Source organism: Komagataeibacter rhaeticus (assembly GCF_003207855.1).
In the GTDB taxonomy this organism is placed as follows: domain Bacteria; phylum Pseudomonadota; class Alphaproteobacteria; order Acetobacterales; family Acetobacteraceae; genus Komagataeibacter; species Komagataeibacter rhaeticus.
Genome location: NZ_NKTZ01000006.1, coordinates 114,214 through 166,323 on the forward strand (window position 1 = coordinate 114,214; position 52,110 = coordinate 166,323).

Sequence of the window (52,110 nt, forward strand, 5' to 3'; positions counted from 1 at the left end):
CAATACCCGCATCATGTCCTACGCCGCGAAATACGCCAGCGCTTTCTACGGCCCGTTCCGCGATGCGCTGGGTTCGGGCGGGCTGCTGACGGGCGACAAGAAAACCTACCAGATGGACCCCGCCAACAGCGACGAGGCCCTGCGAGAAGTCGGCCAGGACCTGCTGGAAGGCGCCGACATGGTGATGGTCAAGCCCGGCATGCCGTATCTGGATGTAATCCAGCGCGTGCGGCAGGAATTCGCCGTGCCAACCTTCGCCTATCAGGTCTCGGGCGAATACGCGATGCTTATGGCCGCGATCCAGAATGGCTGGCTGGACCGTGACCGCGTGATCCTGGAAAGCCTGATGTCCTTCCGCCGCGCGGGGGCGAATGGCGTGCTGACCTATTTCGCGCTGGATGCCGCCCGTCTGCTCCGGGGTTAGGCCCCCCTGCGTGAAAGCATAAGCCCGTGACCGGATAGTTGATGCCTGCAACCAGAAGAATATGATAACCGTATAGGACAGCGGCAGTCCATTTTTCCTGTTGGCCGGACTGCCTGTTCCTGTTTTCCGGCTGGTGAGAGCGCATGACCTATACATCGCCACGGCATCCGCAGCTGTTCTACACCACGGCCCCCATGCCCTGCCCCTACCTGCCGGGGCGCATGGAGCGCAAGGTCGTGACCGAAATTGGCGGGACGGAGGCGGTCGCCTTCCATAACCGCCTGTCACGCGCGGGCTTCCGCCGCAGCCACACCATTGCCTATGCCCCGGTCTGCGCAAGCTGCACGGCATGCACGCCCATACGCGTGCCGGTGGCGCGCTTTGCCCCCAGCCGTACGCAGCTGCGCATAAGGCGCCGCAATGCCGGACTGCGTGCAACCCGCGTCCCCCCGCGTGCAACGCCGGAGCAGTACACCCTGTTCAGCGCCTACCAGTCCATCCGGCATGTGGGGGGGGACATGGCCTCCATGACCTTTCCCGACTATCGGGCGATGATCGAGGATACCACGGTCGAGACCTTCATGATCGAATTCCGTGACACGGAAGGCACGCTGGCCTGCGTGGCGCTGGTGGACCAGCTGGATGACGGGCTATCCGCCGTTTATGATTTCTATGATCCCGGCCAGCAGCACAGATCACTGGGCACCTTCGCGGTGCTTCACCTGATTGACCATGCCCGCATGCTCGACCTGCCCTACCTGTATCTTGGCTACTGGATAAGCGAGAGCCGCAAGATGGCCTACAAGGCCCGCTTCCGCCCGGCCCAGATCATGACACGCGGCGTATGGCACGACCTGGACCTGGCTGACTACGCCAGCCAGCAGGCGCATGAAAGCGCCTTCCTGCCGGACGGAATGTTCCGCCCGGCATAACAGGCTGTATTAGAAACCGCTTGAAAACAACTTATTGACAAAAAACAATAAAAGTTTCCGGGAGCCGCCTTTTTTGAAAAGGGGCACGCGCCCCGGCAATTTCTGTTCCTTTTTGTCAGTATTCAGCCACGCGGCCTGCGGGTGGCCCATGCGGGCGCGGGTTTGCCCATTTCCGCGCGCTTGCCTACATAATCCTTCAGATCGGCAAAGGCGCGCACGCGCGCGGGATCGGGCCACGCCACACCCGCATCGGCCGTGAACACCACCGCATCCTTCAGGCCGCCATCCTTGTATTTCTGCAAGATGACACCAAGGCCGCGCGCCATTTCAGGCAACTGGTCCAGCGGAAAGACCAGCATGCGCCGGTTCTGGCCCAGCACCAGCACATGATCCCCTTCCGCCGGGACGCAGATCAGGGCACTTTCCCGGTCCTTCAGGTTGAGCACCTGCCTGCCGGTGCGTTTTTCCGCCGTCATGGCCGATTCCGCCACGATCATGCCGCGCCCCGTGCTGGACGCGAGCAGTCGCCTGCGCGCGTCATCCAGCGGGAACATGGTGATGATGTCCTCATCATTGGACAGGTCGATCAGCAGCCGCAGCGGCTGGCCATCACCGCGCCCGCGCGGCAGATCGGCCACCCGCAGGGTAAAGGCACGCCCGTCGGTCGCGAACACGCACAGCCGGTCATTGCTGTAGCATTCGACCGCCATGCCAAGATCATCCCCTTCCTTGAATTTGAGCGCCTGCGGGTCCTGCCCATGGCCGCGCACGGTACGGATCCAGCCCTTCTGTGACAGGATGACCGTAAGCGGGTCGCGTTCGACCGGCAGGGCGGCTTCCACATCGATTTCAACGGGGGCATCGGCCAGCAGGCTCCGCCGCTTGCCCAATGTGCCGCCGCCAAAGGTCTTCTGGATATCCTTGATCTCGCCCGCGATATGCTTCCACCGCTGGCCTTCGTTCTCCAGCAGGTCGTGCAGCGCCTGTTTCTCGGCACTGAGCCTGGCGTGCTCGTTGCGGATCTCCATTTCCTCCAGCCGCCGCAGGCTGCGCAGGCGCATGTTGAGCACCGAATCCGCCTGCAGTTCGGTCAGGTCAAACGCCGCGATCAGGGCCGATTTCGCATCATCTTCCTCGCGCACGATACGGATCACCTCATCCAGATTGAGGTAGACCGCAAGGAAGCCGTTCAGGATTTCCAGCCGCCGGTCAACCGCCTGCAGGCGGTTGGCGCTGCGCCGCAGCAGCACGTCATGGCGGTGGTCCAGCCATGCCTGCAGCACCTCCTTCAGGCTCCGCACGCCGGGCACCTGGTCGGCCCCCAGCACGTTCATGTTCAGTCCGAAGCGGCTTTCAAGCTGGGTCGCGCGGAACAGTGTTTCCATCAGCACCGCAGGCTCGATGCCACGGGATTTCGGCTCCAGCACCAGCCTTATGTCGGTCGTGCTTTCATCACGGATATCGGCCAGCAGCGGGAGCTTCTTCTGCTCCATAAGATCCGCCACCTGCTCGATCAGGCGGGATTTCTGCACCTGATACGGGATTTCGGTCACCACGATCTGCCATGTGCCGAAACGTCCCTGCTCCACATCCCATTTCGAGCGGATGCGGAAGGAACCACGCCCCGTCTCGTAAGCACGGAGTATGGCGTCCCGGTCCTCGACAATGCTGCCGCCGGTAGGAAAATCGGGACCGGGCATATGGGCCAGCAGTTCCGCCGTGGTGGTGGCGGGCTTGCGGATCAGGGCCAGCGCGGCCGCGCAGATTTCACCCACGTTGTGGGGCGGGATCGATGTCGCCATGCCCACGGCAATACCCGCCGCCCCATTGGCCAGCAGGTTGGGAAAGGCCGCCGGCAGGACGACGGGCTCATGTTCCTCCCCGTCATAGGTGGGACGGAAATCGACGCTGTCCTCGTCAATCCCTTCCAGCAGGGCCTTGGCCACCGCTGTCAGGCGGGATTCGGTGTACCGCATGGCGGCGGCGTTATCACCATCGATGGAGCCGAAATTGCCCTGGCCTTCCACCAGCGGGTAGCGCACGGCAAAATCCTGGGCCAGCCGCACCAGCGCCTCATAGACCGAGGCATCACCATGCGGGTGGTATTTACCGATTACGTCACCCACCACGCGGGCGCATTTCTTGAACCCTGCGGTGGGGTCCAGCTTGAGCTGCTGCATGGCATAGACCATGCGCCGGTGCACCGGCTTCAGCCCGTCACGCACATCGGGCAGCGAGCGCGACATGATGGTTGACATGGCATAGGCCAGATAGCGCTCGCTCAGCGCATCGGCCAGCTTGGTATCTTCAATATGGCCGGCTGTTGTATCCACAGGCATGCGATCTTCCTCCCGCAGGTGAACAGATAGCGAAACTTTGGGGTTTGTCCAATGGTTCTGTCAGCCCGGCGGGTTGGCCGGGTCTTCTTCCCGCTCACCATCAGCGGGGATGTCGGCCCTGCGGGCGATCATGTCCGCAAGCCTGCCCCGGGCCTCGGGCACCGGGCGGTGGCGCTGGCCAAAGGCGTCGCGCCGCAGGAAATGGCCTGAAAGCCGCAGCCCGTCATGCCAGTCCCGTGGCGTAGCAACCTGCTGCGGATGCAGGATGAAACCGGGCAGTGGCAGCAGGCGGTCGCGCCACGCCCCCGCCTTTTCATCCGATACCGCCCGCCCGGTGCGGGGCGAGACCCAGCGCAGATCCTCACGGCTGCCACCAAGGGCACAGCCGCCCAGGTCCAGCCCGAACCCCAGATCCGACAGCAGCATAAGCTCCCACCGCACGATCTCGGGCATGGCTTCGGCCTCCGCCCATTGCGGGTCAAGGCTGATGCGCGCCAGCAGGCTGGTCAGTCCCTGGAATATGGCCGGATGCGGCTCACGCTCGGGCAGGCAGTCATCGGCCAGCGCGCACAGTGAGGCCAGCATGGCCAGCGGCAGCGGATAATCAAGGATACGCGCGGCCGAGGCATGGACCGTCTCGGCGGTAATGCTGCCCAACTGCTCGGGCAGGCGCGCGGTCCAGCGCGCACGCACCAGGTTGCCAGTCTGCCATGTCGCACGGCCCCGGCTGGCGGAGCCGCCACGGGCCAGACCATGATACAGGCCGTACTCGCCGGTCAGCACATGCACGATGGCGCTGCCTTCCCCATAGGGGGTGGCCGAAAGCACAAGGGCGGGTGCCTCCCATTCCATCAGGAGACACCCGCCCTTGCACGTAAGGAACCGGAAACCGGCAAGTTTTTACTGACCTGCGGCCTTTGCCACTTCAGCGGCAAAGTCGTTTTCTTCCTTCTCGATGCCTTCACCAAGCTGGAAGCGATCGAAACCGGTCAGCTTCGCACCCGCCTTCTCCACGATCTTGCGCACGCGGCTCTCGCCATCATGCACCCAGATCTGCTCCAGCAGCACCACTTCCTCGTAGAACTTGCGGATACGGCCATCGACCATCTTCTCGATGATCGCATCGGGCTTGCCCGACGCCTTGGCCTGCTCCACCAGCACCGCGCGCTCACGCTCCAGCGCCTGCGGGTCAACGCTGTCCACATCCAGCGCCGCCGGACGGGTGGCGGCAACATGCATGCCGATGCGGCGGCCCAGGTCTTCCAGCGCCTCGCTGGCGGAAGGGGCCTCGACGGCGGCCAGAACGCCAATCTTGCCAAGCCCGGGGCTGACCGCGCCATGCACGTAGGTCGCGACCACGCCAGACGGCACGCTCAGCACGCGGGCGCGGCGGATGGACATGTTCTCGCCAATGGTGGCGATCAGGTGGGTCAGTTCATCGGCAACGGTGCGGCCGCTTTTCAGCACGGCGGCCTTCAGCTTTTCCAGATCGTCGCCAACGCTCAGGGCGGCATGCGCCACTTCCGAGACGAAGTTCTGGAAATGCTCGTTACGCGCCACGAAGTCGGTCTCGGCATTGATCTCGACCATGGCGGCCTTCAGGTCCGTCTGGGCAACACCCACCAGACCTTCCGCCGTGACACGGCCGGACTTCTTGGCCGCGGCCGAAAGGCCCTTCTTGCGCAGCCAGTCGATCGCGCCTTCGATGTCGCCTTCGGCTTCCTTGAGGGCCTTCTTGCAGTCCATCATGCCCGCGCCGGTCTTCTCACGAAGTTCCTTTACGAGTGCTGCAGTAATTTCCGCCATTATCCTGATACTCCTTACGACAGGCGCACGCCCCGCACTGTCTGCGGAGCGTGCGCCTGCCCGTTCAGTTGCACCTTGCGGCCATCATGCCGCGCTGGTGCCGGTTTTCTTATTCGGCGCTCGCTGCGGCTTCGGTCACGGCCGTTTCCACCGCCGGGTCAACCGGCAGTTCCTCGGACGCGCCGAAATCCTCGCCCGACGCACCCAGCTCGGCGGAGATGCCATCCAGCACGGCGGAAGACACGAGTTCGCAATACAGCGCGATGGCGCGGATGGCGTCGTCGTTGCCCGGGATCGGGAAGGTCACGCCACGCGGGTCGGAGTTGCTGTCCAGCACGGCCACAACCGGGATGCCCAGCTTGTTGGCTTCCTCGACCGCCAGCTTTTCCTTGTTCGTGTCGATCACGAACAGGATGTCCGGCAGGCCGCCCATTTCCTTGATGCCGCCGAGCGAACGCTCCAGCTTCTCACGGTCTCGGGTGATGTCCAGGACTTCCTTCTTGGTCAGGCCCTGGGTGCCGTTTTCCAGCATTTCGTCAATGCTGCGCAGGCGCTTGATCGAACCGGTGATGGTCTTCCAGTTCGTCAGCATGCCGCCCAGCCAGCGGTGGTTGACGTAATACTGGCCGCAGCGCTTGGCGGCTTCGGCAATCTGGTCGGCTGCGGCGCGCTTGGTGCCCACGAACAGCACGCGGCCACCACCGGCCACGGTGTCACGGATCGCCTTGAGCGCGCGGTCCAGCATGGGAACGGTCTGCTGCAGGTCGATGATGTGGACCTGGTTGCGCACACCGAACAGGTACGGCGCCATGCGCGGGTTCCAGCGGCGGGTGTGGTGACCGAAGTGAACACCGGCCTCAAGCAGCTGGCGCATCGTGAATTCAGGCATCGCCATGTCGGCTAAATCCTTGTGTCTGGTTTATCCTCCGTGAAGCACGCCCTTTGCAGGACACCAGAGGTTTTGGCTTCACGTGTGAATTGGCCCCCACATGGGGCCGTGGCGGGATATGGCCGTTCCCGACGCATATTGCAAGACCCGCGGGACCGTCCGGGCAATCGTGATGCAACTTTTTTACCATCATCGGGTTAGCCTGCGCACGGATGCCATGCCATCCATCGGCGCGCGCGCCCGATATCCCGATCACGGACAAAGGACCGATCCCCCATGGCGATCACCAAATACGCGACAGCACACTGGTCAGGCGGACTGAAGGACGGCAGGGGCGAAATCTCGACCCAGAGTGGCTCGCTGCGGAACCAGCCCTATGGTTTCAACACCCGTTTCGAGGGCAGCCCCGGCACCAACCCCGAGGAACTGCTGGGGGCGGCCCACGCCGCATGCTTTGCCATGGCGCTATCGGGCATTCTGGGTGGCGCGGGGCTTACGGCCACGTCGCTTGACGCGAAATCCGAGATCGTCCTGGAAAAACAGGGCGAAGGCTTTGCCATCACGGCCGCGAAGCTGACCCTGGAAGCCGCAATCCCGAATGCGACGGAGGAACAGTTCCGGGAACTGGCGGAAAAGGCCAAGGCAGGCTGCCCCGTTTCCAAGCTGTTCAACGCCACCATCACGCTGGATGCAAAGCTGAAGGGCTGAGCTGCCGGATGGCGCGGGGCGCACAGGCGTTCCGCGCCAGACCTCGTACCACGCCAGACCTGCCACCCCCGGTGAAGGGCATCTGCCAGCCGTCAGGTTACAGGATCACCGGTTCCAGATTGCCCACCTGCCCCCGGTGGCGCAGCAGGTGATCAGCCAGAACGCAGGCCATCATCGCTTCACCCACCGGCACGGCGCGGATACCGACACAGGGGTCATGACGCCCCCTGGTCATGACATCCACGTTCTCCCCTTCGCGCGTGACGGAGGGAACGGGCGTCAGGATTGAACTGGTCGGTTTGACCGCAAAACGCGCAATGACCGGCTGGCCGGTGGAAATGCCACCCAGCACGCCGCCCGCGTGGTTGGAAGCGAACCGGACCCTGCCGTTTTCCATGCGCATCGGATCGGCATTTTCCTCCCCCGTCAGGCAGGCGGATGCAAACCCTTCCCCGATCTCGACCCCCTTGACGGCGTTGATGCTCATCAACGCCATGGCAAGGTCGGAATCCAGCTTGCCATAGATCGGCGCGCCCAGCCCCGGCGGCACGCCTTCGGCCACCACCTCGATCACGGCGCCGATGGAGGAACCGTTCCTGCGGATATCCGCCAGATAGTCTTCCCACACCGGCAGCATGCCCGCATCCGGGCAGAACAGCGGATTGGCGTTTACCAGATCCCAGTCCATACGCGCGCGGTCAACCGCATGCGGCCCGATCTGGACCAGGGCTGCACGAATGCGCACGCCGCCGCCCAGTACCCTGCGCGCCACGGCACCGGCGGCCACGCGCATGGCCGTCTCCCGCGCGGAGGACCGGCCGCCGCCACGATAATCGCGGATGCCGTATTTCATGTCATAGGCCACATCGGCATGGCCGGGGCGGTAACGGGTGGCGATATCACCATAATCACGCGAGCGCTGGTCGGTATTGCGGATCAGCAGTGAAATGGGGGTGCCTGTCGTCCTGCCTTCGAACACGCCGGACAGGATCTCGACCTGATCGGCCTCCTGCCGCTGGGTGGTGAATTTCGACTGGCCGGGCCTGCGGCGGTCCAGCCAGGGCTGGATATCCGCCACGTCAAGCGCCAGACCAGGCGGGCAGCCATCGATCACGCAGCCAATGGCGGGGCCGTGGCTTTCCCCCCATGTCGTGACACGGAACAGATGGCCGAAGGTATTATAGGACATACAGGCAGGCTTCCCGCGATCAGTTACCCGCGACCGTGATGTCCGGCGCGGTGGGGTTCTTCATACCGACAATATGGTAGCCGGAATCAACGTGGTGGATCTCACCGGTCACGCCACCCGACAGGTCGGAGAGCATGTACAGCCCCGCCCCGCCCACTTCCTCAAGCGACACGTTGCGCTCCAGCGGGGAATTGTACTGGTTCCATTTCAGGATATAGCGGAAATCACCGATCCCGTTGGCCGCCAGCGTCATGACCGGCCCCGCCGAAATGCCGTTGACGCGAATGCCCTCGCTGCCCAGATCCACCGCCATGTAGCGCACCGAAGCCTCAAGGGCCGCCTTGGCCACGCCCATCACGTTGTAATGTGGCATGACGCGCTCGGCACCAAGGTAGGTAAGCGTGAGCAGCGAGCCGCCGGGGTTCATGATCGCGGCCGCACGGCGGGCCACGGCGGTGAAGGAATAGCATGAGATGTCCAGCGCCTTGAGAAAGGCGTCACGCGGGGTATCGACATAGCGCCCGCGCAGGAACTGCTTGTCCGCCCAGCCGATGGCATGGACCAGGAAGTCGATCTTGCCCCATTCCTTTTCGATCGCGTCAAAGGTCGCGTCAATGGCCGCGTCATCGCTCACGTCACACGGCAGCACCAGCGTCGAGCCGACACTTTCGGCCAGCGGGCGCACGCGCTTGCCCAGCGCTTCGCCCTGATAGGTAAAGGCCAGTTCCCCGCCCTGCTCCGCCACGGCGCGCGCAATGCCCCAGGCGATGGAGCGGTCATTCGCCACCCCCATGACAAGCCCCCGCTTCCCTTTCATCAATGTTCCCTTGATGGAGATTTTGGGCGCGCCGTCTGACATGCTCGTATATCCTTAATGGTGAATGACGGATGAAATTTCGGCCTCGTGGTTGCACAAGCTGCCGTTTCGGACAAGATGCCGAATGGCGTAATTGTAGCTAATATTCCTCGCACGGTAACTTACCTTATGTTTCCATATGTTTCCGCATGACCCGTTCCGCCCCGCGCGGAACCGGGAATGCGGGACAGCCAGCACCGCGGAACAGCCCTTTCATGACCCTTCCCCTCATTGCCCTTGATGCCGACCCGTTCACCCTTTTCGAAACCTGGATGGCGGATGCCACCGCCCATGAACCGAACGACCCCAATGCCATGGCGCTGGCCACCGCAACGCCGGACGGGCGACCGTCGGTGCGCATGATCCTGCTCAAGGGGGCCGACCGGCGCGGCTTTGTGTTCTACACCAACCTCAACAGCCGCAAGGCCGGCGAGCTTGCGGCCAACCCGCAGGCGGCCCTGCTGTTCCACTGGAAAAGCATCCGCCGCCAGATCCGCATCGAAGGCCCGGTGGAGCCGGTCACGCCGGCCGAGGCCGACGCCTATTTCGCCAGCCGCAGCCGTATCTCGCGCCTGGGGGCAATTGCATCGAACCAGTCGCACCCGCTGGCCGACCGCGCGGTATTCGAGGCAGCCGTGGCGGAACTGGAAGCCCGCTACCCCGAACCGGACGCGGTCATTCCCCGCCCCGCCAACTGGAGCGGATTTCGCCTGGTGCCCCGGCATTTCGAGTTCTGGCAGGACCGCCCCTACCGCCTGCACGACCGGGTGGTGTGGGACCGCGAGGGCACGGACGGGGCATGGAGCAGCGAACGCCTTTACCCCTGATTCCTGAACTTAGGGGCGGCTGGTCCGTTCTCTCCCCTGAAAGGCGCCGCCACGGCGTGGTGCCGGCGGATCAGGAGAGAAACCGGATGTGTGTGCGCAGGATATTGCTGCCCCTGGGTGGAATGAGTCACGCGGAAAGCGCGCTGCAGGTCGGCGGCGCCATCGCACGCATGTTTGACGCCCATCTCGCCGTACTGCATGTCGGCACCGACATGCAGGAAGTCGGCCCCCTGGTGGGTGAAGGCCTGTCGGGTGCGATGGTACAGGACATGATTACCGCCGCGCTCAAGGAAAGTGCCGCTCGCCTGCACGGCGTACGCGCGCTGTTCGATGCATTCATCGTGCGCGAGAAGATCCCGGTCGTGGCGGTTGATTCGCCTTTCTCGCCCGCGGGCATGCATGCCCTGTCGGCCAGTTTCATTGCCCATAGCGGCCATACCCGCAGTGTCGTGGCCTTCCAGGCGCGGCTGTCGGACCTTGTCGTGCTGCGCCAGCCCAACCCGGAGGGGGATGTCTCCTCCTCCGACACACTGCACGCCGTGTTGTTTGAAAGTGGGCAGGGCGTGATCATCGTCCCCCCCGTCGCCCCGCCCACGGTGGGAAAGCGCATCTGCATTGGCTGGAACGGCACGTCGGAGGCGGCATCGGCCATCCACCATGCCCTTCCCCTGCTGCGCCGCGCGCAGGCGGTGTGCATCCTGTACAGTCCCGCCTACCAGCGGCCGGGACCGGAGGCACGTCATGTCAGCTCCTTTCTCTCGCTTCACGGTGTAACCGCGCATATTCACGAATTTGGTAGTGATTCCCACCCGGTGGGCGAGGACATGCTGGCCGCCGCCCACGCCTTCAACGCCGACATGCTTGTCATGGGGGCCTATTCCCACTCCCGCCTGCGTCAGATGATTCTGGGCGGTGTGACGCGGCATATGCTGGAAAACAGCGACATTACCGTGCTGATGAGCCGCTGAACCGGGGATGGAACCCGCCCGACCGACAGGGCCGGGCGGGAGATGGACAATTTTGCAAAAAAATATGTATAAATGTCGCGCTTCTCTTGATTTTACGCTCCGTGAGGGTTAGGTGTGGCGTGAAAAGAACGCCCTGACCTAGTGTAAAATCTGGCGTGGAGGACATTATGCGCATCAATGCGGAGATTATGGCGGCCCTGAAGGCGGCGGGCGAAGATGCGCCCGCGGTCCTTCGGGCCGCCCTGACGCGGCTGCGCGGGCGGATTGCCCTGGTTTCCTCCTTCGGGGCGGAATCGGCGGTCATGCTGGCCCTTGCCGCTGAAATTGACCCCGACGTGCCGGTCCTGTTCCTGCAGACCGGCCAGCATTTTCCCGAAACGCTGGAATACCGGCAGGAACTGGCCCGCGTGCTGGGCCTGCGTGACGTGCGTGACCTCCACCCGGCTGAAAAACAGATCGAGAAACGTGACCCTCAGGGCCAGCTCTGGGCGTTCGACCCCGATGCCTGCTGCGCGCTACGCAAGGTCGAACCGCTGGATGAGGCCATGATCCCGTTCGATGCGTGGATTACCGGGCGCAAGCGCAGTCAGGCCGCAACCCGGCAGGGGCTGCCGGTGGTGGAAGAGGCCGCGGGCGGCAGGATCAAGATCAACCCGCTGATCGCCTGGACCCCGCGCGAACTTGATGCCGAAATCACGCGCCGCAACCTGCCGCGCCACCCGCTTACCCTGCGCGGCTACCCTTCGATCGGGTGCGCGCCGTGCACCCGGCCCGTGGCGGAAGGCGAAGACCCGCGCCAGGGCCGCTGGGCCGGTCAGGCCAAGACGGAATGCGGCATTCACCTTCCCACCGCCAGCTGAATGGCGGGGGTTTCCCCTTAACCGGCCATACCGGCCGCCTGTTTTCTTTCCTGTAACGGAAGGTCTTAATTCCATGGACGATCTCGACCAACTCGAGGCGCAGAGCATCTTCATCCTGCGTGAAGCCTACCGGAAGCTGAAGCCGCTGGCGATGCTGTGGTCGCTGGGCAAGGATTCCAATGTCATGGTCTGGCTGGCGCGCAAGGCCTTCCTCGGTCGCGTGCCCTTTCCCGTGATGCATGTCGATACGGGCAAGAAATTCCCCGAGATGTACCAGTTCCGCGATGAATATACCAAGAAGTGGAACCTGGACCTGCTGCTGGGCGACTGCCCGCCGGTAGAGGAAATCGACCCCACCCTGCCGCCCGCCGCCCGTTCCGCCGCGCGCAAGACGGCAGGGCTTGCCGCCATGATCGACAAGTACAAGCTGGCGGGCGTGATCGCGGGCATCCGCCGTGACGAACAGGCCACCCGTGCCAAGGAACGCGTGTTCAGCCCCCGTGGCTCGGGCCACAAATGGGATGTGCGCAACCAGCCCCCCGAATTCTGGGACCAGTACGCCACCCCGCACGAGCCCGGCATGCATGTGCGCGTCCACCCCCTGCTGTCGTGGCGTGAGATCGACATCTGGCGCTACATCGAGCGCGAGGGCATCCCGCTGGTTGACCTGTATTTTGCCAGGGACGGCAAGCGCTACCGCTCCCTGGGGGATCAGGACATCACCAGCCCGGTGGAAAGCAATGCCACGACCGTGGCCGAGGTGATTGCCGAACTCGAAACCTCGCGCACCTCCGAACGTGCGGGGCGCGCCATGGACCATGAATCCGAAGACGCGTTCGAACGCCTGCGCGTGGCCGGTTATCTCTGAGCGGACAGGACGGAGTTATATGACAATGAATACAGTCCCGACCCCTGCCCCGCAGGAAGCCGCGACCCCCATCGTGATCGTGGGCCATGTCGACCATGGCAAGTCCACCCTGATCGGCCGCCTGCTGTATGATACCGACAGCCTGCCCGACGGGCGCGTGGCCCAGATCATTGAATCCAGCAAGAAGCGCGGACTCGCGGTGGAATGGAGCTTCCTGCTCGACAGCCTGCAGATCGAGCGTGACCAGGGTGTTACGGTGGATTCCACCCGCATTCCCTTCCGTCTGGGCAAGCGCCAGTTCGTGATCGTGGATGCGCCGGGCCACCGCCAGTTCCTGCGCAACATGATTACCGGTGCCGCCGATGCCGAAGCCGCCGTGCTGGTGGTGGATGCGAATGAAGGCGCGCAGGAACAGACCCGCCGCCACGCCATGCTGCTGCGCCTGATCGGGATCCGCCATGTCATCGTGCTGATGAACAAGGTCGATATCCTGGATTACGACCAGAAGAAGATCGAGGCCGCCGAGCGCGACATCACCACCCTGCTGCACCAGCTTGAAATCGAGCCGACCGTGTTCGTCCCCGCCTCCGCGCGTGAAGGCGACAACATGGCCTCACGCTCCGATAAAATGCCGTGGTACAAAGGCCCCACGCTGACCGAAGCGCTGGCCGCCGTCCCCGCTCCTTCCTCACGCGCCGACCTGCCGCTGCGCCTGCCGGTGCAGGATGTCTACCGTTTTGATACCAAGCGCGTGGTCGTGGGCCGGATCGAACGCGGGCGCATCCGCGTGGGCGACGAGGTGGTGATCGGCACGCATGGCGCACGCGCGCGCATCGCCACCATCGAAAGCTGGCACACCGCCCCGCAGGTCGCGGCCATTGCAGGGCAGTCGGTTGCGGTTACACTGGAGCCGGACGTGATCCCCGACCGGGGTGACTTCCTGTTCCCGGCCGACCATGCGCCGCTGCGCGCCGCGCGCATCCGCACCCGCCTGTTCTGGCTGCGCCAGGAACCGCTGCGCGTGGGGGAAAGCTTCAGGCTGCGCCTTGCCACCGCTGAACATCAGGTAACGGTTGCCGCCATTGATTCCGTGGTGCGGCTGGAAGACCTGACCGAACACCCCGCCGCCGAAGTCCCGCCCGAAGGCTTTGCCGAGATTACGCTGGCCGTATCCGAAACCATGCTGTTCGACCCCTTCCTGCCCGGCACGGCGGATGGGCGCGGCGTACTGGTGGACCGTAACCAGCAGATCGTGGGCGGCGCGCCGCTGATTGGCGTGGCCGAGAGCGTTGCCGGCCGCAATGCCATCCACCCCACGGGCAGCGCCGTCTCGCCATGGGACCGGGCACGCGCCAAGGGGCATCGTGGCGGTGTATTCTGGATGACCGGGCTGCCGGGCGCGGGCAAGAGCACGCTGGCGCGCGGGGCGGAAAACCGCCTGTTCGCCCGTGGCATCGACGTATCGGTACTGGATGGTGACACGCTGCGCGCGGGGCTGTGCTCGGACCTGGGCTTCTCGGATGCCGACCGGCGCGAGAACGTGCGCCGTGCCGCCGCCGTGGCCCGCATCCTGGCCGAAAGTGGCCAGGTGGTGATCGTGGCGCTGATCTCCCCCACCGTGGCGGACCGCGAGCTGGCCCGCCAGATCGTGGGCGAGGGTTTCCATGAAATCTTCATCGATACGCCACAGGCCACCTGTGAGCAGCGTGACCCCAAGGGGCTGTATGCTGCCGCCCGCGCAGGCAGAATCGAAGGCTTCACCGGCATCGACGCGCCTTATGAGGCCCCCGCCAACCCGGCCCTGCGGCTGGAGACGGCAGGCGCCACAAGCGACGAGACGGCCGCCCGCCTTGCCACCTATATCGGTGACGCGATCCGGCTGGACGATGGCGCGCGGCGCCAGCAGTCCTGAACGTACCGGCCCACCCGTACCGCGCCGGGTGGGCCATGAATACAGGTGCGGGCTGAAATTAAGGCAGGGCGTGCGCTTGTAAATGCGTGCGCCTTTTCCTACCAGTGTCGATAGAAATGAAACCTGTTGCCTGAAGGGGATCGGTTTACAAGTGGATGTCAGGAACAATCGCCGGGACAGCACCGGCGCAAGCGTCATTACCGCCAACCGCCTGCTTGATGGCCGGATTGTCTGGCTTGCCGCACAGGGCTGGTCGGAACTGATCACCCATGCCCGCGTGTTCGACAATGCGGAAATCGAGGACGCCATAAAACAGGCCAGGGCCATGCCGGAAGCCCGCACGGTTGTCGGCATTTATGGCGTGCAGCTTGACCCTGATGCCACCGGTCTCACCCCCCTTACGGTCCGTGAACGCATCCGGGCGTTCGGGCCGAGTGTCCATCCTGATTTCGCGCCCGTGGAGACATCCGATGTCCACTGACACCACGACCCTGCCGGTCGGGCGATATGCCTATGACCAGGTGGACCGTACCTTCCTGTCGCAGCGCGTGGCCCAGTTCCGCGAGCAGGTGGCCCGCCGCGTGGCCGGCGACCTGAGCGAGGACGAGTTCAAGCCGCTGCGCCTGATGAACGGGCTGTACCTGCAGCTTCACGCCTACATGCTGCGCGTGGCCGTGCCCTATGGCATGATGGGCTCTGACCAGATGCGCGCGCTGGCCCATATCGCACGTACGTATGACCGCGATTACGGGCATTTCACCACGCGCCAGAACGTGCAGTTCAACTGGATCCGGCTGGAAGATACGCCCGATATCCTCGAACACCTTGCCGGTGTGGACATGCATGCCATCCAGACCAGCGGCAACTGCATCCGCAACGTGACATGCGACGAGTTTGCGGGGGCGGCTGCCGACGAACTGCTTGATCCGCGCATCCATGCCGAGATCCTGCGCCAGTGGTCCACCCTGCACCCCGAATTCACCTTCCTGCCGCGCAAGTTCAAGATTGCCATCAGTGGCAGCCCGCATGACCGGGTGGCCGCCCGCTTCCATGATATCGGGCTGGTGGCACGTCCCGGCCCGCAGGGGCGGCCGGTGTTTGACGTGTTCGTGGGCGGCGGGCTTGGCCGTACGCCGATCATTGGCGTCAAGCTGCGTGACACCCTGCCCGAAGAGGACCTGGTCGCCTATCTCGAGGCGATCGTGCGCGTGTACAATGCCTATGGCCGACGCGACAACATGTACAAGGCGCGCATCAAGATTCTGGTGCAGGCCCTTGGTGTCGAGGCATTCCGGGAAAAGGTGGACGCGGAATTCGCGCTGATGAACCGCGCGGACTACCGGCTTGACCCCGCCATTGTGGACGGCATCCGCGCGCGCTTCGGCATTCCCCCGCTGAACGCCCCGGCCGATGCGGAACAGACACTGGCGGCCAGCCGTAAAGCGGACCCGGCCTTTGACCGCTGGGTACGCACCAACACCCATCCCCACCGGCACGAGGGCTTCATCTGCGCGGTCATCTCGGTCAAGCCCGATGGCGGCATTCCAGGCGACATCACCGCCGACCAGATGGATCTTGTGGCCGATCTGGCGGACAGCCATTCCTTTGGCGAAATCCGCGTGACCCACATGCAGAACGTGGTGCTGGGCCATGTGCGCAAGGACCAGCTGCACGACCTGTGGCGCAAGCTGGCGGCCGCGAACCTGGCCACGCCCAATATCGGGCTGGTGGGCGACATCATCGCCTGCCCGGGGCTGGATTACTGCGCGCTGGCCAATGCGCGCTCCATCCCCATCGCACAGAAACTGAGCGCACGCTTCGCCAACCCCGAACTGCAGGAGCGCATCGGGCCGCTCAACATCAACATCTCGGGCTGCATCAATGCCTGCGGGCACCATCATGCGGGGCATATCGGCATTCTGGGCGTGGACAAGCGCGGGCAGGAATTCTTCCAGCTTACCCTTGGCGGTTCGGCAGGCAGGGATGTGGCCATCGGCCAGATCATCGGCCCGGCCCTGCCGGAAGATGAAACGGTGGACGCCATTGCCCGGCTGATCGACGCCTATCTTGTGCTGCGCCATGACAATGAGCAGTTTCTCGACACCTACCGGCGCCTTGGCGCCGCCAGCTTCAAGGATGCCGTCTATGCCCCTGCTTGAGAACGGCCAGATCACGCCGGACCGCTGGCATGTGGCGGTGGACGGTGAACCCCTGCCGGAAGGTGCGGTGATCGTTCCCCTCGAACGGCTTGAGGAAGGGCTTGCCCGCACGGGTGACGCCCCGCTGGGCGTGGCCATTGCACCGGATGTGGATGTGGCGGTGCTGCGCACGGCCCTGCCCCGGCTGGAACTGGTGGCGGTCACCTTCCCCATATTCCGTGACGGGCGGGCGTTTACGCAGGCCCGCGCCCTGCGTGAGCATCTGGGCTTTAAGGGTGAGATCCGCGCCACCGGCAAGCCGCTGCCCGACCAGTACGAATTCCTGCTGCGCTGCGGCGTGACCACCGTGCAGACCGAACGCGCGGAAGACATAAGCGTGTGGCGGCAGGCGCATGAGATCATCACCATCGCCTACCAGCCTTCCACCCTGCATGAGCGCCCGCAGGGGCTGGGGCTGCGCCGCTTCCTGGGCTGACCGGTGGGGTGGGAAAGCCCGCCTGCTTTCCCCCCGGCGCGCGGCGTGTTACCGCACCATCATGCGCAACCGTGTTTTACCGCTGCTTACGCCATGACCCGTATGCACATAACGGGGCGGGACCTGTGCGCGGCCCTACTGGGTGCAGGCTGGTGGGGACTGGCCTCACTGCTTGCCCCCGTGCTGCGTGCAAACCTGCGCAGGCGGGCGCGCCGGGGCCGGGAAATCGCAGCCTGCCTGCCCCAGCGGCGGGGCATCGCCAGCCGGTCGCGGCCCGCAGGCCGGCTGATATGGCTCCATGCTTCCAGCGTGGGGGAAAACGTGGCGATCATACCGGTGATCGGCCAGCTACTGATCAATGACCCATCCGTGCATGTGCTTGTCACCACCGGCACCGTAACGGGAGCCGAGGTACTGGTGGCGCGTGTGGCCGACATGGCAGGGCATGGGCGCGTGATCCACCAGTTCGCCCCGCTTGACGTACCACGCTGGGTCGCGCGCTTTCTGGATTCCTGGCGGCCTGATGTGGCCGCGCTGGTGGAAAGCGAACTGTGGCCCAACCTGATTGCCGCCTGCCAGCACCGGCAGATTGCACTGGCACTGGTCAATGGGCGACTGTCCGACCGCTCGCTGGCCGGGTGGCGCCGGGCACACTGCCTGCTGCGCCGCATGCTGTCCGCTTTCGGCTGGGTGATGGCCCGCAGCATGGAAGATGCCGGCCGCCTGGAACAGGGCGGCGCATCCCGGATTGATCTCGTGGCCGACCTGAAGGATGCAGCGCCCCCCCTGCCGTGCAACCCGGCAGAACTGGCCGCATTGCGCCACGGGCTTGCCGGCCGCCCGGTCTGGATCGCGGCCTCGACTCACCAGGGTGAAGAACCGGTCCTGATCGCGGCGGCGGAATTGGTGCGGCAGGCCGTGCCGGACGCACTGGCCATCATCATTCCCCGCCACCCCGATCGCGGGACCGAAATCGCAACCATGGCCACCCCCGCGCCACCCCGCCGCGCGCTGGAGCAGTGGCCCAGCATTCATGATGGCGTATGGATAGGCGATACATTGGGCGAGACCGGGCTGTTCTACGGTCTTGGCGCACCCGTACTGCTGGGCAACAGCCTGCCCGGCTGCACGGGCGGCGGCCATAACCCGGCCGAGCCCGCCCATATGGGCTGCCCCATCGCAACCGGGCCACAGACAGGCAATTTCCGCGCCGCCTATGCGCGGCTGGGCGATTGCGCGCGCAGGGTCCATACGGCACAGGATATCGCGGCATGGGTCATCCCGCTGCTCCAGCAGCCTGCCAGCGCCCGGGCACTGGGGGCCAGGACCAGTCGCCTTGCCGCACCCGATCCGGAAGTCGCCCGCCGGGTGGCCCACGCCCTGCTGGCACCGGGGGGCGGGTAATGCGCGCCCCGGCCTTCTGGTGGCGTCCCCCCTCGCAGCCGGGGGGGGCCGCGCGCCTTCTTGCCCCGCTGGGGTGGCTGTATGGCGCGGCCACGGCGTACCGGATGCGCGGCGCGGGCTGGTCCGCACCCGTGCCGGTCCTGTGCTGCGGCAATATTGGTGCGGGTGGCGCGGGCAAGACGCCACTGGCACTTGACCTTGCACAACGCGCCATTGCACGCGGGCGCAGGCCGGCTTTCCTGTCACGCGGTTATGGCGGCCGGATGACGCAGGGCATACGGGTAGACCCCACACGGCACACGGCGCGCGATGTGGGTGATGAACCGCTCCTGCTGGCCCGGATCGCCCCCTGCCATGTGGGCGCCAACCGTGCGCGCGCCGCCCGTCAGGCCATAGCCGAAGGCGCGGACTGCCTGATCATGGATGACGGATTGCAGAACCCGACCCTGTGCCCCGATATCGCCCTGGTGGTGGTGAACGGGCGGACAGGATTCGGCAATGGCCGCGTACTGCCTGCCGGGCCACTGCGCGAACCCGTGCCCGCCGGGCTGGCACGGGCACAGGGCGTTGTGGTGATCGGGCCGGATGAATACGGCGTGACCCGCTGGCTGGAACCCGGCCTGCCCTGTTTTACGGCAACACTGCGCCAGGACGTGAGCGACGTGCCACGCGGGCGGCCGGTCATTGCCTTTGCCGGAATCGCACATCCCGCCCGGTTCTTTGACGGACTGGCCCGCGCGGGCATTCCCCCCGTCCGCTGCGTGGGTTTTGCCGATCACCATCCCTATACCCCGGCGGACTGGCAGCACCTGCGCACACTGGCCACGCGGCAGGATGCCTGCCTTGTCACCACCCTGAAGGACGCCGTGCGCCTGCCCGCTTCCTGGCGGCGGCAGGTCCACACCGTCGGGCTGGCACTGGCATGGAACGACGCCGCCATGCCCGAACGGATACTGGACCTGTGGCTGGACAGGAAAGACGGATGACCCAGACAGACCCCACCCGCCCCACCACCCGGCAGATGCGCCTTGAAGCCCTGTTCGTGCGTGGGCTGCTGGCGCTGTTCCGCCGAATCGGACCGGTCCGGGCCTCCAACCTGGGGGGATGGCTGTGCCGCACGGTGGGACCACGCCTGCCGGTCTCCCGCATTGCCGACGCCAACCTGCGCATGGCCATGCCCGAACTGGATGGTCCCGCACGCCGGGCGGTCATACGCGACATGTGGGACAATATCGGCCGCAACGCGGGGGAATTCCCGCATCTGGCCACCCTGCCCCGCAACGGTGACCCCGGCCCCGGCTGGGACGTGGTGGGGGCAGAACACCTTGTGGCGCAGGCAGCACGCGGCGGTCCGGTCATTTTCGTATCCGGCCATATCGGCAACTGGGAAATGCTGCCGCCTGCGGTGGCGCGTTACGGGCTGCCGTTTTCCTCCTTCTACCGCGCGCCCAACAATCCGCTGGTGGACCGGATTCTGTGCGACCTGCGTGACGAGGCAATGGGCCAGCCCGTGCCACTGTTTGCCAAGGGCGCGCGCGGCGCACGTGGCGCGCTGGGGCATATCCTGAAAGGGGGGCATCTGGGCATGCTGGTGGACCAGAAGATGAATGACGGCGTGGAAGCCCGGTTCTTCGGCCAGCCCGCCATGACAGCAGGCGCCATGGCGGCCATGGCCCTAAGGCTGCGCTGCCCGGTCATTCCCGGTTATGTGGAACGCCTTGGCCCCGCGCGGCTGCGCATCCATGTCCACCCCCCGCTGGACCTGCCCGATGGTGGCGACCGGATTCAGGACCAGATGGATCTGACACAACATGTCAATGACTGGATGGAAGGCATCATCCGGCAGCATCCGGGCTGCTGGCTCTGGCTTCATCGCCGATGGAATATGCAAATGCACACAAAGAAGCCTAAAAAATAGTCAGTTATATATCGAATTATTGCTTTTTTATCACAGGATTAACCTTCTGCCTGTTTCTGCGGCTTTTTTGCCTAAATTCAGTTTTGCAAAGCAGCCATGCATGAATAGCGTGTTCATACGTTGTCACGCCACGACAGCAAGACAGTCAGAGGGGCCACCGAAATGTACATGATGGATCAGCAGGTTTCTTCCACCAATGTGGTTTCCCTGCGGCAGGGCCTGCTGCCGCGCCACCGTGAATACCTGATGCGCTGGCTGCAGGCGGGTGCCTGCATGGGCCTGTGTGACGCGGATGTGCTGGACCGCAACGAGTATGACGAGGCCGATATCGAGCATGTTCTGGTCTGGGTGCGTGAAAACGCCAACCCCGCCTACATGGTCCGTCCGGAAGGCATGGGCTGGGTGCTGATCGACCAGATCCGCGAGCGCCCCATCGCCACCTATCGCACGTTTGAAGCAGCACTGCACGCAATCCGCCCGGTGCTGTCGAACGGGGCCACGGTCGCCGCCTGAACGGCGGCGGTTAATCCCCCGCAATTGATCGCGGCTTCCCGCCCGCGCCCGAAGGCTACATGGACCATGCCCGCGGCCACAAGAAAACGTTCGGTGAAGCTTTACCGGGCTGGCTACAGGGAACGTCGCCTTTATCTGAAAAGGCGACCCCGGAACCTCTTTTTATTTCCTGTCGGTAAATTATTTCAGGCCATCGCCTAATTGGCGCTGCGGCGCAGCCTGCCCGCCGGGGGAATGACAATCCTGCTGCCGCCACCCGGCAATATCTGGAACACGGCCAGATCACGCCGTGTCCGGCCATTTTCCAGAAAACCGAACGCACCATCCACCCCGCCAAACCCGTCCGGCCGCGTCAGCGCCTGCACGGAATAGCCATTGGGGCTGCCCGCCGGGCGCGCCTGGTCCAGCGCCTTGACCAGTGCCGCCGAATCATAGGTCAGGTCTGCAAGCGGGGTTGGCATGTGGTGATAGCGCGCCATGAACTGCTGCACGAAGGCCTGCCTGCTGGCCGGATCGGGCGCTGCGTACCATGCACCCGACAGCGTACCGAGCTTGCTGGCGAACGCGCCCCACAGGCCGGGCCCCATGATCTGTACCTGCGTGCTGTCAACATGCGCCTGCGCCAGTGCGTTGATGACCTGGCCCAGTTGCAGCCCCGTATCCCCCAGCAGCAGCGCATCAAAGGGCGGTGGCGGAAAAGCGACCGGCGTGGCGGCGACCGCAGGCGTGGCCGCTTCCTGCGCCGTGGGTTGCGCCGGGGCGGCACCGTCGGGATTGGTGGGGTCGACCGCAGCCGCATCAGGCTGGGCCGGGGCGGCGGGGGCCGGAGCGGCCCCGGTTGCCGCCGCCGGGTCCGGCTGCGGCACGGAGGCCGCGCGGCTGTCATAGGCGGACAGGGTTTTCAGGCTGGCCGTAACGGCTTCCTGCGTGTTGTCATGGAACATGACCTGCGGGGACTGGAGGCCATTTTCCTCACACACCCGCTGAAGGGCCTGCCCCAGCGCCTGCCCCAGCCGGTTATTGGGCAGGAAGGCCGCGAAATGCTGCCGCCCCTGCTGGTGCGCCGCCAGCACCATGCGCCGCACCTGCTGTTCGGGCGCGATGCCCAGCGCCCATACACCGGGCTGTGCTACCGAAATATCACTGGTAAAGGCCAGCATGGGAATATTGGCGGGTACGCTGACCTTTGCCGCCTGCGCGGTGTCATCGGTAGTCAGGGGGCCAAGGATCAGCCCGTCACCCGCCGCAATGGCGGCCTGGGCGGCAGCCCCGGCACTGCTGCCCGGGGCCGCGGTATCATGTACGTCCAGCGTCGGGGCGGTCGGGGTATTCATGGCCATGCGGGTGGCGGTCAGCATTTCCTGCCCCAGACGCGCATTGTTCCCGCTCAGTGGCAGCAGCACGCCCACGTTACGCCCGGCATGTGGCGCATGGTGCCCGCCGCCGCTGGCGCAGGCGGTCAATGCCGATACCGCCAGCCCGGCCAGCAATAAGCGCTTGCATGCGGCGCGTGGAGAGGCAGAATCAGCATCCTGTCCTTGCATCTGGGTTCCGAATGTCTGACGCCTCATCTTCCTCGCCTTCAAAGTCTCAACATGCCACGGAATATCCGGCGGATAGTTCCCATGATACGGTTCATAGCGGAGAATTGCCCCTCCGTCATGCAGGGAACGCGCCGGATGCCGCCGCGGTTGTGCATCAGGATGGGGAACTGGTCCTTGTCGCAACCCCCATCGGCAATCTGGCCGATATCAGCCGCCGCGCGATTGAAACGCTGCAGGCAAGCGACCTGATCCTGTGCGAGGACACACGCACCAGCGCGCGCCTGCTGCGTGAATACGGCATCCACACGAAAACCCGCCCGCTGCATGACCATAACGAGGACCGCCAGATCCCCGCCCTGCTCCACGCCCTGGCGGCGGGACAGCGCATTGCCGTGATATCGGATGCGGGCACGCCACTCATGTCCGATCCCGGTTACCGGCTGGTGCGCGCGGTCGTGGCCGAAGGGGCGCGGGTCAGTGCCATACCGGGGCCGAATGCCGCCATCATGGCGCTGACACTGTCGGGCCTGCCACCGCATCCGTTCCTGTTCTCGGGCTTCCTGCCGCCGCGTGAGGCAGCACGGCGCGAAGTACTGGCGCGGTTGCACGCGGCCGAATGCGCGGGCCTTGCCGCCACCCTGATCTGGCATGAAGCCCCGCACCGGCTGGCCGAGATGCTGGCAACGCTGGCTGCTGTACTGGGGCCTGCACGCCCGGCCGCCGTGGCGCGGGAACTGACCAAACGCTTTGAGGAAGTGCGGCGCGGCACGCTGGCCGACCTTGCCGCCCATTACGGCGAACACCCGGCACGCGGCGAGATTACCGTGGTGGTCGGCCCACCGCTGGAAGATGACAGCACGGCCACCGATCTGGACAGCCAGCTCCGCACAGCGTTGCGCACCCTGTCGGTCAAGGACGCGGCGGCCCTGGTGGCGGGCATTACCAGCCTGCCGCGCCGCACCGTCTATGCCCGCGCGCTGGAACTGGCGCGCGATGAATCCTGAACAGGCCGCCAGAGCCGGCGCCTAGTGTTCGGGCAGGTCGGTATTGAATAGCGAATCCGGCGGCACACCACCGCTGGTGGTGATGTCGAGCAGGTCAACACGGGTGGTTTCCTGCTGGGCATCCTGAATGATCCAGCCGCGCAGCCGTAGCGGACTGTCATGGAAGACCAGCGTCATGCTGCCATCACCGGGGGAATCGGTGCGCACAAGCGTGATGTTGAGCGTATGGCCATCATGCGACAGGCCGGTTACCGTCACATCCCCCGATAGCTGGAGATGCGGGCGCAGCAGCAGGCCAAGCGGCGTCTTTTCCATGGGCATGGTGGTGGTCTGGTCAAGCTGGCTGTCATTGAACACGACCTGATCATGATTGGCCACCAGCAGAAGCGGGCTGGGCGGATCATACTGGAAGCGCATGCGACGATTCGCCCGGTCGATCCAGGCGGTGCCGGTGCTTTGCTTGCCATCCGGCGCGGTCTGGCGGAAGCGGGCCTTGAGCTGGCTGATCGCATCAAGGTGGTGCTCCACCTGCTCCAGCAGCGCATGGTCCTGATCGGAAGCGCCAACAGCCATCTGCTCCTGCGCATGAGCCACAGGCGGCATCACGCCACCAGCCAGCAGGCAGGACAGGCCACAGAGGGCAAGAAGGGAGGGAAATCTCATGATACGGGGCGTTTCCTGCTGACAGTACCGCCCCCACTGGTGCCCCATCATGCCGCCAATATCAAGGCAGGCGGTTCAGGAACTGCCAATCAGCACGCCCGCGGCAAACACCAGCAGCCCGCCAAGCACGATCTGCACCACGGCAGAGCCGAACGGCGTATCCTGATACCGCCACCGTATCCATGAAATCACGAACAGTTCGATCACCACCACCACCATGGCGGCCACCATCGCGGCGGTAAAATCATCGATCAGGAACGGCAGCGTATGCCCGATGCCCCCCGCCGTGGTCATGAGCCCGCATATCACCCCGCGCAGCAGCGGCGCCCCACGGCCCGACAGCTTGCCATCATCGGACAATGCCTCGGCAAAGCCCATGGAAATCCCGGCCCCGACCGATGCCGCCATGCCCACCAGGAAGGCGTTCCACGGCAGATGGGTGGCAAAGGCGGCCGCGAAGACCGGCGCCAGTGTGGAAACCGATCCGTCCATAAGCCCCACCAGCCCGGGCTGGATCACCTGCAGCACGAAGCGGCGGCGGGCATCCTCGTCCTCCCCCTCGCGCTTGCTGGCGGGCAGGCGGTTATCCTGTATGGCGTTGGCGGCCTGTTCGTGCTGGTCCTCGGCATGGGCCAGGTCGCCCAGCAGTTTGCGGGTCGTGGCGTCTGTCGTGCGCAGGGCGGCCTGGCGATAGAAGCGGGCGGCGTCCATCTCCATCTGCCGGGCATGCTGGCGTACGGCTTCTATCCCCAGCGTCTGTACCTGCCACGCCGGTTTGCGCACAATGAAATCGGCAATGTCCTGCCTGCGGATAAGCGGGATATGCGGGCCGAAACGCTGTGCATACAGGTCAATCAGGTCGCGGCGATGGCCATCTTCCTCCACCGACATGTCCGTGAATATTTTTGATGTATCGGGGTAGTTTTCCCGCAGCGCATAGGCAAAATCGGAATAGATGCGGCCGTCTTCCTCCTCGTTGGAGATGGCGAGCGCGAGTATTTCCTGATCGGACAGGGAAGAGAATTTACGCATTGCGCAGTCTATGCATAAATTCTTTCATGACCTCAAGAATATTGTATAACTACAAATAATTCTCAATTGTATTCGTAAAGTATTCCATCGAAAATGATTATGCTTCTCGATTACATGTCCTGTCGCACATTCCCACGGGCAGGACAGGCGGCAACCATGACCCCTGCCCCATGCCGGTCCCTGAACGCTGCCTGAAAAGTCAGCCCAAAAAACATTCGGGCACGCATCAGGACGTTCGAGGTCAAGCTTTTTTCAAACAGCTCCGGGAAATGTCGCCTTTTTGCAAAAAGACGACATCCAAAAATTTCTGTTCCTTTAAAACAGCTGGTTATACGGCAGCTTCGGCAAAGATACGGGTCACATCACCCTGCCAGCGGCCATGATAGGCGGCAAGCCACGCTTCGGCCTGGGTCGGGCCGCCTGCGGCGATTTCATGCAGCGGGGCAAGATAACGGGTCTCGTCATGTCCGGCGCCGTCACGCAGGGCACGGGCACGCAGGCCATCGGTCGCCAGTTCGATCATGCGCGCGGCAAGCCCGCGCAACGTTCCGCCCGCCCATGGCGTCTCCAGCCCGGTGCGGGGAACGGCGGCGCGCAGGGCGACGTATTCCTCCCATGCGTGCTCCTGCACCAGGGCCTCGGCAGCATGCAACGTCGCGTCGTCATACAGGATTCCGGTCCAGAGTGCGGACTGGGCCAGCATCATGGCGGGTGAACCCGCATCGGCGCCGCGCATTTCAAGGAACTGCTTGAGACGCACATCAGGGAAGGCCGTGGTCAGATGGTCCTCGAAATCCCCTATGGTGGGGCGCACGCCCGGCAGGCCGGGCAGGTCCGTCCCGTCCAGCCATGCGCGGAAGGAACAGCCCGCCACGTCCACCATCTCGCCGTTGTGCATGATGAAATACATCGGCACGTCCAGCAGCCAGTCCACATAGCGGGCGAAGCTGAAGCCATCGCGCATGAAAAACAGCGGCATGCCCGCGCGCGCATTGTCGGTATCGGTCCAGACACGCGCGCGGTTGGACAGGAAGCCGTTGGGCTTGCCCTCATAGAACGGCGAGGACGCGAACAGCGCCGTCGCCACCGGCTGCAGCGCAAGGGAGACGCGCATCTTGCGCGCCATATCCGCTTCCGACCCGAAATCCAGGTTCACCTGCACGGTACAGGTGCGCAGCATCATGTCCAGCCCCAGCGCGCCCACCCTGGGCATGTAGTTGCGCATGATGGCGTAGCGGCTCTTGGGCATCCACGGAATATCGGCGCGCGTGGCGGTGGGGTGGAAGCCCAGCGGGGCGAAGCCCAGCCCCAGTTCGGCACAGCCGGGGCGGATGGCGCTGAAATGCTGCGCCATTTCCGCCTCGGTCTGGTGCAGGCTGGCCAGCGGCGCGCCGGAAAGCTCGAACTGCCCGCCCGGTTCCAGCGATATGGAACTGCCTTTTGCATCCGCCCGGCCCTTCAGGCCGATCAGGGCGCCACGGTCAATGATCTCCTCCCACCGCGTGCCACCGTGCTCGGCCGCCAGGTCACGCAGCAGCGCCTCGATCCCGCGCGGGGCATAGGGGGGCGATGACCATGCCCTGCGCCCGGGGCCTGCGGCATCGGGCTTCACGAAGCCGAATTTTTCATGTTCCGTGCCGATCCGCCATTCCGACCGGGGGCGTGCGCCCGCGGCCAGTATGCCGACCATCTGGTCGAAAGATTCGATTACGTTTGAATTATGCGCGCCGGGATTCGACATGGCGGGGGCAGTATCCTCATGACAGTCAGAATTCAGATTGATGCCGGCGACAGGCGGAGCGCGCATGCCGGATGAAAACGGAATGATTTACGAACCTGCATCACATACGGCCTTGAGGCCAGCCCCGACAAGAGCCAGGGCGGCGGCGGCGGCGGTATCCGCCCGCAGCACCAGGCTTCCCAGCGAGACGGGGCGCACGAACGCGCGCGCGCGCAGCATGTCCTGCTCGCGCGCGGAAAAGCCGCCTTCCGGCCCGATCAGGACACAGTCCCCCGCCTGTGCCGGAGCGGCCATGGGCCGGGGCATGCTGCGCTCAAGGGCCGCGAACAGGCTGATCCCTTCGGGCCACTGCGCCAGCAGGGTGACCAGCGGCACCAGCGGGTCGATGCCGGGTACGTCCAGCCGTTCGCACTGTTCGGCGGCTTCACGGGCAATGCTTTCCAGCCGGGCGGCGTTAAGGCGGTGGGTGTTCGTGCGCTCGGTCACCACGGGACAGAAACGCGTCACCCCCAGTTCGGTGCCCATGCGGATGACCGTTTCCGTCGCATCGCGCTTGAGGGGGGCAAACAGCAGGCCCAGTCCCACCGTTGCCTCGGGCGCGCGAGTCCGCTCCACCAGCCGGATCTGGCAGCGCTCACGGCGCAGGTGGTCGATCACGCCCTGCCACTGCCCGTCACGCGCATTGAAAACCGCCACTTCCCCGCCGGCCTGCTGGCGCAGCACCGCGCCCAGGTAATGGGCCTGCCCCGGTTCCAGTTCGAGCATGCCCCCCGCAACCATGGGCGCGGTGGTGTCGGGCGGGATGAACAGTCGCGGGCAGTCCCTCATGCCTGGTGGTAACCTTTCGCTGTCTTGCATGGCCGTGGCCGGTCTTGACCCGGCGGGGCCTTCCGGCCCATCTGTTCGCCATTAGCAGCCACGGGGCGCGCCGTCACCGGCAAAGGCGGCCCTGCGGGCGGCATGCATTCACGCCAAGGAGTTGCGGCATGGACCAGCCTGTACCCCATACGGACATCCGGGCCGATGGCTGGATCGGCCGCCTGCCCCCCCGCCTGCGGCCCTATGCGCTGCTGGCGCGGCTGGACCGGCCCATTGGCACGTGGCTGCTGTTCCTGCCCGGTATATGGGGCATCCTGCTGCCTGACCATGTGCCCGCCCGCCAGCGCCTGTTCCTGATCGTGCTGTTCGGCATCGGCAGCGTGGTGATGCGGGGCGCGGGCTGCGTGGTCAATGACATGTGGGACCGTGACATCGACCGCCAGGTTGCCCGCACGGCAGGCCGTCCGCTGGCCTCGGGTGCGCTGTCGATGCGGGAGGCGGCGCTGTTCCTGGCCGCCCTGCTGCTGGTCGGGTTCAATATCCTGATGAACCTCAATCCCCTGTCGCAGATACTGGGGGCGTCCTCGCTGATCCTGGTGGGGCTGTATCCGCTGGCCAAGCGGGTGACGTGGTGGCCGCAGCTGGTCATGGGGTTCACCTTCGGCTTTGGCGCCCCGCTGGGTTACGCGGCGGCGGCGGACCGGGTCGATGCGGCGCTGTGCGCGCTGTATGCGGCCACCATTGTCTGGCAGCTGGGGTTCGATACGATCTACGGCTTTCAGGACATGGAGGATGACGCCCGCATTGGCGTGCGCTCCACCTCCCGCCTCATGGCAGGCCATGCGCGGCTGTTCGTGGGGGCGTGCTACGCACTGACCCTGCTCGGGCTGGGGGTGGCGGGCCTGCTGGCCCGTACGGGCGCGGGCTTCTGGTACCTGCTGCCCCTGCCCGCCGCGCTGCTGGGCTGGCAGGTCAGCAGGCTGGATGAACGCGACCCGGCAGGCTGCCTGCGCCTGTTCCGCTTCAACCGCGAAACCGGGCTTGCCATAGCGCTCACCCTGCTGGCGGGTCTCCTTACGCGCTGATGTGCAGGACCCGGCCCAGAAAATTACGGGTCAGGTCCATGCACTGAAGGAACAGGGCCGCGTCGAACCGATGCCCTTCATCGCGCAGGAAGGCGTGCTGGGCATTGAATTCGTGCCACTCATAAGTGCACTGCGCCGCCTCCAGCGCCTCGCGGATCATCTGCCGCCCGGCAAAGGGCACATGCGGGTCCTGCCTGCCCCAGACCATCAGCGCCTCACCACGCAATTCCCCCACGCGGGCCAGCGTGTCATCCTGCCTGCCCTGCCCCAGCGTGCGGGAATGGATATCGGTGGCGTAGAAGCACACCGTCCCTTTCACCCGTGGGTCCAGCGCCGCGCGGAATGCCAGATGCCCGCCCAGGCACACCCCCATCGTGGCCAGCGCGCCGGTGCAGTGGGGGCTTGCCGCCAGCCAGTCCAGCGCCGCGCGGGCATCGCCATCATATCCCCCCAGCGGCTTCTCGAATTTCAGGAAATTGCCCCGGTCCGTGCCCGGCTTGTCATAGGCCAGCACCGTGCCCGCCGGTTCGTATTCATGATAGACCTCGGGCACGCACACCACATGGCCCTGCCCCGCCATCATGGCCGCCAGCCGGCGGATGGGGGCCGTGACCTGATAGATCTCGGAAAAGAGTACGATACCGGGAAAACGCCCCGCCACCGCCGGGCGGAAAACATGCATCCGCATCATGCCAGATGGTGTGGGGATATCGGCGGTCTCATGCGTGTGGATGATCACGAAGCGGCTCCTGCCCATGCGCAAAAAAGCCATGATAGCAGCGTTGGGTAGAACCCGGCGAGAGGGGATGGTCCGGGCTTTTTTGTAATATCATGACCGGAAATGAAGTAATTTTGTTCGGATATTACGCAAAAAATAGCTTCATGCGTTGACATCTCCCACTGCCACCGGCCTGTATGGGCCATGAATTTATTACAGAAACCGTGATGTCATCCCTGTTTGCCCTCTCCCTTGCCACGCTGGCCATTGTCTCTGTCGTGGTGCTGATCGCCCGCTTCCGGATCAACCCGTTCATCGTGCTGTTCGCGGTGTCGCTGGCGCTTGCGCTGGGGGCGGGCATGCCGCCGCAGAAGGCCATCGCCTCGTTCGAGGCCGGGGCGGGACGGGTACTGGGGCATGTGGCCACCGTCATCGCGCTGGGCACCATGCTGGGCAAGATGCTGGCGGAATCGGGCGGGGCCGACCGGATCGCGCTGACCATCACCAACCTGACCGGCAGGAAGCGCGTAAGCTGGGCCATGATGGTGATCGGGCTGCTGGTGGGGCTGCCGGTTTTCTTTGAAGTCGGGTTCGTGCTGCTCATACCGCTGGCCTTCACGCTGGCGCGGCGGACCAATACCCCGCTTTTGCTGCTGGCGCTGCCCATGGGGGCGGCGCTGTCAGTCACCCATGCCATGATCCCGCCGCATCCGGCCACCCTGCTTGCCCTGTCGGCCTATCATGCCGATATCGGGCGGACGATCCTGTGGGGCATCGTGATCGGCACGCCGGTGGCCGCCCTGGCCGGGCCGGTCTACGCACGCTTCATCGCGGGCCGGATCGGGCCGGTCCAGCCATCGGCGCTGGAAGCGCAGTTCGTCCAGCACGAGCCGCCGCAGAACATGCCGGGTTTTGTCATTACGGTGCTGACCATCCTCTCCCCCGTCGTGCTGATGCTGGTGGGATCGGTTGCGGATATGGTGGCCGCACCCCGTACACCGCTCAGCAACGCGCTGCATTTCATTGGCAATACCGATATCGCGCTCGCACTGGCCACCCTGCTGTCCTTCCAGGTCTTTGGCCTGTCACGCGGGTTCAGCCGGGAGACGATCCTCAAATTCACCAATGACTGCCTGGCCCCGACCGCGCTGATCATGCTGCTGGTGGGCGCGGGCGGCGGCTTTGGGCAGGAACTGGTGGATAGTGGCGTGTCATCCGCCATTACCGACCTGGCGGTGGGCGCGCATGTGCCGCTGCTGGTACTGGCATGGCTGCTGGCGGTGGTGGTGCGGGTGGCCACCGGGTCTGCCACGGTGGCCATGAGCACGGCGGCGGGCATTGTGGGCCCGATCCTGCTGCGCACGCATGGCGCATCGCCCGAACTCATGGTGATCGTGACGGGGGCCGGGTCGGTGGCACTCGGGCCGCTCAATGATGCGGGCTTCTGGCAGATCAAGGAATATCTTGGCCTGTCCGTTGGCCAGACCATCAAGACATGGTCGGTTATCGAGACGCTGATTGCCGTGCTGGGTCTGGGTTTTGCGCTGCTGCTGTCGCTGTTTGTCGGGTAGGCAAAGGGAATGAACGTTTCCGGGTGCTGCCTTTTTTCAAAAAAGCGGTGTTTTGCTGAAGCTTCCTGAAAAAAGCTTCACCAAAAGCTTCTTTCCGGTCTTTCAGGCCGTACGCTGCGCCAGCAGTTCCGTACTGGCGACATGGCCGATCCCCTCCGCGTCCAGTGCCGCCAGTATGGCGTGGGGGGCCTGTGCCACGGCACGGCAGGCATCATGCAGCACCATGGTGTCAAACCCGGCCTGCCGTGCATCGCGCGCGGTATGGGTCACACAGTAATCCAGCGCGACACCTGCCACGAAAACGCGCGTGATCCCCCGCTCCTTCAGCAGGGCCGCCAGTCCGGTACGATGCTGCCCGGCATTATCGGCAAAGGCGGAATAGCTGTCGATGGCGGGGTCCAGCCCCTTGCGCAGCAGCACACCGATCGTATCCTGTTCAAGGCCGGGCGCAAGATCGGCCCCCCGGCTGCCCGCCACGCAGTGCACGGGCCACGGGCCGCCCCGTGTGGCAAAGGAAACATGATCCGCCGGGTGCCAGTCCTGGCTTGCCACCACTGCGCCAAAAGGCAGCCGGCCTAGCCGGTTTATCAGCGGCACAAGCGCGTCCGCCCCCGGCACGGCCAGCGCGCCACCGGGCAGGAAGTCAACCTGCATGTCAATAATCAGCAGGGCATCGGTGCGGGTTATGGCCATCCTGCATCCTTCGCCCTGCCGGCATCATCCCTGCCTATGGCGGGGCCACGGGCGGCGGGTCGATTCCGGTCAGGGCGCGCATCGTGCATGGTGGCCGCTATGCCTCAGCTTTTTGCGTAAGGGTTGCTGGACGCGCGCAGCAGCAGGCGGATGGGCGTGCCGGGCAGGTCGAACGTCTCGCGCAGGCCATTGACCAGATAACGCTGGTAATCCTCGGGCAACTGGTCGGTACGGGTGCCGAACACGATGAAGGTGGGCGGCCGGGACTTGGCCTGCGTGATGTAGCGCAGCTTGAGCCGGCGTCCATCAACCAGCGGTGGCGGATGGCGCTCGATCATCATCTCGAACCAGCGGTTGAGCGCGCCGGTGGCCACGCGGCGGTTCCAGACCTCATACGCCCGCCGCACGGTCGGCAGCAGCTTGTTGATGCCCGCCCCCGTCAGCGCCGAGAACGCCACGACCGGAATGCCACGCATCTGGGCCAGTGACATCTCGATCCGGTCACGGATGGCCTGGCGGGTATCTGCCCGGTCCTCCACCGCATCCCACTTGTTCAGCGCCAGCACGCAGCACCGGCCCTCACGCTCGATCAGGCGGGCGATCTGAAGGTCCTGCTCATGCACGCCCAATGTTGCATCCAGCACCAGAATGACGACTTCCGCCATCTTCAGCGCCTCGATGGAGGCGGAGACGGACATCTTCTCCAGTGTCTCGTCAATACGGGCCTTGCGACGCAGCCCCGCCGTATCGACCAGCTGGATCGGGCCTTCGTCATCACTGAGCATGACGGCAATGGAATCGCGCGTAAGCCCCGGCTCGGGGCCGGTAATCATCCGCTCCTCGCCCAGCAGGCGATTGAGCAGCGTGGACTTGCCCGCGTTGGGCCGCCCCACAATGGCCAGGCGCAGCGGGCCGGGGGGGCGGACATCCTCTTCCTCGCCTTCCGCCGCCTCGGCCTGCTCACGGCGCAGGCGGCGGGTATTCTTCTGGACCGGCGGCGCATCGGTGGGCGGCAGGCGGTCCACGATCTCCGCCATCAGGTCGGCCACCCCTTCCCCATGCTCGGCGGAGATGGCCAGCGGCGCGCCCAGCCCGAGCGAGAACGCCTCCATCGCAGCCGCAGCCCCCTGCCTGCCCTCCGCCTTGTTGGCGATCAGCAGGACCGGGCGGCCCTGCCGGCGCAGCCAGTTGGCGAAATGCTGGTCAGCGGGCGTAATGCCGCTGCGCGCGTCAATGCAGAACAGCACAAGGTCCGCATGCGCCACCGCCGATTCGGAAGATGCCCGCATCCGCCCGTACAGCGTGTCGGGGGCCGCTTCCTCCAGCCCCGCCGTGTCGATGATGCGGATATTGCGGCCACGCACCGTGGCCTGGCCTTCCTTGCGGTCGCGGGTGACACCCGGCGTATCGGCCACAAGCGCCTGCCTGCGCCCGACAAGCCGGTTGAAAATGGTCGACTTGCCGACATTCGGCCTGCCCGCGATCACGACAACCGGCAGCGCATCCACTGGCGCGGATGGAAAAGATGAACTCACTGCGGCAACTTTCTTTTTAGCTATAGGCCAGAAGATAGCCCTTATTATCCATGAGCAACAGCGTATTATCGACCACGATCGGTGCTGTCGTCACTTCCGATGGCAATGTGTGCAGCGATTCTATGTGCCCCTGGGCCGGATCGACAATCACCACGCCGTTGTCCTTGAAGCTGGAGATGCACACCAGCTTGCCACCCGCCAGGATGGGGCCGTTCCATACGATGCCCCGCTTCTGCTTGTCGGAATTCTCGTACTGGCGCAACTGCGTGATCCAGCGCACATGGCCCGAAAGCCGGTCAATGCAGGCCAGCTGTTCATCCATGGACAGCAGGAATATCCAGTCCCCGCTCACCAGCGGCGTGTTCTGGCCCGAAATGCCGCGCTCCCACAGCCTGCGGCCCGAACGCATGTCAATCGCGACCAGGACCGAGCCGGTGCTTATGGCATAGGCCGTGCCGTCAACAATGACCGGCATGCCATGCACACAGGAAAAATCGATCAGTGCCTGCTGGCCATTGGTGCTGCCCAGCGTATCGGCCCAGACCACCTCGCCACCTTCGGCACGCAGCGCCACCAAGTCACCCGACCCGAATCCCGCCAGTACCACGCCATCGGCCACGGCCGGGGCGGGCTGGCCGTATATCACCGTATCGGCGCTGGTCGCGGCATAGGTCCACAATATGTTGCCGTTCCCGGCATCCAGGCAGTACAGGTGCTCGTTGATCGTGCCGAAGAACAGGCGGCCATTGGCAATGGTGGGGGCGGAACGGCCGGGTGTCTGGATGTTGACGCGCCATTTCAGCTTGCCGGTCGCGGCATCAAGCGCCAGCGCCTGCCCGATCCCGTCCACGACGTAAAGCGTGTCCCCATCCACGCTCAGGCCACCGCCAAGATTGCTGGACAGCATCTTGCGCGGCTTGGGGTTGTATTCCCACAGCTTGTGCATGGCGGGCCAGCGATAGGCCCGGATCACACCCTGCGCATCCGCCACGAAAATGCGGCCGTTCTGCACCACCGGTGTCGCCTGGATCACGCCACGCCCGCTATCGCCAAGGGCGACGTAGAACAGGAATTCCGGCTCCGAATTGCCTGCGCCAATATCATGCGTCCACAGATGGTTCATGCTGCCACGCCAGGCAATGTCCACCGCCCTGTGGTCGGGCGTGATGCCCGATTGCGGCCATGCGTTCACCGCCGTGGGCGCGGGCACGCTTACGGCCTGCGTCTCGTCCGGGTCCACCGTCAGGCCGGCCACGGTATGCAGCACGTCGGAACGGTGGCCGATCAGCAGCGGCTTCTTCTTCGGGCCACTGGAACAGGCGGCCAGGGCCGGCAGCAGCGCCGCCCCCGCACCAAGAAGCGCGTGACGGCGGCTCAGGACTGGTTTCATGGTTTTCCTGTCTGTGGGCATGGGGGTGCCGGGGGTCGGGTCAGCCACCTGCGTCGCCCCCCATCGTCTGGAGCATGGCTTCGGCGCGGTTGCGCACGCCGTCACCCACGCCCATGTCCATGGCCAGGCGCGTGAAGCGTGCGCGCGCATCGGTGTCCTTCCCGGTGCGCAGGTCAAGCAGGGCCTCGGCCTCGATCGCCTGGCCACGCCAGGGCTGGCCCGTGCCATCCAGCACCGCAAGGCGGGAGCGCAGGGTGGCGGGATCACCGCTGTCAATCTGGTGCTGGACCCACAGCAGGCTGGCCAGGGCCGCAATGGTCGGGTCAACCGCCTTTTCCTGCGCCACGCCATCCCATAGTGCAAGGGCACCGGGCAGGTCGCCACTGCCCGCCAGCAGGGCAGCACGCTCCATCCGCGCCAGGATGCGCAGCGGGGGGCGGGCCTTCGCATCCAGCGCCTGCAGTTCCGCCAGGCCGGTTTTCTGTCTTGTGGTCAGCGGGGTTACGCCGGTAGCCGGCGCGTCCGGCGCACGCGCGGCATCGGCCATGGCGGTGAAATACGCCGCCGAGACCGCCGCATCCGCCCTGTGCGCGCGGGAGAGGGAATACTGCCATCCCCCGGCCCCGATACAGATACCCGCCACCACGACACCGGCGACAACAAGATAGCGCCGCGCCAGTGCCCTTATGCGTTCGGCACGGATTTCCTCATCGACTTCCGTGAAGATGTCGTCAGCCACGTTCCTGTCGTTCCCTGCTCGCTTGCGCGGTGCGTCACACCCCGCGCGTCGTGATTGTCGGCCCCAGCATATCCGGCCCGGACCGGCACGGCAAACCGCCATATAGGGGTGGCCATGACCTTTGTGCACCCGGACCAGTCCGTTCACATAGACCGGCCCGTTTTCCACCGCCAGCCACAAGCGGGACGGAAATGCAAAAAGTTCGGGTCTTTCACCGCTTCGCTCTTTCCCGGTCTGCCAGCAGGCAGCGCGCGGTGGTCACGACATTGGCCACATCCAGCCCCTCCATCGGGGCATTGCCCACCGGGCCGGGCGCCATGACCACGCGCGCCCACGGGCCTGCGGGCGCGTATTCCGAAGCCTTGCTGCGCCCGAACAGCCCCACGGTGGGAATGCCCGTGGCGGCGGCCAGGTGCATGAGCCCGGAATCATTGCCAATGAACAGCGTGCACCGCGCCAGCAGGGCCGCCACCTGCGTGACGGAAAGCGCCCCCCCCGTATCCAGCGCATCGGGCAGCTGCGCCAGCACCGTCCGCGCGCGGGCGCGCTCGGCCTCGCCGGGTCCGTACAGGATGACGGGACGCATGGCCGGGTCCGCTGCGCGCAGGGTGTTGAAAACCGTGACAAAACGGTCTGCCGGCCAGATCTTGCCATCCCAGTTGGCCGTGGGGCCAAGGGCAATCCAGCGTGACCCGTCATCGGGCAGCACGGCGGCGGCGCGGGCGCGTTCCCCGGCACTGGTCCACGTCACCGGCATGGGGGCGGGATCAAGGTCCAGCAGGTTGCCGATATGGGTGATGCGCCGCCCTTCTCTGCGGCCACCGCGCATGATGTGACGCCTGCCCACGCGCAGGAAGTAACTTACGATCGAACCGCGCAGGTCCACGCACAGGTCCCATCTGGTTTCCCGGCACTGCCGCCACAGGTCCACCCAGTGCATGTCACGCGGGCGCTTGACCATTTCTATGGTACGCACGCGGCGCGGCATGTGCGCGAACAGGCCGGCGGCCACCGGCCCGCAGGCAATGGTGAAATCGGCCCGCGGGTAGCGGTGCAGCAGCGTATCCAGCAGCCCTGTGGACAGGATGGCATCCCCCAGCCGGGTGGAAGTGATGAACAGGATGTGCATGCACGGGTGCTAGTCAGATTTTGCCTGCGTGCCAACCTCTCTTTGCCCTTGCCTGCGGGCGCGGGCATGGCCAGATTGCGCATATGGCCAGAATTGCTCATCTTCCTGATCGCGCCGTGCTCGCTGTTTCGGGGGCGGACCGTGTCTCCTTCCTGCAGGGGCTGGTGTCGAATGACATGACCACCGTTGCCCCCGGCCACGCCGTATGGACCGCCTTCCTGTCGGCCCAGGGCAAGTGGCTGGCGGATTTCTTCGTCCTTGCCGACCCCGAAGGCGTGCGCCTGCTGGTGGACTGCGACCGCGCGCAGGCCGACATGCTGCGCCAGCGCCTGTCGCGCTACCGCCTGCGCGCGCAGGTCGAGATTGGCGAGACCGGCTACGCCGTGCATGCCGCATGGGGCGATGGCTTCACGCCACCCGCAGGCTACCCCGCCGCCCCCGACCCGCGCCTGCCGGATGCGGGATGGCGGGTCCTGCTGGGCCACCCTGCCCCCGACGCATCGGCCGATGACGTGGATTATGACCGCCACCGCCTGGCCCTGGGCCTGCCGGACGGCGCGCGTGACTGCGAAAGTGACAGGACCCTGCTGCTGGAAGCCAATTTCGACCAGCTGAACGGCATATCGTGGACCAAGGGCTGCTACATGGGTCAGGAACTGACCGCGCGCACCCGCTATCGTGGGCTGGTGCGCCGCCACCTGCTGCCCGTCATGGCCGGACGGGAACTACCCCCGCCGGGCACGCCGGTCATGTCGGGCGATACGGCAGTGGGCGAGATGCGGTCCTCACGCGATAGCGCCGGCATGGCGATGATCCGTAACGAGCATATCCATGATACGGATCTGGTGGCGGGAGGGCACGCGCTGCACGTAAAAGTGCCGCAATGGTTCACCCTGCCGGATAAGAAATGATTTCCGGCACGGGACTTCACTGACGGCCGGCCCTTCGTCAACGCGGCAGGCAGGCGCCTGCCCATGGGCCAGCCCGGTTTTTATGCAAGGTCAAGACAGATGCCCTATACACCGCCCGACCCGGCCGTCCGCGCCAGCATGCTGGACAGGGTCCGCTTCAACGCCGATGGCCTGATCACCGCCATCGCCCAGCAGCATGACACCGGAGAGGTGCTGATGCTGGCATGGATGAACGCCGAGGCACTGGACGAAACCCTGCGCACGGGCCGCGTGTGCTACTATTCCCGCAGCCGCAACGGCCTGTGGCGCAAGGGCGAGACATCGGGGCAGGTGCAGACCCTGGTCGACGCGCGGCTGGACTGCGACCGTGATGCCGTGCTGCTGCTGGTGGACCAGAAGGGCGTGGCCTGCCACACCGGCCGGCGCAGCTGCTTCTACAATGCCCTGCGCCCCGAAGGAATCGTGGAAATCACGCAACCCCTGGTTTCAGCGGAGGCCCTTTATGGCAAAGCCTGACAAACCCGCTCCCGGTAGCCGGGAAGAACGCGATGAGCAGATCGGCAAGCTGGTCTGGATCGGGATTACCGTGCTGGGCACCGTCATCATGGGCATTTTCATGCTGCGCACGGAACTCCATGCCCTGATATCGGAAAACGAGCCGCTGCCGCCGGGCGCATCCGCACCCGCCACACCAGGCGATGACCAGAGCACGCCCGTTTCCCCCGCCGTGCGGGCTACACCGAACGGGCGCGCACAGTAACCGCCCCCAGCAGGTCCATGATTTCGTCCGCCGCCGCGCCGGCGGGGTCCCCCCCCGGCCCGCGCAGGATCGTGCGGATATGGCCGAACCCGGCGCGCTGCAGGGCACGGCTGGCCGGGTCGCGCAGCAGGCGTTCCACGGTGGCCGCCAGCAGTTCGGGCGTGCAGCGCTCCTGCAGCAGTTCGGGCACCAGCCTGTGCCCGCACAGCAGGTTGACCATGGCCACATACGGCACCCGGATCAGCCGCCGCGCCATGGCGGCCGTAAGCGGGTTGACACGGTAGGTCACCGCCATGGGCACGCCCGCCATGGCCAGTTCCAGCGTGGACGTGCCCGATTTGGTCAGCGCCGCATCGGCTGCGGCAAAGGCATCGTGCTTGTCATCCACGTCCGTCACGATAATGGGCCGGACCGGCCATTTCGCCACACCCGCGCGCACGATACCGGCAATGACGGGGGAGACGGGCACCACCGGCACGATACCCGGTACGCGCCGCCGCAGGAGGGCCAGCATCCGGCCAAGGACCGGCAGCAGGCGGGGCGCTTCGGAGCGGCGGCTGCCGGGCATGAGCACCAGCACCGGCGCGTCCGCCGCAATGCCGTACCGTGTGCGGAAGGCCGCACCCGACCCCGCATCCGCACCGGACTGGAGCACGGGGTGGCCGACAAAACGCGCCTCCAGCCCATGGCGGGCAAAGAATTCCGGCTCAAACGGCAGCAGGCATAGCATGCGCTCCCACAGGCCGGGAAATTCGCGCACCCTGTGCTCGCGCCATGCCCAGACCTGCGGGGCTACATAATGCAGGCGCGGAATGGACAGCGGCGCGATCCGCCGCAGCAGGCGCAGGGTAAAGCCCGGACTGTCGATGGTAATGACCAGATCGGGCCGGCGCGCCGTAACATCCGCCACCGCCTGGTCCAGCCTGCGCGACAGGTGGCGCAGGCGGGGCAGTACCTCCATCAGTCCCATGACCGCAAGATCACGCAGCGGGAAGAGCGAGTGCAGCCCCTGCCCCTGCATGCGCTCACCGCCAATACCGGCAAAGCGCACGCCCGGACAGCGCGCGCGCAGGGCCGCCATGAGGCGGCTGCCCAGCACATCGCCACTGGCCTCGCCCGCCATGATCCATATGGTCGGGCCGGAGGGGGACGCATCCGTTGCGGCGGGCGGAGGGGAAGATGAAGGTCCGGTCATGCCTGACCGGCTTATCGCGTCGGCCCCGGCAGCGCAAATACATGAAAAATTTCTGATGGCGCTTTTTTCAGAACGCTTCAGGAACGTCGCCTTCTTGCAAAAAAGGCGGCATCCGGAAACCTTTACCGTTTCCTATCTGAGCAGGCCGCGTATGGTGGCACGGATGTCATCGGGCAGCGGCACATAATGCAGGGCAAGGGCCGCCTCGCCCCCATTTTGCATGCTCCAGTCAAAGAAGGCCCGCACGGCACGGCCCCGGGGCGTATCGGCCTTATCCTGCGGCAGCAGCGCGTAGGTCGCGGCCATGATCGGCCATGCGCCCACACCCTCGCCATCCAGCACGTCCCCCGCATGGGTTGCGTCCTGTGCCCAGTGCGCGGTGGCCACGGCGTGGCGGAAGCTTTCCGGATCGGCCGCGACCATATCCCCATGCCGGTTGCGCAGTTCGACAATCGGCATGTGGTTGCCGGCGGCATAGGCATATTCCACATAGCCTATGCTGCCCTCGGTATTGCGCACGGCGGCGGCTATCCCGTCATTGCCACGCGCGCCCTCACCCACCGGCCATTCGATGGAAGTGCCGCTCCCCTGCTCCTTCGCCCAGCGGGGCGAGACACGGGCAAGGTAGGAGGTGAACACGAACGTGGTGCCCGATCCATCCGCCCGGCGTACGGGGGCCACCGGAATGGCGGGCAGGGCCATGCCGGGATTTTCGGCCACGATGGCAGGGTCGTTCCACATCGTGATGTCACCGGCATAGAGCCGCGCCAGCAATTCGCCGGTCAGATGCAGATGGCCCGCATCCACACCGGGCAGGTTCACCACCGCGACAATCGCCCCCAGCACGGTGGGAAACTGGATCAGCCCGTTCTGCGCCAACTGGGCCGCACTCATCGGGGCATCGGACGCGCCAAAATCGACCGTGCGGGCCTTGACCTGGTTCTGCCCGGCGCCAGAGCCGATGGTCTGGTAATTCAGGCGGATGTCGGTCGCGCGCGCGACAGCAGCCCCCCACGCCCCATAGATCGGCGCGCCAAAGCTGGACCCCGCCCCCGTGATTTCCGTGGCATGGGCCCGCGCGCCCAGCAGCCCCAGCAAGACCGCAAGCCCCGCCCCCAAACCATGGCGCACCTGCCGCGGAGATGGCGCACGCATGGCGGGTTCAGCCCCGCAGGACCGCATTGCAGCTTTTCTGCGCGGCGGCCAGCACCCGTTCACAAACGGCTTCGATTTCCGCATCGGTCAGGGTCCCGTCCATCGGCTGAAGGGTTATCTCCACACCCAGCGACCTGTGCCCCGCCGGGATCTTGTCACCTTCATAAACGTCAAACAGGTTTGCCGCGACAATCAGGTTGCGTTCCGCACCCCTGACGGCCCGCAGCAGTTTTTCCGCCGGAACATCCGCCGCCACCACAAAGGCGAAATCACGCCGGAGCGGCTGGAAGGCGGACAGTGCCGGGGGGGCTTTGCGCTTGCGCTTGGGCTCAGGCACCGCATCGGGATACAGCATGAACGCGCAGACCGGCACGTCAATGCCGCGCGTGGCCAGCAGGGCCGGATGCAGCTGGCCAAAATGCCCCAGCACCAGCTTCGGTCCCTGCCGGATCACGCCGGAACGGCCCGGATGGTAGAAGGCGGGCGCATCGGGGGTCATGCTTAACCCCTCCATGGCCGCACCTGCGGCGGCAAGGGCCGACAGCGCATCGGCCTTGACCTGCCACAGGTCCACCGGCCGTGCCGCCTGGCCCGGCAGGCGCGGCGAATGGCCACTGCGGATGCCCGCGGCCACCAGCACCTGACCCTCCGGGCCAAAGGCCGGCCCGACCTCGAACAGGCCCAGATCGGGATAACCGCGCGCGACATTGCCCCGCACCGCCGCCAGCAGGTTGACCAGCGGTGTCGGGCGCATCTGGTCCAGATCGGCCGCAATCGGGTTGAGCAGGTGCAGTTCCGGCGGGGTCTCGCCAAATTCGGCGGCCTGCTCCATGGCCACGAACGAGAAGCCCACCGTCTCCAGCAGGCCACCCGCCGCAAGCTGGCGGCGCAGGCTGGCAATCCGGCTCTGGCGCGGCGTGAAGGCGGGCAGTGGCACGGCATTGCCCACCGGCAGCGACACGGCGGGTACGCTGTCCAGCCCGCGCAGGCGCAGCACTTCCTCGATCAGGTCCACTTCCGGGTCAAGGGCCACGGCCCCTTCCGCCGCAGTCTGGGCGCGCGCGGGCGGCAGGTCGGCCTGCTGGTCCAGCAGCATGGGAGTTGCGATGTCATTGCGCCACGGCGGCACGTCCACCACCACATGGCAGGCATCACATTCACGCACCGTGAAGCCCAGCCCCTCCAGCAGGTGCACGGCATGGTCGGGTTCTTCCACCAGGCCGCCGATCGTCTCCAGGCGGGCGAAGTCCAGATGCGCCTGGCGCTGCCACGCAGGCTCGGCCCCGGCCGAGACCACGCTGCCCGCCTCACCGCCGCACAGGTCAAGGATCATACGCGTCACGGCCTCAAGTGCCGCGGGCGGCAGGGCCTGATCCACCCCGCGCTCGAAGCGCTGGCGGGCATCGGAATGCAGGTTGTGCCGTCGCCCCGCCAGCGCGATCGCCACCGGGTCGAACAGCGCGCATTCCACGAATACGGTGGTTGTCGTATCGCTCACACCGCTTCCGGCCCCGCCCATGATCCCGGCCAGCGACTGCACACCGCGCCCGTCGGCAATCACGCAGTCATCGGGGGTCATGACATGCTCGCTGCCATCCAGCGCCGTGAAGGTCTCGCCCGCGCCACGGCAGATGGTCAGTTCTCCACCCATGATCCTGTCCGCATCGAACACATGCAGCGGACGCCCCAGGTCGAAGGTGAAGAAATTGGTGATATCCACCAGTGCCGAGACCGGGCGCAGGCCGATGGATTCCAGCCGGCGCTTCAGCCAGTCCGGGCTGGGACCGTTCCGGACACCCCTTATGGCGCGCCCCAGCACCCATGGGCAGGCTTCGGGATAGGTGATGCGCCATGTGATGGGGGACTCGAACCGGCTTTCCACCGTCCCGGGCCGCCAGGGCCGGAGCGTGCCCAGTCCCGCCGCCGCAAGGTCACGCGCAATGCCGCGCACGGCCAGCGCATCGCCCCGGTTGGGGGTGATGGCAATGTCGATGACCGGATCATCCAGCCCGGCGAACAGCGGGTAGGACTGCCCCGTCGCGGTGCCTTCGGGCAGTTCGGCTATGCCGCTGTCTTCCTCGCCAATGCCCAGTTCACGCAGCGAGCACAGCATGCCGCCGCTGGTCTCGCCCCGCAGCTTGCCCGCCTTGATGGTGATGCCGCTGGCCGGGATGAAGGTGCCGGGCGGGGCAAAGATCACATGCAGCCCGGTGCGCGCATTGGGCGCACCGCACACGACCTGCACGCGCCCGAACCCCTCCCCCGCATCAACCTGGCAGACGCGCAGCCGGTCGGCATTGGGGTGCTGGGTGGCTTCGATGATGCGTGCGGTGCGGAAGGCGGCAAGTGCTGCCGCCGGGTTTTCCACCCCTTCCACCTCAAGCCCGATGGTGTTCAGGGTAGCGGTAATCTCGTCCAGCGTTGCCGTGGTCTCAAGATGTTCGCGCAGCCAGGACAGGGAGAACTTCATCGATCACAGACCTTCGTGCAGCAGGGCGGGAGACAGGGGGCTGGTGCCGTAATGGCGCAGCCAGCGGACATCGCTTTCATAGAACGAGCGCAGGTCGGGAATGCCGTGGCGCAGCATGGTCAGCCGCTCGATGCCCATGCCGAAGGCAAAGCCCTGCCACTGCCGGGCATCCAGCCCGCAATTGGCCAGCACGCGGGGGTGAACCATGCCCGCCCCCAGCACTTCCAGCCAGTCACCGCCGGTGCCGATCTGCCCCGTTTTGCGTGACCAGCCGATATCGATTTCCATCGAGGGTTCGGTAAACGGGAAATACGACGCCCGGAACCGCACCGGCAGGTCCGGCATCTGGAAGAACGCGCGCAGGAAATCCGACAGGCAGCCCTTGAGATGGCCCAGCGTGATGCCACGATCAATCACCAGCCCCTCGCACTGATGGAACATGGGGGAATGGGTGGCATCATGGTCCGCGCGGTAGGTGCGGCCGGGGGCGATGATGCGGATGGGGGGTTCATGGCCCAGCATGGTGCGGATCTGCACGCCCGATGTCTGGGTGCGCAGCACGCGCTCGGGCTGGCCCTCGGCCACGGCTGGCAGGTAGAAGGTATCCTGGTCCGTGCGGGCGGGATGGTGGGCGGGCGTGTTCAGCGCCGAGAAGTTGTGCCAGTCGCTCTCGATATCCGGGCCTTCGGCTATGGTGAAGCCCATGGAACCGAAAATGGCGGCCATTTCCTCGATCGTGCGGGTAATGGGATGCAGCAGCCCCTCGGGGGCCGGGGCGCAGGGCAGTGTCACGTCCACCCGCTCGGCCGCAAGGCGGGCGTTCAGGGCGGCGGCTTCCAGTTCCTGCCCGCGCGCATCGATCAGACGGGAAAGTTCATCACGCAGCCGGTTGAGCGCGGCGCCACGCGTGCGCCGCTCATCCGGTGTCATGCGGCCAAGCTGCTTGAGAAGTGCGGTCAGCGTGCCCGATTTGCCCAGCGTGGCCACGCGCACCGCGTCCCACGCGCGCTGGTCGGTCGCGGCAGCGAGTGCCTGAACTGTCTGTTCCCTCAGGGTTTCGAGATCGTCACTCATAGCACCTCGCACAGGCTCACGTCGGGCGGGCTGGCAAAGGGGTATCTACCGGCGGGCCAGACCCGGCGCATGGAATTGTGCCCGTGGCCGCTGGCGGATACGGCACGGGCCTTGCATAAAAAACAAAACGGGCCGCCCGATGGGACGACCCGTTTCGTGGACCTGTCGCCACGCGGGCGTGGGACAGGGATCAGGCCAGGGCGGCCTGGGCCTTCTTCACGATTTCAGCGAAGGTCGCCGCATCGTCATAGGCAATGGCGGCAAGGACCTTGCGGTCGATCTCGATGCCAGCCTTGTCCAGACCGTTGATGAAACGGCTGTAGGTCAGGCCATGCTCACGCACCGCCGCGTTGATGCGCTGGATCCACAGGGCGCGGAATTCGCGCTTCTTGTTCCGGCGGTCACGGTACGCATACTGAAGCGACTTTTCCAGACGTTCCAGCGCAATGCGGTAATTGGTGGAGGAACGGCCCCGGAACCCCTTGGAGAGTTCGAGAACCTTCTTGTGGCGGGCGTGGGTGGTTACGCCGCGTTTCACACGTGCCATGTCTCAGGTGCTCCTTATGCCAGACCGTAGGGGGCCCACTGCTTTACAGTGCGGCCGTCCATTTCCGTCAGCACCTGCGAACCACGGTTCGTGCGCTTCATCTTCTGCGAGCGGTTGATCAGCCCGTGGCGCTTGTTGCCCGGACCCGCCAGCACCTTGCCGGTGGCGGTGATCTTGAACCGCTTCTTGACCGATGACTTGGTCTTCATCTTGGGCATTTGCTTCTCCTGTCTGTCTGGTGCGTGTGTCCCCTGCCCCCTTGCGGGTAAAGCCGGGACACTCCATTGCGGCCGGGCATGCCCTACAGGCCCGGACGCGCGAACAGGCAGGCTATAGACAACCCTGCGGGCGCGATCAACCCCCAAGGTACACATCCGCATCCTTTCCCCTGCCCCCGAGGTGCTGTAGGGGAAAGGGGATAATCAGAATGGAGGAAAAGACCATGACCCAACGCGTGGCCTACATAACCGGCGGCAGCCGGGGCATTGGCGCCGCCATTGCCAAGACACTGGCAAAAGACGGTTTTGACATTGCCATTTCCTATGCCCGCAATGAAAAGGCGGCCGAACAGACGCTGGAGGCGGTCCGCGCGCTGGGCCGCCGGGGCCTGGCCATCCGCTGCGATGGCGAAGGCAGCGGCAACCGCGCCGCCATCCGGCGCGTGGTAAGCGAAATGGGCCGGATTGACGCGCTGGTGTGCAATGCCGGCGTCTACCCCCATGGCGACGTGACCGAGATGACCGATGCGCAGGTCGATGCGGTGCTGGGGCTGAACGTGCGCGCCGTGATGATCGAGACCATCGAGGCCGCACGCCACATGGCGCAGGGCGGGCGGATCATCCTGATCGGGTCCACCTTTGCCGACCGCTCGCCCTTCCCCGGCATTTCGCTCTATTCCGCTTCCAAATCGGCGCTGAACGGCTTCGCGCGCGGGGCGGCGCGCGATCTTGGCCCGCGCGGCATCACCATCAACGTGGTCCAGCCCGGCCCGATCGATACCGACATGAACCCCGCCACCGGCCCCGGTGCCGACCTGCTGCGCAGCTTCATGTGCCACAAGGAATATGGACAGGTTGGCGACATTGCATCCGTGGTGTCATTCCTGGCCAGCCCGCAGGCCAGCTTCATCACTGGCTCGGCACTGACCACCGACGGGGGGCTTGCCGCCTGACATCACCACGCGCGGGCGGCCTACCGCCCGCCCGTGTCTCAACACCCGATGACATTGCTGAACCCGCCCATACCCCCTCTTGCGGGGATATGGGCCGCATCGGGAAGGCGTCAGGTCCGGTCCCGCCCGAACATGAATGCCGCCCCGTCCCCTTGCCGGATGTTCCATGCACATTGCCCGGACGGGTCCCATGTCCATGCGCCGGCACTGAACGCCCCCCGCCATAGCCGGCAGGGCGGGCATTCCCTGCCCGTTTTTTCAGGCTGCTGGCTGACAGGCCAGGAAGCCCTCGATCTCCTGCCATGACACGGGTGCGTAATGCCAGCAGTCCACCCCCACATCGCATGACGTGGACGTCGCGGGCCGGCTACCATGGACATGACCGTACAGATGGACCGCGCCCCGGAAAAAACCGTTCCACTCGGCAATGGGATAATGGAACAGGACCACGCGCCTGCCCGCCAGCTTCAGTTCCCGGTAGGGCTGCACACTGGCCCAGCCCAGCCAGTCCCGCACCCCGTCCCCATCATGATTGCCCGTGACCAGATGCTTGCGCCCACTGAGGCGCGCGCCATACCGCGCCACATCCCGCCAGCAGAAATCTCCCAGGCACCACACGTCATCATCAGGCTGGACGCGGGCATTCCAGTTGGCAGCCAGCACGGCATCCATTTCCGCCACCCCGACAAAGGGCCGGTGGCAATGCCGGATTATACTCTCGTGACCGAAATGCAGGTCGGCCGTAAACCATGTTGTCATGACCCGGAAACCGGCATGAAACCATAACCTTCCGAATATTGATGCGCCATCTTGAACGAAAACCGCAGGGACAGCAAACCGGTCATGGAAACAGATTGATTATTACCAAAAAATATGATGATATTTTATATTATCATGGAAAATTTTAAAATATATATTCCAATAATATGATAAAATATTATTATATTCATGACCACTATAATAAAAAATAACCCGACACGGACTTTTATAGAAGCTGATCATAGGATGAATCACCTGCCACTTCCCGACCAGCCAGAGAATTACATGGAAACAGACCGATAATTCAGGATCTTTATATGATCCCGGCTGGTGATGCCGGAAATCATGACCATGACTTCACACAGAGACCGACAAATATTGATTTGCCTGTGCCTGCTGACCAGATATTTTCAGGGAAGGTCTCTATGGCTGGGGGACCTGGATTCGAACCAGGGCTGACCGGGTCAGAGCCGGTAGTTCTACCGCTAAACTATCCCCCAGCAAGGAGAAAGCGGCGCGGTGCGCTGCGGTGAACAGGCATATAGCCGCCTGCCCCAAGGGGCGCAACCCCCACAATGGCTTTTTTGCAAACTTTCTCTTTTGGCTTGCGTTTTATGCAGAACACTCAACACAATAGGTAATACCTTGGCCGTTAACGGGTATTGGATGAACAATGGTCCAGCACAGGCTCCGTGCCGCAACACACCCGCAGGCAACGCCCCTACCGCCTGCGTCTGCCACGAACCGCCGCATGGCGCGCGCGCCACTTTATGCCGCCATTGATCTGGGCACCCATAACTGCCGCCTGCTGGTGGCCCGCGCGGGGGAGCGCGGGCTGCGCGTGATCGACAGCTTCAGCCGCGCCGTACGCCTGGGCGAAGGGCTGCACCATTCCGGCCAGCTGGCCGAGGCCGCCATGGAACGCACCATCACCGCCCTGCGCGCCTGTGTCGCGCGCATGGGGCTGTACGAACTGCACAGCCATCGCGCGATCGCGACCGAAGCCTGCCGCAGGGCAGCCAACGGCATGGACTTCATTGCCCGCGTCATGCATGAGACGGGGCTGGACATATCCGTCATTTCCGCGCGGGAGGAAGCCGAACTGGCGCTTGCGGCCTGCACCTCCCTGCTGCACGACCGTGGCAGCGCCACCGGGCGCGGCCTGCTGTTCGACATTGGCGGTGGTTCGACCGAAATTGCCTGGGCACGAATCGACCGCGATGCCCGCCGCCACGACCTGTCAGGCTATGTCAGCCTGCCGATGGGCATCATGACGCTGGCCGAACGCCACGGGAATGACATCTTTACCGATGCCGGCTACCGCGGGATCGTGGACGGGATTGTCAGCATCCTGCGCGGCTTTGATGACATACACTGCATTACCCGCGAAATCGCGCGCGGCAACGTCATGCTGCTGGGCACCAGCGGCACGGTCACCACGCTGGCCAGCCTGGCGCAGGGACAGGGGCGCTATGAACGCGCGGGCATTGATGGCAGCCGCCTGTCCGTACCGCAGGCGCTGGCCATGATCGATAGCCTGCGTGGCGCGGGCATGGCGGGACTGGTACGCAACCCGGTCATCGGCCCGGACCGCGCGCGCTACCTGCTGCCCGGCTGCGCGATATTCGAGGCAATCGTCACCACATGGCCCATGATGAATGTGACGGTGGCGGACAGGGGATTGCGTGATGGCCTGCTTTTACGCATGATCGGCGACCGCGGGCGGCACGGTGGCCCGGCCCCGACGCCCCTTTCCTTTCCCCTGCATCGCCATATGGAGCACCGGGTCAGCCCCTGACCGCGTCCAGTCATGAAACAGCGTTCCCCCACCCGCATACCGGGCAAGGCCCGTACCAGCAGTCTGACCCCCGGCACGGGCGACAGCAGCACCGACGGACAGGCCGCCCGGACCAACCGGACCAAGACCGTAACCGTAAAGAAGGCACGCGGGCGCACCACCGCCCAGCACCGCTGGCTGCAGCGCCAGCTTAATGACCCTTACGTGCAGGCGGCCCAGAAACAGGGCTGGCGTTCCCGCGCGGCCTTCAAGCTGATCGAACTGGACGACCGCTTTCACCTGATCCGGCCCGGCACGCGCGTGGTTGACCTGGGGGCCGCCCCCGGCGGGTGGACACAGGTCGCGGTCAAGCGCGGGGCCGCGGAAGTGGTGGGGGTAGACCTGCTGCCGGTCGACCCGGTGCCGGGTGCGACGGTGATAGAAGGCGACTTCAATGACCCCGACATGCCCGACCGCCTGACCGGCCTGCTGGGCGGCCGGGCGGATCTGGTCATGTCGGACATGGCACCCAACACGACCGGCCACGCACCAACCGACCACCTGCGCATTATCGGGCTGGCGGAACTGGCATTGCATTTCGCCACCCGTATCCTGGCCCCCGATGGCGCCTTCGTGGCCAAGGTGTTCCAGGGCGGATCGGAAAAACAGATGCTGGCGGATCTCAAGCGCCTGTTCACGCAGGTCCGCCACGCCAAGCCACCGGCCAGCCGCAAGGAATCAAGCGAACTGTACGTGGTGGCGACCGGCTTCCGTGGGCTGGATACAGCGGAAGGCTGATCCAGGCCGCACGGTCAGCGCGGCCTGTAATGGTCACGCAATGTGGTGTTCGTTCCACAGCCACGCCGCCCCGCGCACGCCCGAACTGTCACCGTGGCGGTTGCGCACGATGGGCGTGCTGCAGTTGGGGGTGATCACGTAACGGCGCATGAGGCGGGGCACCCGTTCGTAAATCGAGTCCAGGTTGGACACGCCACCACCCAGCACGATCACATCGGGGTCCATGAAGTTGATGGCCATGGCGCAGGCACGGGCCATGCGGTCCATGTAACGGTCCAGCGCGCCGATCGCGGTCAGGTCACCGTTCGCGGCTTCCTGTTCGATATGGGCGGCACTGCGGTGGCCCGGCCCCTTCCAGTCCTGCGCCAGCGCCGACCCGCTGAGGAACCGCTCCATGCAGCCCTCATTGCCACAAAAGCATTTGGGCATGGGGAATTCCTCGATCCGCGGCCATGGCAGCGGGACATGCCCCCACTCGCCGGCAATGTGGTTATGGCCGATCAGCAGTTTCCTATCGATGACAATGCCAGCCCCCATGCCCGTGCCGATGATCACGCCAAACACGCTGTGATGCGCGGCACCTGCCCCGTCAATCGCCTCGGACAGGGCAAAGCAGTTGGCATCGTTCTCGATGCGCACCTCCCGGCCCAGGGCTGCCGTCATGTCCTTGATCAGCGGCTGGTTGTTGAGCCATGTGGCATTGGCGTTCTTGATCACGCCCGTATCGGGACTGATCGAACCGGGAATGCCGATTCCCACCGTACCTGTTCCACCCAGTTCCCTGTCCACCCCATGAATCAGCTCACACATGGCCTGGATGGCGGCCGGATAGTTGCCGGGATTGGTAATCCGCCGACGCACGCGCTCTGCCCCGTCCCTGGCAAGAGCGGCTATTTCGATCTTGGTGCCACCAAAATCAATTCCGATACGATAGGAGCCCATGCAGAGTCTTTCTTTCATCATGTTTTATCAACGGCACGTTTTCTTTTATGGTCGTACCCGTATGGAACATCAAACCCTACTATGCACGGGCATGGTTGCCCCCACCACGGAGACATGGCTCCCATGAGCGAGATACTGCTGGACGCCCGCGGACTGAACTGCCCCCTGCCCGTGCTCAGGGCCAACCGCATGCTGCGTGGCCTGCCGCCCGGCGCGCGGCTGCGCGTGATTGCGACCGACCGAGCATCGGTGGCCGACTTCCAGGCCTTCTGCCGCGAGACCGGCCACGCGCTGATCGCGTTCGGGGAAGAAGGCGGCACGCTGTCCTTCGTCATCCGGCGCAGGCCGGATGTGGCGGCGGACACCGCCACCACCCCGATGCCCGCATAAGTGCCAGAACGCCGCAAACGCAGTTGTACCCTTGGCAGGATGCCCCACATGGATGTAAGCCCTGCGCCAGCCAAGTCATTTTCAGGAAATGCCACGCACCCATGACCCAGGACCTGACCAACCTTTCGTTCGAGGACGCACTGGCCGAGCTTGAGACCATCGTGCGCCAGCTCGAGGTCGGCCAGCTCCGGCTGGAGGACGCGATCACGTCCTATGAGCGTGGCGCCGTCCTGCGACAGTACTGCCAGAAGAAACTGGACGAGGCCGAGGCCCGCGTCCAGGCGATTGTCCAGCGTGCCGATGGGGCGCTGGATGTAAAACCAATGGATTGATGCGCCAGATGAGCCAAACAACAGCCCCCTCGTCCCGAACCGACAGTGCGGACCGCATGGTCCGTCTGCGTGCATCCATGTCCGCGCGCGCGACCGCGATCGAGAGCATGATCGACCGCCTGCTGCCCCGCGTTGAAGGGGGCGAGGGCCGCCTGATCGATGCCATGCGCTATGCCACGCTGGGCGGGGGCAAGCGCCTGCGCGGCTATCTGGTGGCGGAAGTGGCCAGCCTGTTCAAGGTGGCGGCCGAAGGCGCGGACCGCGTCGCGGCATCGGTCGAGATGCTGCACGCCTATTCGCTGGTGCATGATGACCTGCCCGCCATGGATGACGACGACCTGCGTCGTGGCCAGCCCTCCACCCACCGCAAGTTCGATGAAGCCACCGCCATCCTGGCCGGTGACGCGCTGCAGACCATGGCGTTCGATATCCTTGCCAACCCGCTCACGCATGCCGGCGCGGAGGTGCGCATCAACCTTGTGCGCGCCCTGGCCGATGCCTCGGGTGCTGCCGGCATGGTCGGTGGCCAGATGATCGACATGGAAGGCGAGGGCCGCGCCCTGTCGCTGGAAGAGGTCGCGCGCCTGCATGCGCTCAAGACCGGCTGCCTGATCCGCTATTCGGCCGAAGCGGGGGCCATCCTGGGCCAGGCCGGTGAGGACGCCCGCCAGCGTATTTCCGCCTATGGCCGTGACCTGGGTGCCGCCTTCCAGATTGCCGATGACGTGCTGGACGCCACCGCGAGCGCCGAGGAACTGGGCAAGACCGCGGGCAAGGATGAAGCCGCCGGCAAGTCCACCTATGTCGCCCTGCTGGGCGTGGAGGGTGCCGCCAAGGAAGCCCGCCGTGTTGCGGAACAGGCCCTATCCCATATCGACATCTTTGGCCCCGAGGCTGATCGCCTGCGCGATCTGGTCCACTACGTGGTCGAGCGCAGGAACTGAGTGACATGAGCGAGAGCAACACGCCCAACGCGATTCCCACCCTTGGTCGCTACCCGCAGCTTGACCGTGTGCGGGCCCCCCATGACCTGCGCAACCTTTCGGTGGAGCAGCTCAGGCAGCTGGCGGATGAACTGCGCTCCGAGACGATCGATGCCGTCTCCACCACCGGCGGCCA

General features: G+C 65.2%; 53 protein-coding genes and 1 tRNA gene (1 of these 54 only partly in view). 28 read left to right on the forward strand and 26 right to left on the reverse strand.

Going from position 1 to position 52,110, the window contains the following annotated elements:
* Positions 1-424: the 3' end of a porphobilinogen synthase gene (hemB, locus tag CFR78_RS08555; protein ID WP_034928244.1), read on the forward strand. Its footprint begins 569 nt before the window's first position; the window shows 424 of its 993 coding nt (coding positions 570-993); its start codon lies off the left edge, out of view; its stop codon occupies positions 422-424.
* A gap of 143 nt (positions 425-567) precedes the next feature.
* A complete protein-coding gene (locus CFR78_RS08560) occupies positions 568-1,356 on the forward strand; it encodes an arginyltransferase (protein WP_007400494.1) in 789 nt (262 codons plus the stop codon).
* Between the two features lie 122 nt (positions 1,357-1,478).
* Here the strand turns inward: CFR78_RS08560 and parC are convergent, their stop codons facing one another.
* The 4 genes from parC to rpsB all read right to left on the reverse strand — a co-directional run bounded on the left by parC (position 1,479) and on the right by rpsB (position 6,396).
* Positions 1,479-3,695: a DNA topoisomerase IV subunit A gene (gene parC, locus CFR78_RS08565; RefSeq protein WP_034928241.1), complete on the reverse strand. Its 2,217-nt coding sequence runs from the start codon at positions 3,693-3,695 to the stop codon at positions 1,479-1,481.
* A gap of 60 nt (positions 3,696-3,755) precedes the next feature.
* Positions 3,756-4,547 (reverse strand): DNA repair protein RecO, encoded by a 792-nt coding sequence (gene recO / locus CFR78_RS08570; RefSeq protein ID WP_034928238.1) that lies wholly within the window; start codon positions 4,545-4,547, stop codon positions 3,756-3,758.
* A 48-nt stretch (positions 4,548-4,595) separates the two neighbouring features.
* Entirely contained in the window at positions 4,596-5,501 is a 906-nt protein-coding gene (tsf, locus tag CFR78_RS08575; protein WP_007400490.1) for a translation elongation factor Ts, read from the reverse strand.
* A gap of 109 nt (positions 5,502-5,610) precedes the next feature.
* Entirely contained in the window at positions 5,611-6,396 is a 786-nt protein-coding gene (rpsB, locus tag CFR78_RS08580) for a 30S ribosomal protein S2 (RefSeq protein ID WP_007400489.1), read from the reverse strand.
* Positions 6,397-6,666: 270 nt separating this feature from the next.
* Here rpsB and CFR78_RS08585 point away from each other — a divergent pair, with 270 nt between their 5' ends.
* Positions 6,667-7,098, forward strand: coding sequence for an OsmC family peroxiredoxin (locus CFR78_RS08585; protein ID WP_007400487.1), 432 nt, complete (start codon positions 6,667-6,669; stop codon positions 7,096-7,098).
* A 97-nt stretch (positions 7,099-7,195) separates the two neighbouring features.
* Here the strand turns inward: CFR78_RS08585 and aroC are convergent, their stop codons facing one another.
* Together aroC and fabI are read right to left on the reverse strand one after the other, a co-directional pair.
* Positions 7,196-8,287: a chorismate synthase gene (gene aroC / locus CFR78_RS08590; protein WP_034928235.1), complete on the reverse strand. Its 1,092-nt coding sequence runs from the start codon at positions 8,285-8,287 to the stop codon at positions 7,196-7,198.
* A 19-nt stretch (positions 8,288-8,306) separates the two neighbouring features.
* On the reverse strand, positions 8,307-9,146 hold the full coding sequence (gene fabI, locus CFR78_RS08595; protein WP_007400485.1) for an enoyl-ACP reductase FabI: 840 nt from the start codon (positions 9,144-9,146) through the stop codon (positions 8,307-8,309).
* Positions 9,147-9,358: 212 nt separating this feature from the next.
* Here fabI and pdxH point away from each other — a divergent pair, with 212 nt between their 5' ends.
* The 12 genes from pdxH to CFR78_RS08655 all read left to right on the forward strand — a co-directional run bounded on the left by pdxH (position 9,359) and on the right by CFR78_RS08655 (position 21,047).
* Positions 9,359-9,970 (forward strand): pyridoxamine 5'-phosphate oxidase, encoded by a 612-nt coding sequence (pdxH, locus tag CFR78_RS08600; RefSeq protein WP_034928230.1) that lies wholly within the window; start codon positions 9,359-9,361, stop codon positions 9,968-9,970.
* A 122-nt stretch (positions 9,971-10,092) separates the two neighbouring features.
* The gene (locus CFR78_RS08605; protein WP_051672017.1) at positions 10,093-10,938 is read left to right on the forward strand and encodes a universal stress protein; all 846 of its coding nucleotides are present in this window, start codon (positions 10,093-10,095) and stop codon (positions 10,936-10,938) included.
* 167 nt (positions 10,939-11,105) lie between these two features.
* On the forward strand, positions 11,106-11,798 hold the full coding sequence (locus CFR78_RS08610; RefSeq protein ID WP_034928224.1) for a phosphoadenylyl-sulfate reductase: 693 nt from the start codon (positions 11,106-11,108) through the stop codon (positions 11,796-11,798).
* Between the two features lie 73 nt (positions 11,799-11,871).
* Positions 11,872-12,666, forward strand: a complete 795-nt coding sequence (gene cysD, locus CFR78_RS08615; RefSeq protein ID WP_034928221.1) for a sulfate adenylyltransferase subunit CysD — start codon at positions 11,872-11,874, stop codon at positions 12,664-12,666.
* 25 nt (positions 12,667-12,691) lie between these two features.
* Positions 12,692-14,578: an adenylyl-sulfate kinase gene (gene cysC, locus CFR78_RS08620; RefSeq protein ID WP_181417513.1), complete on the forward strand. Its 1,887-nt coding sequence runs from the start codon at positions 12,692-12,694 to the stop codon at positions 14,576-14,578.
* Between the two features lie 151 nt (positions 14,579-14,729).
* Complete coding sequence (locus tag CFR78_RS08625; RefSeq protein WP_034928216.1) at positions 14,730-15,059, forward strand: DUF2849 domain-containing protein; 330 nt, start codon at positions 14,730-14,732, stop codon at positions 15,057-15,059.
* A complete protein-coding gene (locus CFR78_RS08630) occupies positions 15,049-16,737 on the forward strand; it encodes a nitrite/sulfite reductase (RefSeq protein ID WP_034928213.1) in 1,689 nt (562 codons plus the stop codon). Before CFR78_RS08625 ends, CFR78_RS08630 begins: the two co-directional genes overlap by 11 nt.
* A complete protein-coding gene (locus CFR78_RS08635; protein WP_034928210.1) occupies positions 16,724-17,212 on the forward strand; it encodes a DUF934 domain-containing protein in 489 nt (162 codons plus the stop codon). Before CFR78_RS08630 ends, CFR78_RS08635 begins: the two co-directional genes overlap by 14 nt.
* Positions 17,213-17,305: 93 nt before the next feature.
* Positions 17,306-18,616 carry a 3-deoxy-D-manno-octulosonic acid transferase gene (locus CFR78_RS08640; RefSeq protein WP_034928207.1) on the forward strand — a complete coding sequence of 437 codons (1,311 nt, stop codon included), beginning with the start codon at positions 17,306-17,308 and terminating at the stop codon, positions 18,614-18,616.
* Positions 18,616-19,602 (forward strand): tetraacyldisaccharide 4'-kinase, encoded by a 987-nt coding sequence (lpxK, locus tag CFR78_RS08645; RefSeq protein WP_034928204.1) that lies wholly within the window; start codon positions 18,616-18,618, stop codon positions 19,600-19,602. Before CFR78_RS08640 ends, lpxK begins: the two co-directional genes overlap by 1 nt.
* A complete protein-coding gene (locus tag CFR78_RS08650; protein ID WP_034928201.1) occupies positions 19,599-20,534 on the forward strand; it encodes an LpxL/LpxP family acyltransferase in 936 nt (311 codons plus the stop codon). Before lpxK ends, CFR78_RS08650 begins: the two co-directional genes overlap by 4 nt.
* A 168-nt stretch (positions 20,535-20,702) precedes the next feature.
* On the forward strand, positions 20,703-21,047 hold the full coding sequence (locus tag CFR78_RS08655) for a hypothetical protein (protein ID WP_034928414.1): 345 nt from the start codon (positions 20,703-20,705) through the stop codon (positions 21,045-21,047).
* A 197-nt stretch (positions 21,048-21,244) separates the two neighbouring features.
* Here the strand turns inward: CFR78_RS08655 and CFR78_RS08660 are convergent, their stop codons facing one another.
* On the reverse strand, positions 21,245-22,591 hold the full coding sequence (locus tag CFR78_RS08660; protein WP_051672021.1) for a penicillin-binding protein activator: 1,347 nt from the start codon (positions 22,589-22,591) through the stop codon (positions 21,245-21,247).
* Between the two features lie 11 nt (positions 22,592-22,602).
* Between CFR78_RS08660 and rsmI the strand changes: the two genes are divergently transcribed.
* Entirely contained in the window at positions 22,603-23,595 is a 993-nt protein-coding gene (rsmI, locus tag CFR78_RS08665) for a 16S rRNA (cytidine(1402)-2'-O)-methyltransferase (RefSeq protein WP_240471329.1), read from the forward strand.
* 21 nt (positions 23,596-23,616) lie between these two features.
* Here the strand turns inward: rsmI and CFR78_RS08670 are convergent, their stop codons facing one another.
* The 4 genes from CFR78_RS08670 to CFR78_RS08685 all read right to left on the reverse strand — a co-directional run bounded on the left by CFR78_RS08670 (position 23,617) and on the right by CFR78_RS08685 (position 27,859).
* Entirely contained in the window at positions 23,617-24,258 is a 642-nt protein-coding gene (locus tag CFR78_RS08670; RefSeq protein ID WP_034928195.1) for a LolA family protein, read from the reverse strand.
* A 75-nt stretch (positions 24,259-24,333) separates the two neighbouring features.
* Positions 24,334-25,290, reverse strand: a complete 957-nt coding sequence (mbfA, locus tag CFR78_RS08675; protein ID WP_007400469.1) for an iron exporter MbfA — start codon at positions 25,288-25,290, stop codon at positions 24,334-24,336.
* Positions 25,291-25,618: 328 nt separating this feature from the next.
* Positions 25,619-27,031, reverse strand: a complete 1,413-nt coding sequence (locus tag CFR78_RS08680) for a glutamate--cysteine ligase (RefSeq protein WP_034928190.1) — start codon at positions 27,029-27,031, stop codon at positions 25,619-25,621.
* 87 nt (positions 27,032-27,118) lie between these two features.
* Positions 27,119-27,859 (reverse strand): 16S rRNA (uracil(1498)-N(3))-methyltransferase, encoded by a 741-nt coding sequence (locus CFR78_RS08685; RefSeq protein ID WP_034928187.1) that lies wholly within the window; start codon positions 27,857-27,859, stop codon positions 27,119-27,121.
* Between the two features lie 158 nt (positions 27,860-28,017).
* On the opposite strand from CFR78_RS08685, the gene ubiA reads away from it, so the two are divergent.
* Positions 28,018-28,935: a 4-hydroxybenzoate octaprenyltransferase gene (ubiA, locus tag CFR78_RS08690; protein WP_034928184.1), complete on the forward strand. Its 918-nt coding sequence runs from the start codon at positions 28,018-28,020 to the stop codon at positions 28,933-28,935.
* Here the strand turns inward: ubiA and CFR78_RS08695 are convergent.
* Positions 28,925-29,674 (reverse strand): dienelactone hydrolase family protein, encoded by a 750-nt coding sequence (locus CFR78_RS08695; RefSeq protein WP_034928410.1) that lies wholly within the window; start codon positions 29,672-29,674, stop codon positions 28,925-28,927. The two genes, ubiA and CFR78_RS08695, sit on opposite strands and share 11 nt — an antisense overlap.
* A gap of 206 nt (positions 29,675-29,880) precedes the next feature.
* On the opposite strand from CFR78_RS08695, the gene CFR78_RS08700 reads away from it, so the two are divergent.
* The gene (locus CFR78_RS08700; protein ID WP_034928407.1) at positions 29,881-31,224 is read left to right on the forward strand and encodes a GntT/GntP/DsdX family permease; all 1,344 of its coding nucleotides are present in this window, start codon (positions 29,881-29,883) and stop codon (positions 31,222-31,224) included.
* 102 nt (positions 31,225-31,326) lie between these two features.
* Here the strand turns inward: CFR78_RS08700 and CFR78_RS08705 are convergent, their stop codons facing one another.
* From CFR78_RS08705 to CFR78_RS08725, 5 genes are all read right to left on the reverse strand, one after another.
* Positions 31,327-31,917: an isochorismatase family protein gene (locus tag CFR78_RS08705; protein WP_034928181.1), complete on the reverse strand. Its 591-nt coding sequence runs from the start codon at positions 31,915-31,917 to the stop codon at positions 31,327-31,329.
* A 104-nt stretch (positions 31,918-32,021) separates the two neighbouring features.
* On the reverse strand, positions 32,022-33,452 hold the full coding sequence (gene der, locus CFR78_RS08710; protein WP_034928178.1) for a ribosome biogenesis GTPase Der: 1,431 nt from the start codon (positions 33,450-33,452) through the stop codon (positions 32,022-32,024).
* Between the two features lie 16 nt (positions 33,453-33,468).
* Positions 33,469-34,842, reverse strand: coding sequence for an outer membrane protein assembly factor BamB family protein (locus tag CFR78_RS08715; protein ID WP_034928175.1), 1,374 nt, complete (start codon positions 34,840-34,842; stop codon positions 33,469-33,471).
* Positions 34,843-34,882: 40 nt separating this feature from the next.
* Positions 34,883-35,581 (reverse strand): hypothetical protein, encoded by a 699-nt coding sequence (locus CFR78_RS08720; protein ID WP_034928172.1) that lies wholly within the window; start codon positions 35,579-35,581, stop codon positions 34,883-34,885.
* A gap of 211 nt (positions 35,582-35,792) precedes the next feature.
* The gene (locus CFR78_RS08725) at positions 35,793-36,710 is read right to left on the reverse strand and encodes a glycosyltransferase family 9 protein (RefSeq protein WP_034928169.1); all 918 of its coding nucleotides are present in this window, start codon (positions 36,708-36,710) and stop codon (positions 35,793-35,795) included.
* Positions 36,711-36,793: 83 nt separating this feature from the next.
* Between CFR78_RS08725 and ygfZ the strand changes: the two genes are divergently transcribed.
* The 3 genes from ygfZ (at position 36,794) to CFR78_RS08740 (ending at position 38,381) form a co-directional block, all read left to right on the forward strand.
* On the forward strand, positions 36,794-37,621 hold the full coding sequence (gene ygfZ, locus CFR78_RS08730; protein WP_034928166.1) for a CAF17-like 4Fe-4S cluster assembly/insertion protein YgfZ: 828 nt from the start codon (positions 36,794-36,796) through the stop codon (positions 37,619-37,621).
* Positions 37,622-37,720: 99 nt separating this feature from the next.
* Positions 37,721-38,137: a phosphoribosyl-AMP cyclohydrolase gene (hisI, locus tag CFR78_RS08735; RefSeq protein ID WP_007400453.1), complete on the forward strand. Its 417-nt coding sequence runs from the start codon at positions 37,721-37,723 to the stop codon at positions 38,135-38,137.
* On the forward strand, positions 38,124-38,381 hold the full coding sequence (locus CFR78_RS08740; protein WP_050800814.1) for a hypothetical protein: 258 nt from the start codon (positions 38,124-38,126) through the stop codon (positions 38,379-38,381). Before hisI ends, CFR78_RS08740 begins: the two co-directional genes overlap by 14 nt.
* Here the strand turns inward: CFR78_RS08740 and lpxB are convergent.
* From lpxB to rpmI, 6 genes are all read right to left on the reverse strand, one after another.
* On the reverse strand, positions 38,356-39,576 hold the full coding sequence (gene lpxB, locus CFR78_RS08745; RefSeq protein WP_051672016.1) for a lipid-A-disaccharide synthase: 1,221 nt from the start codon (positions 39,574-39,576) through the stop codon (positions 38,356-38,358). The two genes, CFR78_RS08740 and lpxB, sit on opposite strands and share 26 nt — an antisense overlap.
* 132 nt (positions 39,577-39,708) lie before the next feature.
* A complete protein-coding gene (pstS, locus tag CFR78_RS08750; RefSeq protein ID WP_034928401.1) occupies positions 39,709-40,731 on the reverse strand; it encodes a phosphate ABC transporter substrate-binding protein PstS in 1,023 nt (340 codons plus the stop codon).
* 7 nt (positions 40,732-40,738) lie between these two features.
* The gene (gene pheT / locus CFR78_RS08755; RefSeq protein WP_034928162.1) at positions 40,739-43,201 is read right to left on the reverse strand and encodes a phenylalanine--tRNA ligase subunit beta; all 2,463 of its coding nucleotides are present in this window, start codon (positions 43,199-43,201) and stop codon (positions 40,739-40,741) included.
* 3 nt (positions 43,202-43,204) lie between these two features.
* A complete protein-coding gene (gene pheS, locus CFR78_RS08760) occupies positions 43,205-44,275 on the reverse strand; it encodes a phenylalanine--tRNA ligase subunit alpha (RefSeq protein WP_034928160.1) in 1,071 nt (356 codons plus the stop codon).
* Between the two features lie 190 nt (positions 44,276-44,465).
* Positions 44,466-44,822, reverse strand: coding sequence for a 50S ribosomal protein L20 (rplT, locus tag CFR78_RS08765; RefSeq protein WP_010513542.1), 357 nt, complete (start codon positions 44,820-44,822; stop codon positions 44,466-44,468).
* Between the two features lie 14 nt (positions 44,823-44,836).
* Positions 44,837-45,040, reverse strand: coding sequence for a 50S ribosomal protein L35 (gene rpmI / locus CFR78_RS08770; RefSeq protein WP_007400447.1), 204 nt, complete (start codon positions 45,038-45,040; stop codon positions 44,837-44,839).
* Between the two features lie 224 nt (positions 45,041-45,264).
* Here rpmI and CFR78_RS08775 point away from each other — a divergent pair, with 224 nt between their 5' ends.
* Positions 45,265-45,993, forward strand: coding sequence for an SDR family NAD(P)-dependent oxidoreductase (locus tag CFR78_RS08775; RefSeq protein ID WP_034928397.1), 729 nt, complete (start codon positions 45,265-45,267; stop codon positions 45,991-45,993).
* Between the two features lie 258 nt (positions 45,994-46,251).
* Here CFR78_RS08775 and CFR78_RS08780 read toward each other — a convergent pair whose 3' ends face one another.
* Together CFR78_RS08780 and CFR78_RS08785 are read right to left on the reverse strand one after the other, a co-directional pair.
* Positions 46,252-46,752, reverse strand: coding sequence for a metallophosphoesterase (locus CFR78_RS08780; RefSeq protein ID WP_034928155.1), 501 nt, complete (start codon positions 46,750-46,752; stop codon positions 46,252-46,254).
* A 426-nt stretch (positions 46,753-47,178) separates the two neighbouring features.
* A tRNA-Gln gene (locus CFR78_RS08785) sits at positions 47,179-47,252 on the reverse strand.
* A gap of 173 nt (positions 47,253-47,425) precedes the next feature.
* Here CFR78_RS08785 and CFR78_RS08790 point away from each other — a divergent pair.
* Positions 47,426-48,550 (forward strand): Ppx/GppA phosphatase family protein, encoded by a 1,125-nt coding sequence (locus CFR78_RS08790; protein WP_007400442.1) that lies wholly within the window; start codon positions 47,426-47,428, stop codon positions 48,548-48,550.
* A gap of 12 nt (positions 48,551-48,562) precedes the next feature.
* Positions 48,563-49,327: an RlmE family RNA methyltransferase gene (locus tag CFR78_RS08795; protein WP_007400441.1), complete on the forward strand. Its 765-nt coding sequence runs from the start codon at positions 48,563-48,565 to the stop codon at positions 49,325-49,327.
* A gap of 33 nt (positions 49,328-49,360) precedes the next feature.
* Here CFR78_RS08795 and CFR78_RS08800 read toward each other — a convergent pair whose 3' ends face one another.
* A complete protein-coding gene (locus CFR78_RS08800; RefSeq protein ID WP_007400440.1) occupies positions 49,361-50,269 on the reverse strand; it encodes an ROK family protein in 909 nt (302 codons plus the stop codon).
* A gap of 123 nt (positions 50,270-50,392) precedes the next feature.
* Between CFR78_RS08800 and CFR78_RS08805 the strand changes: the two genes are divergently transcribed.
* The 4 genes from CFR78_RS08805 to CFR78_RS08820 all read left to right on the forward strand — a co-directional run.
* Positions 50,393-50,659 carry a sulfurtransferase TusA family protein gene (locus tag CFR78_RS08805; RefSeq protein ID WP_007400438.1) on the forward strand — a complete coding sequence of 89 codons (267 nt, stop codon included), beginning with the start codon at positions 50,393-50,395 and terminating at the stop codon, positions 50,657-50,659.
* A 101-nt stretch (positions 50,660-50,760) separates the two neighbouring features.
* Positions 50,761-50,991, forward strand: coding sequence for an exodeoxyribonuclease VII small subunit (locus CFR78_RS08810; RefSeq protein WP_007400437.1), 231 nt, complete (start codon positions 50,761-50,763; stop codon positions 50,989-50,991).
* An 8-nt stretch (positions 50,992-50,999) separates the two neighbouring features.
* Entirely contained in the window at positions 51,000-51,935 is a 936-nt protein-coding gene (locus CFR78_RS08815) for a polyprenyl synthetase family protein (RefSeq protein WP_034929660.1), read from the forward strand.
* A 5-nt stretch (positions 51,936-51,940) separates the two neighbouring features.
* On the forward strand, positions 51,941-52,110 hold a 170-nt coding region (locus CFR78_RS08820), incomplete at its 3' end, for a 1-deoxy-D-xylulose-5-phosphate synthase N-terminal domain-containing protein (RefSeq protein WP_146221272.1).

Coding starts and splice junctions, on each gene's coding strand:
- CFR78_RS08560 (WP_007400494.1), top strand. CDS start 568: ATGACCTATACATCGCCACGGCATCCGCAGCTGTTCTACACCACGGCC.
- parC (WP_034928241.1), bottom strand. CDS start 3,695: ATGCCTGTGGATACAACAGCCGGCCATATTGAAGATACCAAGCTGGCC.
- recO (WP_034928238.1), bottom strand. CDS start 4,547: ATGGAATGGGAGGCACCCGCCCTTGTGCTTTCGGCCACCCCCTATGGG.
- tsf (WP_007400490.1), bottom strand. CDS start 5,501: ATGGCGGAAATTACTGCAGCACTCGTAAAGGAACTTCGTGAGAAGACC.
- rpsB (WP_007400489.1), bottom strand. CDS start 6,396: ATGGCGATGCCTGAATTCACGATGCGCCAGCTGCTTGAGGCCGGTGTT.
- CFR78_RS08585 (WP_007400487.1), top strand. CDS start 6,667: ATGGCGATCACCAAATACGCGACAGCACACTGGTCAGGCGGACTGAAG.
- aroC (WP_034928235.1), bottom strand. CDS start 8,287: ATGTCCTATAATACCTTCGGCCATCTGTTCCGTGTCACGACATGGGGG.
- fabI (WP_007400485.1), bottom strand. CDS start 9,146: ATGTCAGACGGCGCGCCCAAAATCTCCATCAAGGGAACATTGATGAAA.
- pdxH (WP_034928230.1), top strand. CDS start 9,359: ATGACCCTTCCCCTCATTGCCCTTGATGCCGACCCGTTCACCCTTTTC.
- CFR78_RS08605 (WP_051672017.1), top strand. CDS start 10,093: ATGAGTCACGCGGAAAGCGCGCTGCAGGTCGGCGGCGCCATCGCACGC.
- CFR78_RS08610 (WP_034928224.1), top strand. CDS start 11,106: ATGCGCATCAATGCGGAGATTATGGCGGCCCTGAAGGCGGCGGGCGAA.
- cysD (WP_034928221.1), top strand. CDS start 11,872: ATGGACGATCTCGACCAACTCGAGGCGCAGAGCATCTTCATCCTGCGT.
- cysC (WP_181417513.1), top strand. CDS start 12,692: ATGAATACAGTCCCGACCCCTGCCCCGCAGGAAGCCGCGACCCCCATC.
- CFR78_RS08630 (WP_034928213.1), top strand. CDS start 15,049: ATGTCCACTGACACCACGACCCTGCCGGTCGGGCGATATGCCTATGAC.
- CFR78_RS08635 (WP_034928210.1), top strand. CDS start 16,724: ATGCCCCTGCTTGAGAACGGCCAGATCACGCCGGACCGCTGGCATGTG.
- CFR78_RS08640 (WP_034928207.1), top strand. CDS start 17,306: ATGACCCGTATGCACATAACGGGGCGGGACCTGTGCGCGGCCCTACTG.
- lpxK (WP_034928204.1), top strand. CDS start 18,616: ATGCGCGCCCCGGCCTTCTGGTGGCGTCCCCCCTCGCAGCCGGGGGGG.
- CFR78_RS08650 (WP_034928201.1), top strand. CDS start 19,599: ATGACCCAGACAGACCCCACCCGCCCCACCACCCGGCAGATGCGCCTT.
- CFR78_RS08655 (WP_034928414.1), top strand. CDS start 20,703: ATGATGGATCAGCAGGTTTCTTCCACCAATGTGGTTTCCCTGCGGCAG.
- CFR78_RS08660 (WP_051672021.1), bottom strand. CDS start 22,591: ATGCAAGGACAGGATGCTGATTCTGCCTCTCCACGCGCCGCATGCAAG.
- rsmI (WP_240471329.1), top strand. CDS start 22,603: ATGTCTGACGCCTCATCTTCCTCGCCTTCAAAGTCTCAACATGCCACG.
- CFR78_RS08670 (WP_034928195.1), bottom strand. CDS start 24,258: ATGAGATTTCCCTCCCTTCTTGCCCTCTGTGGCCTGTCCTGCCTGCTG.
- mbfA (WP_007400469.1), bottom strand. CDS start 25,290: ATGCGTAAATTCTCTTCCCTGTCCGATCAGGAAATACTCGCGCTCGCC.
- CFR78_RS08680 (WP_034928190.1), bottom strand. CDS start 27,031: ATGTCGAATCCCGGCGCGCATAATTCAAACGTAATCGAATCTTTCGAC.
- CFR78_RS08685 (WP_034928187.1), bottom strand. CDS start 27,859: ATGAGGGACTGCCCGCGACTGTTCATCCCGCCCGACACCACCGCGCCC.
- ubiA (WP_034928184.1), top strand. CDS start 28,018: ATGGACCAGCCTGTACCCCATACGGACATCCGGGCCGATGGCTGGATC.
- CFR78_RS08700 (WP_034928407.1), top strand. CDS start 29,881: ATGTCATCCCTGTTTGCCCTCTCCCTTGCCACGCTGGCCATTGTCTCT.
- CFR78_RS08705 (WP_034928181.1), bottom strand. CDS start 31,917: ATGGCCATAACCCGCACCGATGCCCTGCTGATTATTGACATGCAGGTT.
- CFR78_RS08715 (WP_034928175.1), bottom strand. CDS start 34,842: ATGAAACCAGTCCTGAGCCGCCGTCACGCGCTTCTTGGTGCGGGGGCG.
- CFR78_RS08725 (WP_034928169.1), bottom strand. CDS start 36,710: ATGCACATCCTGTTCATCACTTCCACCCGGCTGGGGGATGCCATCCTG.
- ygfZ (WP_034928166.1), top strand. CDS start 36,794: ATGGCCAGAATTGCTCATCTTCCTGATCGCGCCGTGCTCGCTGTTTCG.
- hisI (WP_007400453.1), top strand. CDS start 37,721: ATGCCCTATACACCGCCCGACCCGGCCGTCCGCGCCAGCATGCTGGAC.
- CFR78_RS08740 (WP_050800814.1), top strand. CDS start 38,124: ATGGCAAAGCCTGACAAACCCGCTCCCGGTAGCCGGGAAGAACGCGAT.
- lpxB (WP_051672016.1), bottom strand. CDS start 39,576: ATGACCGGACCTTCATCTTCCCCTCCGCCCGCCGCAACGGATGCGTCC.
- pstS (WP_034928401.1), bottom strand. CDS start 40,731: ATGCGTGCGCCATCTCCGCGGCAGGTGCGCCATGGTTTGGGGGCGGGG.
- pheT (WP_034928162.1), bottom strand. CDS start 43,201: ATGAAGTTCTCCCTGTCCTGGCTGCGCGAACATCTTGAGACCACGGCA.
- pheS (WP_034928160.1), bottom strand. CDS start 44,275: ATGAGTGACGATCTCGAAACCCTGAGGGAACAGACAGTTCAGGCACTC.
- rplT (WP_010513542.1), bottom strand. CDS start 44,822: ATGGCACGTGTGAAACGCGGCGTAACCACCCACGCCCGCCACAAGAAG.
- rpmI (WP_007400447.1), bottom strand. CDS start 45,040: ATGCCCAAGATGAAGACCAAGTCATCGGTCAAGAAGCGGTTCAAGATC.
- CFR78_RS08775 (WP_034928397.1), top strand. CDS start 45,265: ATGACCCAACGCGTGGCCTACATAACCGGCGGCAGCCGGGGCATTGGC.
- CFR78_RS08780 (WP_034928155.1), bottom strand. CDS start 46,752: ATGACAACATGGTTTACGGCCGACCTGCATTTCGGTCACGAGAGTATA.
- CFR78_RS08790 (WP_007400442.1), top strand. CDS start 47,426: ATGGTCCAGCACAGGCTCCGTGCCGCAACACACCCGCAGGCAACGCCC.
- CFR78_RS08795 (WP_007400441.1), top strand. CDS start 48,563: ATGAAACAGCGTTCCCCCACCCGCATACCGGGCAAGGCCCGTACCAGC.
- CFR78_RS08800 (WP_007400440.1), bottom strand. CDS start 50,269: ATGGGCTCCTATCGTATCGGAATTGATTTTGGTGGCACCAAGATCGAA.
- CFR78_RS08805 (WP_007400438.1), top strand. CDS start 50,393: ATGAGCGAGATACTGCTGGACGCCCGCGGACTGAACTGCCCCCTGCCC.
- CFR78_RS08810 (WP_007400437.1), top strand. CDS start 50,761: ATGACCCAGGACCTGACCAACCTTTCGTTCGAGGACGCACTGGCCGAG.
- CFR78_RS08815 (WP_034929660.1), top strand. CDS start 51,000: ATGAGCCAAACAACAGCCCCCTCGTCCCGAACCGACAGTGCGGACCGC.